General features: G+C 35.6%; 62 protein-coding genes (1 of these 62 running past the window's edge). 40 read left to right on the top strand and 22 right to left on the bottom strand.

The annotated features are described in order from the left end of the window. The first annotated feature begins 284 nt into the window (after window positions 1-284). Both AC4GZ8_RS18245 and AC4GZ8_RS18240 read left to right on the top strand, forming a co-directional pair. Entirely contained in the window at window positions 285-1,799 is a 1,515-nt protein-coding gene (locus tag AC4GZ8_RS18245; RefSeq protein ID WP_491083325.1) for a sodium-dependent transporter, read from the top strand. Then, entirely contained in the window at window positions 1,796-1,900 is a 105-nt protein-coding gene (locus AC4GZ8_RS18240; RefSeq protein WP_491083324.1) for a methionine/alanine import family NSS transporter small subunit, read from the top strand. Before AC4GZ8_RS18245 ends, AC4GZ8_RS18240 begins: the two co-directional genes overlap by 4 nt. 39 nt (window positions 1,901-1,939) lie before the next feature. On the opposite strand, the gene AC4GZ8_RS18235 is transcribed toward AC4GZ8_RS18240, so the two are convergent. Next, window positions 1,940-2,944 (bottom strand): M23 family metallopeptidase, encoded by a 1,005-nt coding sequence (locus AC4GZ8_RS18235; RefSeq protein ID WP_491083323.1) that lies wholly within the window; start codon window positions 2,942-2,944, stop codon window positions 1,940-1,942. A 299-nt stretch (window positions 2,945-3,243) separates the two neighbouring features. On the opposite strand from AC4GZ8_RS18235, the gene lipA reads away from it, so the two are divergent. Beyond that, entirely contained in the window at window positions 3,244-4,140 is an 897-nt protein-coding gene (gene lipA / locus AC4GZ8_RS18230; RefSeq protein ID WP_491083322.1) for a lipoyl synthase, read from the top strand. Between the two features lie 130 nt (window positions 4,141-4,270). Here lipA and AC4GZ8_RS18225 read toward each other — a convergent pair whose 3' ends face one another. Further along, entirely contained in the window at window positions 4,271-4,957 is a 687-nt protein-coding gene (locus tag AC4GZ8_RS18225) for a YhcN/YlaJ family sporulation lipoprotein (RefSeq protein WP_491083321.1), read from the bottom strand. Window positions 4,958-5,074: 117 nt separating this feature from the next. On the opposite strand from AC4GZ8_RS18225, the gene AC4GZ8_RS18220 reads away from it, so the two are divergent. Further along, on the top strand, window positions 5,075-5,350 hold the full coding sequence (locus AC4GZ8_RS18220; protein WP_491083320.1) for a YutD family protein: 276 nt from the start codon (window positions 5,075-5,077) through the stop codon (window positions 5,348-5,350). Window positions 5,351-5,745: 395 nt separating this feature from the next. Here AC4GZ8_RS18220 and AC4GZ8_RS18215 read toward each other — a convergent pair whose 3' ends face one another. Then, window positions 5,746-6,012: a DUF3055 domain-containing protein gene (locus tag AC4GZ8_RS18215; RefSeq protein ID WP_491083319.1), complete on the bottom strand. Its 267-nt coding sequence runs from the start codon at window positions 6,010-6,012 to the stop codon at window positions 5,746-5,748. A 179-nt stretch (window positions 6,013-6,191) separates the two neighbouring features. Between AC4GZ8_RS18215 and AC4GZ8_RS18210 the strand changes: the two genes are divergently transcribed. The 3 genes from AC4GZ8_RS18210 to AC4GZ8_RS18200 all read left to right on the top strand — a co-directional run bounded on the left by AC4GZ8_RS18210 (window position 6,192) and on the right by AC4GZ8_RS18200 (window position 9,119). Further along, on the top strand, window positions 6,192-7,499 hold the full coding sequence (locus AC4GZ8_RS18210; protein ID WP_491083318.1) for an EAL domain-containing protein: 1,308 nt from the start codon (window positions 6,192-6,194) through the stop codon (window positions 7,497-7,499). Window positions 7,500-7,514: 15 nt separating this feature from the next. Next, the gene (locus AC4GZ8_RS18205) at window positions 7,515-7,961 is read left to right on the top strand and encodes a DUF86 domain-containing protein (RefSeq protein ID WP_491083317.1); all 447 of its coding nucleotides are present in this window, start codon (window positions 7,515-7,517) and stop codon (window positions 7,959-7,961) included. Window positions 7,962-8,342: 381 nt separating this feature from the next. Then, entirely contained in the window at window positions 8,343-9,119 is a 777-nt protein-coding gene (locus AC4GZ8_RS18200; RefSeq protein WP_491083316.1) for a TIGR01457 family HAD-type hydrolase, read from the top strand. A 318-nt stretch (window positions 9,120-9,437) separates the two neighbouring features. Here the strand turns inward: AC4GZ8_RS18200 and AC4GZ8_RS18195 are convergent, their stop codons facing one another. After that, on the bottom strand, window positions 9,438-9,938 hold the full coding sequence (locus AC4GZ8_RS18195) for a phosphatidylglycerophosphatase A family protein (RefSeq protein ID WP_491083315.1): 501 nt from the start codon (window positions 9,936-9,938) through the stop codon (window positions 9,438-9,440). Window positions 9,939-10,204: 266 nt separating this feature from the next. On the opposite strand from AC4GZ8_RS18195, the gene yutH reads away from it, so the two are divergent. From yutH to thrB, 5 genes are all read left to right on the top strand, one after another. Next, complete coding sequence (gene yutH, locus AC4GZ8_RS18190; protein ID WP_491083314.1) at window positions 10,205-11,215, top strand: spore coat putative kinase YutH; 1,011 nt, start codon at window positions 10,205-10,207, stop codon at window positions 11,213-11,215. 122 nt (window positions 11,216-11,337) lie between these two features. Beyond that, window positions 11,338-12,306: a 2-hydroxyacid dehydrogenase gene (locus tag AC4GZ8_RS18185; protein WP_491083313.1), complete on the top strand. Its 969-nt coding sequence runs from the start codon at window positions 11,338-11,340 to the stop codon at window positions 12,304-12,306. Between the two features lie 173 nt (window positions 12,307-12,479). Continuing rightward, window positions 12,480-13,778: a homoserine dehydrogenase gene (locus tag AC4GZ8_RS18180; protein WP_491083312.1), complete on the top strand. Its 1,299-nt coding sequence runs from the start codon at window positions 12,480-12,482 to the stop codon at window positions 13,776-13,778. Beyond that, entirely contained in the window at window positions 13,778-14,836 is a 1,059-nt protein-coding gene (thrC, locus tag AC4GZ8_RS18175) for a threonine synthase (RefSeq protein WP_491083311.1), read from the top strand. Before AC4GZ8_RS18180 ends, thrC begins: the two co-directional genes overlap by 1 nt. Further along, window positions 14,833-15,753, top strand: a complete 921-nt coding sequence (gene thrB / locus AC4GZ8_RS18170; protein WP_491083310.1) for a homoserine kinase — start codon at window positions 14,833-14,835, stop codon at window positions 15,751-15,753. The genes thrC and thrB overlap by 4 nt, the downstream gene beginning before the upstream one ends. Before the next feature lie 106 nt (window positions 15,754-15,859). On the opposite strand, the gene AC4GZ8_RS18165 is transcribed toward thrB, so the two are convergent. Further along, on the bottom strand, window positions 15,860-16,099 hold the full coding sequence (locus AC4GZ8_RS18165; RefSeq protein ID WP_026559029.1) for a NifU family protein: 240 nt from the start codon (window positions 16,097-16,099) through the stop codon (window positions 15,860-15,862). A gap of 219 nt (window positions 16,100-16,318) precedes the next feature. Between AC4GZ8_RS18165 and AC4GZ8_RS18160 the strand changes: the two genes are divergently transcribed. After that, complete coding sequence (locus tag AC4GZ8_RS18160; protein WP_491083342.1) at window positions 16,319-16,642, top strand: YuzD family protein; 324 nt, start codon at window positions 16,319-16,321, stop codon at window positions 16,640-16,642. Window positions 16,643-16,765: 123 nt separating this feature from the next. On the opposite strand, the gene AC4GZ8_RS18155 is transcribed toward AC4GZ8_RS18160, so the two are convergent. Further along, entirely contained in the window at window positions 16,766-17,833 is a 1,068-nt protein-coding gene (locus AC4GZ8_RS18155) for an NAD(P)/FAD-dependent oxidoreductase (protein WP_491083309.1), read from the bottom strand. Between the two features lie 597 nt (window positions 17,834-18,430). Between AC4GZ8_RS18155 and AC4GZ8_RS18150 the strand changes: the two genes are divergently transcribed. Next, window positions 18,431-18,667, top strand: coding sequence for a YuzB family protein (locus AC4GZ8_RS18150; protein ID WP_491083308.1), 237 nt, complete (start codon window positions 18,431-18,433; stop codon window positions 18,665-18,667). A gap of 189 nt (window positions 18,668-18,856) precedes the next feature. Here AC4GZ8_RS18150 and AC4GZ8_RS18145 read toward each other — a convergent pair whose 3' ends face one another. After that, window positions 18,857-19,552: a DUF2225 domain-containing protein gene (locus AC4GZ8_RS18145; RefSeq protein ID WP_491083307.1), complete on the bottom strand. Its 696-nt coding sequence runs from the start codon at window positions 19,550-19,552 to the stop codon at window positions 18,857-18,859. 232 nt (window positions 19,553-19,784) lie between these two features. On the opposite strand from AC4GZ8_RS18145, the gene dapF reads away from it, so the two are divergent. Both dapF and AC4GZ8_RS18135 read left to right on the top strand, forming a co-directional pair. Continuing rightward, window positions 19,785-20,642, top strand: coding sequence for a diaminopimelate epimerase (gene dapF, locus AC4GZ8_RS18140; protein ID WP_491083306.1), 858 nt, complete (start codon window positions 19,785-19,787; stop codon window positions 20,640-20,642). 102 nt (window positions 20,643-20,744) lie between these two features. Beyond that, entirely contained in the window at window positions 20,745-21,107 is a 363-nt protein-coding gene (locus AC4GZ8_RS18135) for a HesB/IscA family protein (RefSeq protein ID WP_491083305.1), read from the top strand. Window positions 21,108-21,307: 200 nt separating this feature from the next. On the opposite strand, the gene yumC is transcribed toward AC4GZ8_RS18135, so the two are convergent. After that, window positions 21,308-22,300: a ferredoxin--NADP reductase 2 gene (gene yumC / locus AC4GZ8_RS18130; protein WP_491083304.1), complete on the bottom strand. Its 993-nt coding sequence runs from the start codon at window positions 22,298-22,300 to the stop codon at window positions 21,308-21,310. Window positions 22,301-22,661: 361 nt separating this feature from the next. On the opposite strand from yumC, the gene AC4GZ8_RS18125 reads away from it, so the two are divergent. From AC4GZ8_RS18125 to spsC, 5 genes are all read left to right on the top strand, one after another. Beyond that, the gene (locus AC4GZ8_RS18125; protein WP_491083303.1) at window positions 22,662-23,897 is read left to right on the top strand and encodes an NAD(P)/FAD-dependent oxidoreductase; all 1,236 of its coding nucleotides are present in this window, start codon (window positions 22,662-22,664) and stop codon (window positions 23,895-23,897) included. Between the two features lie 87 nt (window positions 23,898-23,984). Further along, window positions 23,985-24,470: an NUDIX domain-containing protein gene (locus AC4GZ8_RS18120; RefSeq protein ID WP_491083302.1), complete on the top strand. Its 486-nt coding sequence runs from the start codon at window positions 23,985-23,987 to the stop codon at window positions 24,468-24,470. A gap of 154 nt (window positions 24,471-24,624) precedes the next feature. Further along, a complete protein-coding gene (locus AC4GZ8_RS18115; protein WP_491083301.1) occupies window positions 24,625-24,750 on the top strand; it encodes a YuiA family protein in 126 nt (41 codons plus the stop codon). 75 nt (window positions 24,751-24,825) lie between these two features. Further along, window positions 24,826-25,146 (top strand): YuiB family protein, encoded by a 321-nt coding sequence (locus tag AC4GZ8_RS18110; RefSeq protein WP_491083300.1) that lies wholly within the window; start codon window positions 24,826-24,828, stop codon window positions 25,144-25,146. A gap of 210 nt (window positions 25,147-25,356) precedes the next feature. Next, on the top strand, window positions 25,357-26,073 hold the full coding sequence (spsC, locus tag AC4GZ8_RS18105; RefSeq protein WP_491083299.1) for a stationary phase survival protein SpsC: 717 nt from the start codon (window positions 25,357-25,359) through the stop codon (window positions 26,071-26,073). 57 nt (window positions 26,074-26,130) lie between these two features. On the opposite strand, the gene AC4GZ8_RS18100 is transcribed toward spsC, so the two are convergent. Beyond that, window positions 26,131-26,610 carry a divergent PAP2 family protein gene (locus AC4GZ8_RS18100; RefSeq protein ID WP_491083298.1) on the bottom strand — a complete coding sequence of 160 codons (480 nt, stop codon included), beginning with the start codon at window positions 26,608-26,610 and terminating at the stop codon, window positions 26,131-26,133. Between the two features lie 277 nt (window positions 26,611-26,887). Here AC4GZ8_RS18100 and AC4GZ8_RS18095 point away from each other — a divergent pair, with 277 nt between their 5' ends. After that, on the top strand, window positions 26,888-28,399 hold the full coding sequence (locus AC4GZ8_RS18095; RefSeq protein ID WP_491083297.1) for a leucyl aminopeptidase: 1,512 nt from the start codon (window positions 26,888-26,890) through the stop codon (window positions 28,397-28,399). A 159-nt stretch (window positions 28,400-28,558) separates the two neighbouring features. Next, on the top strand, window positions 28,559-29,893 hold the full coding sequence (locus tag AC4GZ8_RS18090) for a Na+/H+ antiporter family protein (protein ID WP_491083296.1): 1,335 nt from the start codon (window positions 28,559-28,561) through the stop codon (window positions 29,891-29,893). Window positions 29,894-29,924: 31 nt separating this feature from the next. Here AC4GZ8_RS18090 and AC4GZ8_RS18085 read toward each other — a convergent pair whose 3' ends face one another. Next, complete coding sequence (locus tag AC4GZ8_RS18085) at window positions 29,925-30,089, bottom strand: hypothetical protein (RefSeq protein ID WP_491083295.1); 165 nt, start codon at window positions 30,087-30,089, stop codon at window positions 29,925-29,927. A 242-nt stretch (window positions 30,090-30,331) separates the two neighbouring features. On the opposite strand from AC4GZ8_RS18085, the gene AC4GZ8_RS18080 reads away from it, so the two are divergent. Then, window positions 30,332-30,877, top strand: a complete 546-nt coding sequence (locus AC4GZ8_RS18080; RefSeq protein WP_491083294.1) for a DUF6241 domain-containing protein — start codon at window positions 30,332-30,334, stop codon at window positions 30,875-30,877. A 56-nt stretch (window positions 30,878-30,933) separates the two neighbouring features. Here the strand turns inward: AC4GZ8_RS18080 and AC4GZ8_RS18075 are convergent, their stop codons facing one another. Then, on the bottom strand, window positions 30,934-31,521 hold the full coding sequence (locus AC4GZ8_RS18075) for a biotin transporter BioY (RefSeq protein ID WP_491083293.1): 588 nt from the start codon (window positions 31,519-31,521) through the stop codon (window positions 30,934-30,936). A gap of 114 nt (window positions 31,522-31,635) precedes the next feature. Between AC4GZ8_RS18075 and AC4GZ8_RS18070 the strand changes: the two genes are divergently transcribed. After that, on the top strand, window positions 31,636-32,235 hold the full coding sequence (locus tag AC4GZ8_RS18070) for a sulfite oxidase-like oxidoreductase (protein ID WP_491083292.1): 600 nt from the start codon (window positions 31,636-31,638) through the stop codon (window positions 32,233-32,235). Window positions 32,236-32,648: 413 nt separating this feature from the next. Here AC4GZ8_RS18070 and AC4GZ8_RS18065 read toward each other — a convergent pair whose 3' ends face one another. The 3 genes from AC4GZ8_RS18065 to adeR all read right to left on the bottom strand — a co-directional run bounded on the left by AC4GZ8_RS18065 (window position 32,649) and on the right by adeR (window position 35,677). Further along, on the bottom strand, window positions 32,649-32,831 hold the full coding sequence (locus AC4GZ8_RS18065; protein ID WP_491083291.1) for a YjfB family protein: 183 nt from the start codon (window positions 32,829-32,831) through the stop codon (window positions 32,649-32,651). 353 nt (window positions 32,832-33,184) lie between these two features. Beyond that, window positions 33,185-34,318 carry an alanine dehydrogenase gene (gene ald, locus AC4GZ8_RS18060; protein ID WP_491083290.1) on the bottom strand — a complete coding sequence of 378 codons (1,134 nt, stop codon included), beginning with the start codon at window positions 34,316-34,318 and terminating at the stop codon, window positions 33,185-33,187. Window positions 34,319-34,444: 126 nt separating this feature from the next. Beyond that, window positions 34,445-35,677, bottom strand: a complete 1,233-nt coding sequence (gene adeR / locus AC4GZ8_RS18055; RefSeq protein WP_491083289.1) for a sporulation transcriptional activator AdeR — start codon at window positions 35,675-35,677, stop codon at window positions 34,445-34,447. 178 nt (window positions 35,678-35,855) lie between these two features. Here adeR and AC4GZ8_RS18050 point away from each other — a divergent pair, with 178 nt between their 5' ends. The 7 genes from AC4GZ8_RS18050 (at window position 35,856) to AC4GZ8_RS18020 (ending at window position 42,843) form a co-directional block, all read left to right on the top strand. Further along, complete coding sequence (locus AC4GZ8_RS18050; RefSeq protein WP_491083288.1) at window positions 35,856-36,626, top strand: (S)-benzoin forming benzil reductase; 771 nt, start codon at window positions 35,856-35,858, stop codon at window positions 36,624-36,626. 433 nt (window positions 36,627-37,059) lie between these two features. Continuing rightward, window positions 37,060-38,283 carry a sensor histidine kinase gene (locus tag AC4GZ8_RS18045; protein ID WP_491083287.1) on the top strand — a complete coding sequence of 408 codons (1,224 nt, stop codon included), beginning with the start codon at window positions 37,060-37,062 and terminating at the stop codon, window positions 38,281-38,283. Window positions 38,284-38,641: 358 nt separating this feature from the next. Beyond that, a complete protein-coding gene (locus AC4GZ8_RS18040) occupies window positions 38,642-39,172 on the top strand; it encodes an HD domain-containing protein (RefSeq protein WP_491083286.1) in 531 nt (176 codons plus the stop codon). A gap of 224 nt (window positions 39,173-39,396) precedes the next feature. Next, window positions 39,397-40,737, top strand: coding sequence for a hemolysin family protein (locus AC4GZ8_RS18035; protein WP_491083341.1), 1,341 nt, complete (start codon window positions 39,397-39,399; stop codon window positions 40,735-40,737). Between the two features lie 284 nt (window positions 40,738-41,021). Beyond that, on the top strand, window positions 41,022-42,137 hold the full coding sequence (locus AC4GZ8_RS18030; protein ID WP_491083285.1) for an AI-2E family transporter: 1,116 nt from the start codon (window positions 41,022-41,024) through the stop codon (window positions 42,135-42,137). A gap of 71 nt (window positions 42,138-42,208) precedes the next feature. Next, the gene (locus AC4GZ8_RS18025; protein WP_491083284.1) at window positions 42,209-42,430 is read left to right on the top strand and encodes a spore germination protein; all 222 of its coding nucleotides are present in this window, start codon (window positions 42,209-42,211) and stop codon (window positions 42,428-42,430) included. 164 nt (window positions 42,431-42,594) lie between these two features. After that, the gene (locus AC4GZ8_RS18020; protein WP_491083283.1) at window positions 42,595-42,843 is read left to right on the top strand and encodes a YueH family protein; all 249 of its coding nucleotides are present in this window, start codon (window positions 42,595-42,597) and stop codon (window positions 42,841-42,843) included. 49 nt (window positions 42,844-42,892) lie between these two features. Here the strand turns inward: AC4GZ8_RS18020 and hpaB are convergent, their stop codons facing one another. Then, a complete protein-coding gene (gene hpaB, locus AC4GZ8_RS18015; RefSeq protein WP_491083282.1) occupies window positions 42,893-44,338 on the bottom strand; it encodes a 4-hydroxyphenylacetate 3-monooxygenase, oxygenase component in 1,446 nt (481 codons plus the stop codon). Between the two features lie 766 nt (window positions 44,339-45,104). On the opposite strand from hpaB, the gene AC4GZ8_RS18010 reads away from it, so the two are divergent. The 8 genes from AC4GZ8_RS18010 to AC4GZ8_RS17975 all read left to right on the top strand — a co-directional run bounded on the left by AC4GZ8_RS18010 (window position 45,105) and on the right by AC4GZ8_RS17975 (window position 52,264). Continuing rightward, a complete protein-coding gene (locus AC4GZ8_RS18010; protein ID WP_491083281.1) occupies window positions 45,105-46,325 on the top strand; it encodes an EAL and HDOD domain-containing protein in 1,221 nt (406 codons plus the stop codon). A gap of 230 nt (window positions 46,326-46,555) precedes the next feature. Beyond that, a complete protein-coding gene (locus tag AC4GZ8_RS18005; RefSeq protein WP_491083280.1) occupies window positions 46,556-46,780 on the top strand; it encodes a hypothetical protein in 225 nt (74 codons plus the stop codon). Between the two features lie 376 nt (window positions 46,781-47,156). Continuing rightward, window positions 47,157-47,297: a DegQ family regulator gene (locus AC4GZ8_RS18000; RefSeq protein ID WP_491083279.1), complete on the top strand. Its 141-nt coding sequence runs from the start codon at window positions 47,157-47,159 to the stop codon at window positions 47,295-47,297. A gap of 122 nt (window positions 47,298-47,419) precedes the next feature. Next, complete coding sequence (locus AC4GZ8_RS17995; protein WP_491083278.1) at window positions 47,420-48,370, top strand: polyprenyl synthetase family protein; 951 nt, start codon at window positions 47,420-47,422, stop codon at window positions 48,368-48,370. Between the two features lie 2 nt (window positions 48,371-48,372). Next, entirely contained in the window at window positions 48,373-48,531 is a 159-nt protein-coding gene (gene comX, locus AC4GZ8_RS17990) for a competence pheromone ComX (protein WP_491083277.1), read from the top strand. A gap of 20 nt (window positions 48,532-48,551) precedes the next feature. Continuing rightward, the gene (locus tag AC4GZ8_RS17985) at window positions 48,552-50,846 is read left to right on the top strand and encodes a histidine kinase (protein ID WP_491083276.1); all 2,295 of its coding nucleotides are present in this window, start codon (window positions 48,552-48,554) and stop codon (window positions 50,844-50,846) included. A gap of 153 nt (window positions 50,847-50,999) precedes the next feature. Next, on the top strand, window positions 51,000-51,641 hold the full coding sequence (locus AC4GZ8_RS17980; RefSeq protein ID WP_491083275.1) for a response regulator transcription factor: 642 nt from the start codon (window positions 51,000-51,002) through the stop codon (window positions 51,639-51,641). Window positions 51,642-51,871: 230 nt separating this feature from the next. After that, window positions 51,872-52,264: a hotdog fold thioesterase gene (locus tag AC4GZ8_RS17975; protein WP_491083274.1), complete on the top strand. Its 393-nt coding sequence runs from the start codon at window positions 51,872-51,874 to the stop codon at window positions 52,262-52,264. Window positions 52,265-52,313: 49 nt separating this feature from the next. Here AC4GZ8_RS17975 and mnhG read toward each other — a convergent pair whose 3' ends face one another. The 7 genes in view from mnhG to AC4GZ8_RS17940 are tightly spaced (at most 5 nt apart) and all read right to left on the bottom strand, a layout consistent with a single transcriptional unit that may run on beyond the window. After that, window positions 52,314-52,670: a monovalent cation/H(+) antiporter subunit G gene (gene mnhG, locus AC4GZ8_RS17970; RefSeq protein ID WP_491083273.1), complete on the bottom strand. Its 357-nt coding sequence runs from the start codon at window positions 52,668-52,670 to the stop codon at window positions 52,314-52,316. After that, entirely contained in the window at window positions 52,654-52,938 is a 285-nt protein-coding gene (locus tag AC4GZ8_RS17965; RefSeq protein ID WP_491083272.1) for a Na(+)/H(+) antiporter subunit F1, read from the bottom strand. Before AC4GZ8_RS17965 ends, mnhG begins: the two co-directional genes overlap by 17 nt. A gap of 1 nt (window position 52,939) precedes the next feature. Then, a complete protein-coding gene (locus tag AC4GZ8_RS17960) occupies window positions 52,940-53,416 on the bottom strand; it encodes a Na+/H+ antiporter subunit E (RefSeq protein WP_491083271.1) in 477 nt (158 codons plus the stop codon). A gap of 5 nt (window positions 53,417-53,421) precedes the next feature. Next, window positions 53,422-54,900 carry a Na+/H+ antiporter subunit D gene (locus tag AC4GZ8_RS17955; protein ID WP_491083270.1) on the bottom strand — a complete coding sequence of 493 codons (1,479 nt, stop codon included), beginning with the start codon at window positions 54,898-54,900 and terminating at the stop codon, window positions 53,422-53,424. After that, window positions 54,893-55,234: a Na(+)/H(+) antiporter subunit C gene (locus tag AC4GZ8_RS17950; RefSeq protein ID WP_491083269.1), complete on the bottom strand. Its 342-nt coding sequence runs from the start codon at window positions 55,232-55,234 to the stop codon at window positions 54,893-54,895. The genes AC4GZ8_RS17955 and AC4GZ8_RS17950 overlap by 8 nt, the downstream gene beginning before the upstream one ends. Beyond that, window positions 55,234-55,668: a Na(+)/H(+) antiporter subunit B gene (locus tag AC4GZ8_RS17945; RefSeq protein WP_491083268.1), complete on the bottom strand. Its 435-nt coding sequence runs from the start codon at window positions 55,666-55,668 to the stop codon at window positions 55,234-55,236. The genes AC4GZ8_RS17950 and AC4GZ8_RS17945 overlap by 1 nt, the downstream gene beginning before the upstream one ends. Continuing rightward, window positions 55,665-56,983, bottom strand: the 3' portion of a protein-coding gene (locus tag AC4GZ8_RS17940) for a Na+/H+ antiporter subunit A (protein WP_491083267.1). Its footprint extends 1,087 nt past the window's final position; 1,319 of the gene's 2,406 nt are visible here — the last part of the coding sequence; its start codon lies off the right edge, out of view — the gene reads right to left on this strand; it ends in the stop codon at window positions 55,665-55,667. Before AC4GZ8_RS17940 ends, AC4GZ8_RS17945 begins: the two co-directional genes overlap by 4 nt.

Raw genomic sequence — 56,983 nt, 5'->3', positions numbered from 1 at the left:
AATATTTTTTTAAAAGGTATATCAGTTTTACACTTTTATGAGCTAAATAAATAAAGAAATGATTGATAATTAATAGGGTGTATAAACTATTTCCATATTCTATTTTAAACTATTTAAAATTTCTGAAAAAATCATCTTAAAATAGTATTTTTTCAAAATTTTTTGTAGACATAGGCATAAAGTCCATTTATACTATGTATAGATTATAATAAATAATCAGAATATTATATAATTTCTAATTGTTTCCACTTTTTGAAAAGAGAAACAAAAGAGGAGGAAAAACGATGGAAAATCGCCCACAGTGGGGGACTAGGGCAGGCTTTATTCTAGCAGCCATTGGTTCTGCAGTAGGTTTAGGGAATATTTGGAGATTTCCAGCAACAGCTTATGAAAATGGAGGAGGAGCATTCTTCATTCCGTATTTATTTGCACTTTTAACAGCTGGTATTCCTTTACTTGTTATGGAATTTACGATTGGTCATAAATATCGAGGCTCAGCTCCTATGTCACTAGGAAGAATGAGCAAGGGTTCTGAATGGATTGGTTGGTGGCAAGTTGCTATTTCATTTGTTATTTCAACCTATTACGCAGTGATTATTGCTTGGGCAATGTCGTATTCTGTGTTTTCATTTAATTTAAACTGGGGATCAGACACAGAAGGCTTCCTGTTTGGCGAATATTTAAATTTAGCTGAAACACCAGGGCAGTTTGGTGGGTTAGTACCAGGAGTATTATTACCTTTAGTCATTGTTTGGGTTGTGGCATTAGGTGTTCTTTTTGCAGGTGTAAAAAAAGGAATTGAAGTGGCGAACAAAATTTTTATACCGGCACTTGTTATTTTATTCGGTATTATTGTTATTCGTGCATTAACATTAGAAGGAGCTGCAGCAGGATTAGATGCATTCTTTAAACCTGACTGGAGTAAAATAGCCGATGGAAAAGTATGGGTAGCAGCATATGGTCAAATTTTCTTTAGTTTATCAATCGCTTTTGCTATTATGATTACTTATTCAAGCTACTTGCCGAAAAAATCTGATATCACAAACAACGCATTTATTACAGGCTTTAGTAACTCAGCTTTTGAATTATTAGCAGGTATTGGTGTGTTTAGTGCATTAGGCTTTATGGCAGCACAACAAGGTGTACCAGTTAGCGAAGTTGTTTCAGCTGGAGTAGGTTTAGCATTTGTTGTCTTCCCTCAAATTATTAATGAGTTTCCGGCACTAAATGGACTGTTCGGGTTCCTATTCTTTGGTTCATTAGTACTTGCGGGATTATCATCTTTAATTTCAATAGTAGAAACATTTGTGGCAGGAGTGCAAGAAAAATTTAAGGTATCTAGAACGAAAGCTGTTGCATTTGGTGGTGGCCTTTCTGCATTATTCTCCTTAATTTTTGCAACAAAAGGCGGTTTATATTTCCTTGACTCTGTAGATTACTTTATTAACCAGTTCGGTGTAGCAATGGCAGGTTTATTTGAAGTAATTGCTGTTGCATGGTTTGCAAAAGAGCTTAAGAATCTTCAATCACATGCAAATACAACGTCAGATATTCAAGTGGGAACTTGGTGGAGAATTTGTTTAGGTATTATTACACCAGTTGTTTTAGGTTACATGATGTTTGATAACCTTCGTAACAATTTAACTGCTCCGTACGGAGATTATCCTTTAGGTTTCCTATTTAACTGGGGATGGACAGTAGCAATTGGAGCGATGCTTGTGGGTGTTTTATTCACGGTTAAGCGTAATTCAGCTGACAATTCACTTTCGAAATCCAAGAAGGGGGTATCACAGTCATGAGTGGAAGCGCAATTGCAATGATGATTATAGGCATGGTCATTATTTGGGGCGGTATGGCAGCAAGTATTACCAATGCTGTGGTAAAAGCAAAACGAAAATAAAATAATAAAAAGAAGGCTGATACTTTGGTATTCAGCCTTCTATTTTTTTCTTCGCCTTTCTGCTCGATCTGCTCGTTCCCATGATTTTAAATGTGGAAATGGATCAAATGACCACTCAGTTCGACCATTATCTTTGTATAATCCATAATGTAAATGTGGTGGGAATTTTCCTGCAGTTCCTGGAGGACCATATCCCGAGCTTCCTACTGACCCAATTAACTGACCGGGTTCAACAATTTGTCCAACTTTAAGGCCATCTGCAAAACCATTAAGGTGAGCAAAATAATGATAGGTGTTGTCAATATCACGAATTCCAACTCTCCAGCCGCCAAACCTGTTCCAGCCCTTCATTTCGACTACACCATAACAGGTGGACTTGACAGGTACTCCGTAATTTGCAAAAATATCTGTTCCTTCATGTATTCTCCGACCACCCCAGCCACGAGCATCACCCCAAGTGTTTTTATAGCTGAAATTATGACCTAGAGGTACAGGAAAAGTATGTTTGTCTAAATCAAGCCGGCCAAAATGTTTATACAATTTCATATGACCTAATATAATTCCAACTGACATATCACGTTGGTAATAATCCCATAAACCAATTTTTAAGTTCTCTAAATCAGAACCGTAAGACTGTAAATAATGGGCCATTGAGTATAGAACATCTTCGTCGTTTTTTGGATCGGCAATATTGTCACCATTGCCATCTTCCCCAATTCCGCCAAATAGTCCAATACTTGCTGGATTTTTATCATTTGGGTTTGGGTTTAAGGGACCAGCCCATACCTCTGGTTTTATATAAATTTCAATGGATCCTTCAGCTTTTGGAATATCCTTTCTCGAGTGACGGACATTTCTTTCATATTGATCAATAGCAGCCAAAACATACCAAGGGATAGATGTGACGGTTTCAACCTTTCTATATAAGCTCATTAGCTTTTCGTTTTCTTTTTGTTGATCTGTCTTTTCAGCTCCGAAGACATTAGTCTGGACCGAAAGTTGAATCACCATAAAGATGATGATAAGTGATACCACTTTTTTCACTGTAATGAGCTCCTTTCCTTTCTTTCTTTCTTTCTTTGGTGATAGTCGCAGCTCGTTATTGGTTAGCATGGGAATAGTCAGGCAATACTTTCAATAAGCCGGATTATGAATCAGTACACATATCAAAGGTTCTTTTTATAGTTTGGTTTTCAATTTCTATTTCATTAATAGAAAATGTTAGAAATTACATACAGGCCTTTTTCTTGTCCCGCACCTAACCTTGTGATAAAGTTGTAAACGGATATAATAAAGTTTTTGTGAGTTTAGTTTATATAGAATACATATTGGAGTTGAATCTGATGGCGAAGAAAGAAGAATATTTACGTAAGCCAGAATGGTTGAAAATAAAACTTAATACGAACGAAAATTATACAGATTTAAAGAAATTAATGAGAGAGAAAAATCTTCACACCGTTTGTGAAGAAGCTAAGTGCCCGAATATTCATGAATGCTGGGCAGTACGTCGAACAGCAACATTTATGATTTTAGGTGCAGTTTGTACACGTGCATGCCGTTTCTGTGCCGTTAAAACAGGCCTTCCAACAGAGCTTGATTTAGCAGAACCAGAACGCGTAGCAGATTCTGTTGCTTTAATGAATCTAAAGCATGCTGTTGTAACAGCTGTAGCACGCGATGATTTAAAAGACGGCGGAGCAAAGGTATTTGCTGAAACGGTTCGTGCAATTCGCCGTAAAAGCCCATTTACAACAATTGAAGTACTTCCTTCTGATATGGGTGGTGTTTATGAGAACTTAAAAATTCTTATGGACGCAAAGCCTGACATTTTAAATCATAATATCGAAACAGTTCGTGAGCTTACACCAAGAGTTCGCGCACGTGCAAAATATGATCGATCACTGGAATTCTTAAAGCGTGCAAAAGAAATGCAGCCTGAAATTCCAACAAAATCCAGTCTTATGATCGGTTTAGGCGAAACAAAAGAGCAGATCATTGAAACAATGGATGATTTAAGAGCAAATGATGTTGATATCATGACTATTGGACAATACTTACAGCCAACGAAGAAGCACTTAAAAGTTCAAAAATACTATCATCCGGATGAATTTGCAGAGCTACGTGAAATTGCGCTAAGCAAAGGTTTCAGTCATTGTGAAGCAGGTCCGCTTGTTCGTTCTTCATACCACGCAGACGAACAGGTTAACGCGGCATCAAAACAAAAACAAGCTCAGGCTTAATAAACAAGGGAGAGAAATGATTTTCTCTTCCTTTTTTATTAAGGTTATCAGTCGTTTTGCTAAAAAATCAACGAATAGATATAAAAAAGCGAACCACCCAAAGGGCAGTTCACATGATGAAATGACATATCTATTGCATTTTCTCTTTTTCAAACCGGACTTTTTCGAAATCATCCTTCATATCGTCATCAATATCCTCATTTACTTCGCCGTAACCTTCACCATTTGCATTTTCTCCTTTATTGAGAGTACGCCCTTGAGGAGATTCGAGCATTTTGTGAATCGTATCAGTTAAAATTTCATCAATGTCACGGCTTGTTGAATCAAGTGGACTAAACGATTGAATTTGTTGAATCATATTCGGATTATCTGAAACATACACGTGATAATAACGTGGAACGACAGATAAGGCTGTCTTTTTGACTTGGTCTGCTGTTTCGGTACGGTCCTTTGAGTCTGTATCATAGGCCACTAATACCTCTTCATCTGTTACCAATGTAGCGACATCATTTACATTCGGAAGCTGTACGCTAAGACTGCTAATCGTATTAGCAACTTGCTCACGGTTCATTCCAGGAGTTGGTGTGTAGGCCACATCTTGAGGAACTCCGCTCTTTTGGTGTCGAACAAACCCAAAGCTTGAACCTTTGTCATTTGCGTTAGGAGCACCTTCTTCATTAAATAGATCAGTGCGATCACTAACATTAATGGTGTTTCCATTTTCATGCATTAAAGATGTATCTTCTTCGGCACCATATTGACATGCAGTTAATAATGACAAACCTAATACAGTGGTCGCTAATTTTGTTTTTATCAACAGTAACACCTCCTCGTTTTTATCGTTTCCAAAGTGAAAGGAAAATTTCATAGCAATTGATGGTTGGGATTGTTTCGATTATGATAAGAATAGTGAATATGGATGAGGTGAAAAATCATGATTACGGTTCAAAATCAATTCTTTGAATTAATCAAAGAAGAAAAAGATGGATTTAATGAAGAGGCATTTAAAGAAAGATATAGTGAAATTTTAAATAAATATGATTTTATTGTGGGAGATTGGGGATACAATCAGTTAAGGTTAAGAGGGTTTTTTGATGATCAAAACCAAAAAGCTACCTATGATACAAAGATAAGTACTCTTGAGGAGTACATTTTTGAGTATTGTAATTTTGGCTGTGCTTATTTTGTCCTTAAAAAAATTAAGAAGTGAATATAGACAAACAGTCTAGACCCCCTTAAACGACGTATAAGGGGGTCTTTTTTTCGTCAGGAAATTATAAGATTCTTGTACTTGTGGATAATTGCGCGGTATCCAGCTCCAAAGCACAGGGTCGCGATTATAGACTGCCTCTAGGATCTAGCCACAAATGAATTGAAGACAAAGAACACCAAGGACGTCTTCTATTCATTTGCGTCTTATTTGCCCGAGGCTATTCAAGGAGCTTGCGCTTTTGTTCAAAGGTAAGAAAGGATAAAAGTTTGTACTTAGTTTTAGTGTCTTGCTCCAGGCGCCATCGGCTCTAGGGTCTAGTCAAATAGGAATTGAAGGTAAAAAGCACCTTCTATTCCTATTCGCCTTATGCTTGTCGCCTTGCGCTTTTCTTATTAGACGATCTCATATAAAAAATCACGAAGTTCCTCTGCATCTTCTCCATTTAATTGATAGGCATGCTCTAAATAGCCTGGTTCCTTTAGGTCATCTTCTCCGATAATAGCAAATCGATTACTTTGAATATCCAGTACAAGGTGTTTCCCATAATATCGATCACTTTGAATAATCGCTAAATCAAATCGTTGATTTTCCCCCATAAAGCTTACAAAACGGGTCTTTGTTTCAACGGTATCATCATATAGAAAAAAACGTTCAGACATGAAATCTCTCCTTCATATTAAAGCTAAAGCTCTATAGCATTAATGTTATCATAACAAATACTAACCTAAGGATAAATCATAGAGGGATGATAAAATTTTCCTGGAAATTAGTCGAATGAAAGAAAAATATGATAAAATATGACGTATGTATAGGTTAATGCCAGAAGGGTTGAGTACATATGATGAGCGGGTTTTGTGATAAACATATAGCAAGGTTGAAAAAGTGGAGAAAACTATTTGTACATCAAAATAAACTAAGATATTATCCGCCGAAATTTGTACTAAGAGACCCTATATTAGAATGTGTCTATCAAGCCATGTCACATGGACATCAAGTAGTGGTTGTTGTTATTACAATTTCAAACCTGCGTGAATTTGCCCAGCAATTTGAACCGGTACAATTAAATGATTATAAACAAGAATTTAGGGAAGGGTTTAAGGAGATTCTTGAGCATTCCTCATTCCATAAAGATCTTCTAGTTGTCCATGATCATTATAGTGAAGGCATTACCATCTTTTTTAAAATTAATGATGATAAGCAAAGCGTTGTTCATATTGAAAATTTGATTAGAATTCTTGTTCCAAAATTGGAAAGATATATGTTTACAAAATATCCATATTTTAAGCAGACTTTCGAAGTTGGATATATGTTTATTGAAAGAGCTCATTCAACTACTCAAGAAGCATTATATACAGCTCAGCAACAAGCTGTAGCTATGGCAGAAAAACGAATACAATCCCGATATATTGAAACACTACTTGAAATGCGGGATATTATTCAAAAACGTGATATTACATTGTTAGCCCAGCCAATCGTTGATTTATCAAATAATCAAATTAAAGCATGGGAGTTCTTAACAAGGGGACCAAAAGGAACAGCACTTGAAAATCCGCTTCAATTATTTTCTCTCGCTAGACAATCAAATTTGATTTATGATCTAGAGCTGTTAGTCTTGGAAAAAGCGTTTCATCTAATTGATTCGGTAGGCTGCTTAGATGATGTGTTTCTCAATTTTACCCCTATCACGTTAGGAAATAAGCGGTTTACCGCAGGGCTTGAAAAGCTGTTAACACAATATCCTGATATTGATCCGAAAAAGATGATTTTTGAAGTAACAGAAAGAGATTCTATCGAGGGCTTAAATTTCTTTCACGACAATATAAACCAACTACGCAAAAGAGGATTTCGAATTGCTGTGGATGATACAGGTGCAGGTTACTCAAGCTTACATACAATTAGTGAAATTCTACCTGACATCATCAAGATTGACCGTTCCGTTATCAAAGATATTGACACAAGCAAGGTAAAGGAATCGATGCTAAAAGGTCTTATTTTAATTGCACGTGAAACAGGTTCTCTCATAGTGGCAGAAGGAATAGAGAAGAAGGAAGAGGCAGATGTTCTGAAGAGAAATCAGGTTGATTTAGCACAGGGGTATTTTTATGCTAAGCCTGGTAATATGGAAAAAGAACGTGTTGCTTTATAATAGGAAGGTGATATTTTGTACTTTGTTGATCGGGAACAAATTGAAGCTAAGCTAAACTTTCTAGACAAAAAGATCAAACAGTTTGAAAATCAAACTTCTTGGAGCAGTGAAATTGCAAAAGCGGCTCTAGAAAGAATTTGTCATATGTTTATTGAAACGATCATTGATGTTGGCAATGCAATGATTGATGGATTTATTATGAGAGATCCAGGAAGCTATGAGGATATTATTGACATTCTTTTAGATGAAAAAGTGGTCAATGTAGAAAACTCTAAGGATTTAAAGCAAATTATTATGCTTAGGAAAAAATTAGTTCAAGACTATCTTGAGGTAAATCATCAGGAACTAGTCACAACTATATCCTCTCATAAACAAGGCTTGGTTAGTTTTACATATGATGTAAGAACCTACATTGAAAATGAGTTAGGTCCAGTATCTGCTTTCAAGCCACTAAACAAATAAGTGCTTGAATTAGGATGACGATGATGTCATCCTCTTTTCTATTGTAAGATCAGAAAGTATAGAATATTGCTTATAGTATTGGTGTCTGCTCAAGCGTCTTAATGCCTGTCTAGCTGATCAGGGCGCTTGGGCTTTACTTAATGAAAATGGTTGTTTTTGCAAAGATTGTTGCTTTTACATACTATTTAACTCTATAGTGGAATGGAGCCTAAGACACTCGACTCCTGCGGGAGAAGAGGAATGGACGAGACCCCGCAGGTGAAGAACGGAAAGCGAGTGTCTGGAGCACAGTAGAACGAACTAATTTTCACCTTTAACACTTCATTAAAACAACAAAGTATGCGAAAACAGCCTTCTTAACAAGACAGGAGGGAAATCTAATTGAAAACTTATGCGGGTTACCTTATAGATTTAGATGGTACAATGTATCGAGGAACAGAGCGGATTGAAGATGCAAGCCGGTTTGTCCATTTTTTAGTAGAGAAAAATATTCCATATTTATTCGTTACAAATAATTCATCACAAACTCCTGAACTGGTAGCAAAGAAACTAAATGAGTTTGATATTCAAGCAACCGAAGATCGAGTGTTCACAACCAGTCAGGCGACAGCCAACTTTATAGCTCAACAAAAAGCAAATGCTTCTGTATATATGATAGGTGAAGAGGGGTTAGAACTAGCGCTTCAATCGAGCGGGCTTGAGCTTGTAGAAGAAAATCCCGACTTTGTTGTTACAGGGATAGATCGAAATATTTCATATGAAAAGCTTGCAAAAGCATGTATTTCCGTTAGAAATGGGGCGACATTTATCTCCACAAATGCCGATATTGCTATTCCGACAGAAAGAGGTCTGCTACCAGGGAATGGTGCTTTAACCTCTGTTGTAGCAGTTTCTACCAATACAAAGCCGATTTTCATCGGAAAGCCTGAGAAAATCATTGTTGAACAAGCCTTACAAGTCCTTGGAGTTGACCCCAACAAAGTAATCATGGTTGGAGATAATTATGATACTGATATAAAAGCTGGTATGAACTGTGGGTTAGATACATTGCTCGTTCATACAGGTGTTACCACAAGAGAACACTTAAAGAGCTATGAGCAACAACCAACATTTTCAGTAGACTCGCTAAATGACTATTTAAACTTAATACATTTATAAAAAATGAAAGCCATTTAGACGGCGATTAGCAGCTTCTAATCAGTCTAAATGGCTTTCATTAAAGGTATAAGAAAGTACAAAATTTTGTACTTAGTGTTAGTGTCTAGCTCCAGCGTCTATCGCCTATCAAACTTCAGATCATCCTTGCACTTTTCTTATGGTCTAGGAAATTATAAATGGATAAGCGCGCGGCACCCAGCTCCAGCGCCTAGCCCCTCGAGGTCATAAGACGCAAATGAATTGAAGACAAAGAACGTCTTCTATTCATTTGCGTCTTATGCTTGTCGGAGCTGTTCAAGGCGCTTGCGCTTTTGTTCCTCATTCAACATTTTTAGCACGATGGGCAAGTCTGCTTGAAGCAGCCGCAGCAATTGCCCCGACAATATCATCTAGAAATGTATGACATTTTCCTTGTGATTTATCATTAAGTGATTGTAAAATACCAGGCTTCATCTTATCGATGTACCCATAATTAGTGAAGCCGATTGATCCATATATATTGACAATAGAAAAAGCTAAAATTTCATCTACACCATATAAGCTTTCATCAGTAGCTATAATGGATTGTAAAGGTTCCTCTAATTGTCCCTTTTCAGATAGTATATCAAACTGTATTCCAGTAAGAATGGCGTTTTGAACTTCTCTTTTCGTTAAGACTCTCTCTACATTTTCAATGCAATCGTCCATAGATAAATCAGGATGATATTTTTCTTGAAGAAAATAAACGAGGTCTGCTATATCTTCTATTGTTACTCCGCGTTTGACTAACCAATCTCTAGCTGTTTTTTCAACAATATCCATTTTTTTATTGTTTTTCATCTTGATCACCCAATTCTTTTAATTTGCATATGGTGTATTCATTCATTGTATGATGTTGTTTACATATATATTCATGCAATCATCAAACAATGACTTTAACCATTCTTAACGAAATCAGGGCTTGTTAATCGTGTAACATATAAATTTGGAAACTTGCCCCTTATCTATTACTTCTCTATAAAATCACAACTCCCTTCCTCAATTAATCATAAAGTTTAGAAAAGATGATTACGATAGAATAGGGAATGAAAATACTGGGGGGAAATGTGGTGAAAAAAACAATTCAAGAGGAATATGGAATTAAGGTAACAGATATCGTAAAAATTGGGAGATATGATTCATTTCGTTTGCATCAAACTCAATTTATTATTGTGCCCGTTTCGCATTTAGAAGAAGAGGAATTATTTGAAATATATCAATTAAGTCAATTCATGATTGAAAAAAGGGAGCCGTATGTAGCAAGTATTGTTTTAACAAAAAGAAATCATTTGTTTTTTGAAGAAAATCACACTAAACATGTATTAATGAAATGCTCTGCTTATACGGAAGGGCGCTCAACACAACCTGGAAGGGATCTTGCCCGGTTCCACGCTAAAGCAAGATTATATCCTTATCAAGTCACAAAAACTCAACGTATCGGTCAGTGGAAGGTGTTATGGGAGAAACGGTTAGATCAACTTGAAATGTTTTGGCGAGGAAAAGTACAAACGCAACCACTTACTCCATTTGAAAAAATGTTTGTGGAATCTTTTCCTTATTATCTAGGTTTAGCAGAAAATGCGATTCAATATTTAGTCGACACGGAACTTGATGAAGAGCCACATCCAATTGATTCAGGAACCATCTGCCATCAAAGGTTTCATTCAACAACATGGAATCCATCAATGATGATAAAATCCCCAGTTGATTGGGTATTTGACCACGGTAGTCGTGATTTAGCGGAGTATATGAGACATCTATATTTCGAAAAACAAGAGCAGTTAAAGCTGGAAGGTTTTCAATTTCTAGAAGAGTATGACCGAACAACCCCCTTATCTCCTTTTTCTTGGCGATTAATTTATAGTCGATTATTGTTTCCTATTCACTATTTTGAATGTGTTGAAGAATACTATTTATCACCCGAAGATGTAAAACCATTATTTGAAGAAAAGCTGAGCCTTATTCTGAAAGATTCCGGGCATTATGAATCTTTTTTAAGAGCATATGCCAGTATGCTTTCGATGAAGACGAAAAGAATATTGCTTCCCAACATTGAGTGGCTAACAGCAACCCCATAAAAGATCAGTTAAAAGAATCCTTCCAAGGTTGATTGGCGGGATTCTTTTTATTGTTAAAAACCAATATCTAACAGCTTATGATAAAATAAAGATAGCTTTACAATAATAAAAGAGGTGAGAAAATGACAAGACCATACATCTATATAACGAGAAAATTGTCAGAAGAACAGCTAAAGCCATTATATGAAATTGCTGATGTTGAAATGTGGCCAGAAGAGGAAACGCCTTGTCCGCGGGAGATCTTACTTGAAAAGGCTGAAAAGGCATCTGGTTTACTAACAATGCTATCAGATTCTATTGATAAGGAGTTACTAGACAAAGCAAAACAGTTAAAGGTTGTAGCGAATCTAGCAGTGGGATTTGATAACATTGATGTTCAATATGCGAACGCAAAAGGGATTGTTGTGTGTAATACCCCTGATATTTTAACTGACACAACAGCTGATTTAACATTTGGATTATTACTTGCTACAGCACGACGATTAATAGAGGCATCTGATTTTGTGAAACAAAATCAATGGAAAAGCTGGGGACCTCTTCTACTAGCGGGACATGATGTTCATCATAAAACAATTGGAATTGTTGGGATGGGAAAAATAGGACAGGCTGTTGCGAAGCGTGCTACTGGGTTTGAAATGAAGATTCTTTATCATAATCGTTCAAGGAAAGAAAAGGCAGAAACGACATTAGGTGCCATTTACTGTCCATTTGATGAATTGCTTGCAGCTTCGGATTTTATTGTCTGCTTAGCCCCTTTAACTAAAGAAACAAAGGAACTTTTTAATAAAGATGCATTTAAAAAAATGAAAGACTCAGCTATTTTTATTAATGCGAGTCGAGGTGCAGTTGTGAATGAAGATGATCTTTATGATGCACTTGTGAATGGTGAAATTGCCGGAGCAGGCCTTGATGTCTTCTTGAAAGAGCCGATTGGAGCCGATCATCCTCTTATTGGATTACATAATGTTGTGGCACTCCCGCATATCGGAAGTGCGAGCTATGAAACTAGGTACTCCATGATGAATCTTTGTGCAGTCAATATAACAGCTGTTTTAAATGGTGATGAACCAAAAACAAAGGTTATCGTTTAATAAAAAAGGCATGATTTGAATCATTTTTCTTCATGAAAACGTTTTAATTTAAAAAACTGAAAATTCACCCTTGTAAAACAGTTCTAAGCATTTTATAATGACAAGTATATTATTAGTGTCTTTTATGAGAGTACAGTTGTACTTTAGAGATATACAAGAAGGAGTGGAGAAGTGTGGAGGCAATTCATGTTGGACTTTTAGGTCTTGGTACGGTTGGTAGTGGTGTTGTTAAAATTATCGAAGACCATCAAGATAAACTTATGCATCAAGTAGGATGTCCTGTGAAAGTAAAGAAAGTAGTTGTTAAAAATTTAGATAAGGATCGTCAAGTTCATATCGATAAAGAACTTCTTTCAACAAATGTGGAGGATGTTATTTCAAATCCGGATATCGATGTAGTTATTGAAGTAATGGGTGGCGTGGAAGAAACACGTAAGCATTTAATTGAAGCATTAAAAGCGAAAAAACATGTTGTAACAGCAAATAAAGATCTGATGGCTGTGTACGGAACAGAATTATTATCGATTGCAACAGAGAACGGCTGTGATCTGTTTTATGAAGCAAGTGTTGCAGGCGGAATTCCAATTTTACGTAGTTTAGTAGATGGATTAGCATCTGATCGGATTACAAAAATGATGGGAATTGTGAACGGAACAACTAACTTTATCTTAACTAAAATGTCCAAATTCGGAAGTGCCTATGATGAGGTTCTAAAAGAAGCACAGGATTTAGGTTATGCTGAAGCAGACCCTACATCAGATGTGGAAGGCTTAGATGCGGCAAGAAAAATGGCCATCCTAGCGAGACTTGGTTTTTCTATGCATGTTGATTTAGAAGATGTCAATGTAAAAGGGATTTCAAGTGTAACAGATGACGATATTAGCTATAGTAAACGCCTTGGCTATACTATGAAACTTATTGGAATCGCTGAGCGTGAGAATGGAAAAATAGAGGTATCCGTTGAACCGACATTATTACCTGAAACTCATCCGTTAGCATCAGTAAATGATGAGTACAATGCGGTGTATGTGTATGGTGAAGCTGTTGGTGAAACAATGTTTTATGGTCCTGGAGCAGGAAGTTTGCCAACTGCAACGGCGGTTGTGTCTGATTTAGTTGGTGTAATGAAAAACATGAGGCTTGATGTAAATGGTCGACATGCGGTAGCACCTCAATTTGAAAAGCAACTAAAGAGCACCGAGCATATTTACGCTCAACACTTTTTAAGAATTAGTGCAAAAGACCAAGTTGGAGCTTTTTCAAATATTACCTCACTATTCTCTGAAAGAGGCGTAAGCTTTGAGAAGATTCTGCAGCTGCCAATTAAAAACAGCAATCTTGCTGAAATTGTCATTGTTACACATAAGGCTGCACAAAGTGACTTTGAAGAAATTTTACAGCTCCTTAATGATTTAGACGTAGTGGAAGAAGTAAAAAGTACGTATCGTGTAGAAGGGAACGGATTAGTATGATGTGGAAAGGTTTAATTCAAGAATTTGCAGAGTTTTTACCTGTTACAGATAAAACACCTAAATTAACACTTCAAGAAGGAAATACACCCCTTATCCATATGCCTAAGCTTTCAGAAAAGCTAGGTGTGGAGCTTTATGTCAAAACAGAGGGAACTAACCCTACTGGTTCATTTAAAGACCGTGGAATGGTTATGGCAGTTGCTAAAGCAAAAGAAGAAGGCAGTGATACAGTTATTTGTGCTTCTACAGGAAACACTTCTGCAGCAGCAGCAGCTTATGCAGCAAGAGCAAATATGAAATGTATCGTTCTTATTCCTGATGGGAAAATTGCCTTCGGCAAATTAGCACAAGCGGTTATGTACGGAGCAGAAATTTATGCGATTCAAGGAAACTTCGACCATGCCCTAACAATGGTTCGTAATATCAGCAAGAAGTTACCAATCACATTAGTAAACTCTGTTAACCCATACAGAATTGAAGGTCAGAAAACAGCCGCATTTGAAGTGTGTGAGCAATTAGGCAGTGCTCCGGATTATCTTGCGATTCCAGTTGGAAATGCAGGGAATATTACAGCTTACTGGAAGGGTTTCAAGGAATACAATGAGAAAAAACAAACAGGCTTACCGAAAATTCACGGCTTCCAAGCAGAAGGGGCAGCAGCAATCGTTCGTGGCGAACCAATTGCAAATCCAGAAACAGTAGCAACTGCGATTCGTATTGGAAATCCAGCTAGCTGGGAAACTGCTGTAAAAGCGAAGGAAGAATCAAATGGCCGAATTGATTCTGTAACTGACGAGGAAATCCTTGAAGCATATCAATTAATTGCTCGTGAAGAAGGTGTGTTTGCTGAGCCGGGTTCATGTGCATCAATTGCAGGTCTTATTAAGCATCGCAAATTAGGCCTTATTGCAGAAGGCAGCAAGGTAGTGGCTGTTTTAACTGGAAACGGATTAAAAGATCCTAACACAGCGATTGATGTTTCTGAAATTAAGCCGATCGTCCTTCCAAATGATGAAGAAGCATTCTTACAGCAATTAAGTGGAGTACCAGTACAATGATTGAAGGGGACATGTTAAGAATTATCGTTCCGGGAAGTACTGCTAATTTAGGTCCTGGCTTTGATTCTGTTGGTCTAGCTCTTGGTAAGTATTTAACACTTGAAATACAAAAAGCGGACAATTTGCTTTTTATTCCAATGACTGAGCATGTAAAGAATCTCCCAACAAATGAAAATAACCTAATTGCTAAAGTGGCCATTCAAGTTGCAAAGACATACAATCAGACCCTTCCTCCATGTGAAGTAAAGGTGTGGAGTGATATTCCAATGGCGAGAGGAATTGGCAGCAGTGCCGCAGCAATTATTGCAGGAATTGAGCTCGCCAATCAGCTCTGTCAGCTGCAAATGACTGATGAAGAAAAGCTTCGAATTGCAAGTCTTGAAGAGGGACACCCCGACAATGTTGGAGCATCTCTATATGGCGGTTTAGTTATCGGATTACACCAAGAAGGAAAAACAGACTTGGTTTGTGTGAAGGATGTTGATGTAGATACAGTTGTTGTGATTCCGAAATATGAGGTTTTCACAAGTGATGCAAGGAATGTTCTTCCACAGGAACTATCCTATAAAAAAGCTGTTGAAGCAAGTGCGATTAGCAATATGCTAGTAGCTGGACTTTTAACAAATAATTGGAAACTAGTTGGAGAGATGATGGGGAAGGATTTATTCCATCAACCATATCGTGGCAAGCTAATTCCTGAGATTCAAGCTGTACAAGAAAAAATTCAACATTTAGGAGCCTATGGCTCAGCATTAAGTGGTGCAGGCCCAACCGTCATTTGTTTCACTGAAAAAGGGAAGGGAAATGTCCTTGCGGAAGCACTTGCTAATGATTTTAAAAATTGTAATGTTGAGTGTTTAGATATAGATGTAGTAGGCTGTCGAGTAGAGCAGGTACAAGAAATAAAGAGTCTATAGTGGGAAAGGGTTCGGAGTTAGATCCGAATCCTTTTTTACATCAGCAGAAAAACAAAAAAAAGCTCGGTATACCATAAAGCCATGGCGTACCGAACTTTTAATAAAATTAAAAAACTTGCTCTACTTCTACAACTCCTGGTACTTCTTCTAATAATGCACGTTCTATACCAGCTTTTAATGTGATTGTTGAGCTTGGGCAGCTTCCACAAGCACCTAAAAGGCGAAGTTTTACAATACCATCTTCTACATCCACAAGTTCACAATCTCCTCCGTCACGAAGTAAGAATGGACGTAATTTATCAAGTACTTCTTGAACTTGCTCAAACATAGCAGTTTCAGTTGTCATTATAATCGACTCCTTTCCTTATTCCATATTATATTTGAAATGGCGAGAAAAATCTAATCGAATGATTCAATTTTTTATTAAGTAAGCAAGTATATATTACCATATTTATTATGTAAACGTAAGAGATAACTACCTGTTTCCATTAGTAAGTATACCCAACAATGAAGATGGAAAGTTTTTAAGAATTAGAATACAATGAAGAAAAAGAACGGTGGTGCCATGGTGAAAAAAGTTGAAATTAGTGTATATGGAGCAGAGGTGCTTTGTCCAAGCTGTATAAATTTACCGTCAGCAAAAGAAACGTACGAATGGCTGGATTCAGCCCTGAAGCGAAAATTTGTAGATCAGCCTTTTCATATCACATATATCGATATTGATGAACCTCAGGAAGATGAGGAAAAGCAAGAATTTGTGCAAAAGATTTTAGATGATGAGTATTTTTATCCTCTTGTAGTAATTGAAGGAAAGGTCGTTGGTGAAGGAAATCCCCGGCTGAAGTCCATTTTTGAAGAAATGGAAAAGTATGGGTATAAAAGTCAGTAAAGATACTATAAAAACACACTCAAGCAAAATGAGTGTGTTTTTAAAATGATAAGAAGTAAATAATTTCTCGTCTAGTGTTGGTGTCAAGCAGGAGCCGATAGGCGGGCAACTTCTGCTATTTTATTATCCGTTATGATACTTGTACATCCAAAGGACACCGGATTTTAATAATCTAGGGACACGGCCCATTAATGGCCTGTCATTGACGAGTCCGAAGCCTTGTTTCTTTCCTAATGATCCTAGTACACCCTTTAATTTAAATGGTGGAAAGATTTCAGGAAGGGGCTCGTTATTCCATTTTTTTAGTAAGACTTGAACAATCTGTTCAGCTTGTGCTTCAGCTAACTGAGCACTAGGAGCATGTGGCAGACTTGCACAGTCACCTACGACAAAAATATCTTCATATTGCGGGATGAAGTGCTGAGTTGTTAGTTTGACTCTACCTTGATTATCTTTTTCAACATTAAGATCTCGAACGACTTTATTCGGCTGTATACCTGCAGTCCAAACAATAGCATCACATTCATATGGTTGATCATGATTATAAACAACATTCGGTTCTACTTTTGTAATATTGGCCTCACTAATAATTTCAACACCATGTTCAGTGAACCAATTTGCAACATAGCTGCTTAATCTCTCAGGAAAACTCGAAAGAATATTCTTGCTTCGGTCAAATAACTTTATTTTTAAATCCTTGCGGCTTTCTCTAAGCTCACTTGCAAGCTCAACACCACTTAATCCCGCTCCGACAATTGCAACTGTAGCATCTGCTTGTAAGTTATTTAATTTTTGGTATGTTTCACGAGATTGGTCGATTGATTGGATGCTATATGTATATTGATCAGCACCCGGAACATTATGATATTTATCCTCACAACCTAAGCCGATGATCAAATCATCGTATGTGACGGTTGTATCCTCATGTAGGATAACTTCTTTTTTGTCTGGATCAATTTTTGTAATTGTGCCAAAAACAGTTTGAAGCCGTGGATGCTCTGGAAAGGAAACGCGAATATGATGATCGGAAATGGTTCCTGCTGCAAGAGCATAATATTCTGTTTTTAGACAGTGATAAGGGTTTTTATCAATAAGAGTAATTTGCACATCGTCAGGTAATTGATTCGGAAGCAAGCGAAGTAAGATACGCATTCCACCGTAACCACCACCAAGAATAACTAGGTTCTTCATTTTTAATACTCCTTTTTCCCTGCTTTTTAAAAAACTCTTTAAAAATAAATAGAGGGATAAATACACACATTAATGTTGTATTCAATCTCTCATGTATAAATGAATAAATAAGAAAAGAGAAAAACTCTTGTAAAAAATAGTTGCCCCTTTTTAACGAATTAAAAATGCCATAAAAAGTATAACGAAATTCTCATTTCATCACAATATTAACACGTCAAAAACGTTTTCTTTATTTGCGGGATAAACTATTTTAAGATATAGTACAACACAATTATGAATTATTTAGATAGTGTTTACAATCCTATTTATATATTTATTCAAAAAAGTTTCCATCTCTTAAAAGTTCCAGTATGAAAAGGGTTATTATGATAGGAAACATAGAGTATAATAAAGCGAGACTTCCGTCATAAGGGGATTTATCCCCAATGATGGATAGTGAGGTTTACCGGATCTTACGGGCAGTTATCCGAAACCTATTTTTTCTTTGCTTCTCTAGAAGCTGTGATAAGAAGTTTTACTGCCTGTTGAGAATGGGATAAAATTTGACGAATTCGTGCATCTCCTATTACGATAGGAGGAATAGAGAGGTGGTAATAAATGAAGCCAATTATTGAATTTTGTATAAGTAATTTAGCTAATGGGGCACAAGCGGCACTAGAGCAGCTTGAAAAGGACCCTAATTTAGATATTATAGAATATGGTTGTTTAAGTTTTTGTGGTAAATGTGGTCATTCATTATATGCTTTAGTAAATGGAGAAATGGTCACGGGTGATTCACCAGATAAGCTAGTTGAAAATGTGTATACATTTCTAGAGGAAAATCCAATGTTTTAAAAAAAGCCACGGTTGTGGCTTTTTTTTCTAACCAGGTAAAAAAGTATAAAAATTTGAACTTAGTTTGAGTGTTTAGCTCCAGGCGCCATCGGCTCTAGGGTCTAGTCAAGTAGGAATGGAAGGTAAAGAACACCTTCCATTCCTACTCGCCTTATGCTTGTCGCCGAATGCTTAGCTCCTTGCGCTTTTCTAACCTGATTTTTTTTCTTCACGTATTTCACTCCAGCGATCCTTGGCCATTTGGATAATCCCTTTTTCAATGGTTTCCCTTTGTTTTTCAATAACCCTTGAGAAATACAGTATTGCTTGACCGGCAAGACCAACTCGACGACTCAATTCTCCTATTAAGTAAAGAAGCTTGATCTCAGAAAAGGTTGTATCTGAGAAATCACCAACTGAATAAGATTGGAGATACTCTTCAAGTGCAAGTCTTAAAAAGCGTTGTTCTTCTTGCATATTTACTTTCTCTGTTCTAAATAACCAAGCTAACCGAAGATAGAGGCCACCAAGTGCAATATGTTTTTCATTTTTCATCGTTGCACAGTAGATGGCTAATTTGTAGCAGTTAATCGCCATGTCCAATGTACGTTCTTGTCCATAATCTTTTTCAGCCCATTTATCACAGATTTTATGTTGAATAAGATCTTTTGATTTTGGAGGGAAATAGTCTGTACATTCTTCAGAAGCAGAAAATCCACACTTCGGGCAAACCGAAACGTAATATAGAAGAGGATTCAGGTTTGTGGATATATAGAATGAACAGAAATCAGTATCATGTTTGTGAGCACGAATAAAACGTGACCGCACCTTTTTCGTTATATATCTATTCTCACAAAAATTACACTTAATTTTTTGTTCATATAGGAATTCCGGTTCTTTAATCATAGAGATCACTCCTGGTAGATTAATGAGCGAGTATTCAATACTCTGATTATAACAGAATATTATGAAAAAAGGACTAGTTTTTCGGGATTTATAGGTTAAAAGTCCTCTTAGGTAAAAGAAAAGCTCCCTGTACATCCAGGAAGCTTTTACTTATCAAACGGGGGATGTTTCTATTGTTTTCATTTTTCCAACATTTTATACTAATAAAAATAAAGACTTTTGGAGGCGTATGATGAGTTCATTTCAATTTACAAAAATGCACGGATTAGGTAATAGCTATATATATGTGAACCTTTTTGAAGAAAATCTTCATGAGGAGGCATTGCCTGAGATCGCAAGAAAAGTATCAAGTGTATACACTGGAATTGGTTCTGACGGGTTAATTCTTATTTGCCCTTCTGATCAGGCAGAAGTGAAAATGCGCATTTTTAATAACGATGGATCAGAAGGGAAAAATTGTGGCAATGGGTTAAGATGTGTTGCCAAATATGCATATGAACATAAATTAGTAACAACTGATACATTCAAAATTGAAACTCTGTCAGGACTTGTTGAAGCGCAAGTTCATGTTCAAAAAGATGTAGTAGAGTCTGTTACAGTAGATATGGGAAAACCAAGATTATTAAAGTCAGAGATCCCAATGGCAGGTCCTGAACAAGAAAAAGCAATCAATGAACCAATAAAGTTTGACGGGCAAGAATACCGTGCGACAGCAGTTTCAATGGGGAATCCACATCTTATTTTCTATGTAGATGATATCAACCAGGCCCCTGTAACTACATTAGGTCCAGTTGTAGAAAAAGATGAACGTTTTCCGGAAGGGGTAAATGTGGAATTCGTAGAAGTTGTTTCAAATAATGAGCTGCACTTTAGAGTATGGGAGAGGGGGTCAGGTGTTACCCAAGCTTGCGGTACTGGAGCTTGTGCAGCAGTGGTTTCCTCTGTATTAAATGGCCATACGTCACAGGGAGAAGAAACAATCGTACACCTTTCAGGTGGAGATCTTGTTATTAATTGGACTGAAACTGGCAATGTTTTAATGACAGGTCCGGCAGAGGTTGTTTGCACAGGAACATTTTTCATAAAATAAAGATATGAATTATGTCTAATAGGGTGAATTATTTGAGTGATTAGATCTATAAGATGTATACTATAAATAGATCCTTTCATTAAAAGCAAGGAGGTATATAATATGAGCGACATTGTCAAAATTACAGAAGCGGCTGCTTATCAGATAAAAGATATGATGAAAGAACATGAAGAGGAAAATGCCTATCTTCGTGTTGGTGTAAAGGGAGGAGGCTGTAGCGGCCTTTCCTATGGTATGGGCTTTGAGCATGAGATAAGTGAAGATGATCAAGTTCTTGAACAGCATGGTATGAAGATTCTTATTAAAAAAGAAGATGCGCCGATTTTAAACGGAACAATCATCGATTTTAAACAATCGATGATGGGCGGCGGATTTACAATTGATAATCCAAATGCGATTGCAAGTTGTGGATGCGGATCATCATTTAGAACAGCTACAAATACTGGTACTCCAGAGGAGTGTTAATCATGAAAAAAACGACTATCTGAATTAGTAGTCGTTTTTTTCATATATAAAAGTTTGGTACTTAGTTTTAGTGTCTAGCTCCAGGCGCCACCGGCTCTAGGTCTAGTAAAATAGAAATTGAAGGTGAAAAGCACTTTCTATTCCTATTCGCCACGCCTTATGCTTGTTGCCGAATGGTTAGAGCTTTGCGCTTTTCTTAATTAATTAAACAAACTCGTGCTATGAAGAGGTTGGACTCGTGCTTTTGGATCCATAAAGGCTTTTGCATTATTAACTGCAGTAGGTGCTTCACCAAATCCGCTTGCAATAAGCTTCACTTTTCCGTCATACGTACAAATGTCGCCAGCTGCATAGATTCCTTCAATATTTGTTTCCATTTTTGAATTTACAACAATTGAATTCTTCTCGATCGCTAAGCCCCAATTTTTGATAGGCCCAAGTGAAGAGACAAAACCGTAATTCACAATAAGGTCATCAATTTCGAGGACCTCTTTACGGTCACCTTTTACTTCTTCTAAAACTAATTGTCTAATCGATGTATCACCAATAACTTCAGATGGGACAAATGGTGTTAGAATATCTACTTTTGATTTTTTAAGAAGCTCAACACTATGTTCATGAGCTCTAAACTTATCACGTCTATGAATTAATTTTACATTTTTAGCAATAGGCTCCAACATGAGTGCCCAGTCCACGGCAGAATCACCGCCGCCGAGAATCGCTACATTTCGGTCGGAAAATTTAGATAAATCATCCACAAAATAGTGTAAGTTTTGGCCTTCATATTTTTCTGCACCATCAAGTTCTAATTTTCTAGGTTGGAAAGCGCCATTACCTGCTGTAATAATAATTGTTTTTGTATAATGAACCTCACTATTCGTTGTAAGCTTAAAAATACCATCTGCTTTTTTATCAACTTGTTCTACTGCTTGTTCTAAAACGACAGTAGGGGAAAACTGCCCCATTTGCTCTTTTAAATTGTTAACAAGTTCCTGAGCTCTTACCTTTGGAAAGCCAGCAACATCATATATGTATTTTTCAGGATATAATGTAGAAAGCTGTCCGCCTAGTTGTGGAAGGCTTTCAATAATTTTTACACTCGCTTGTCGCATTCCACCGTAAAAAGCGGTAAATAACCCGACAGGTCCTCCGCCAATAATGGTTATATCATAAACTTTCGTATCTTCTTTCACATAACATCCTCCTCTTCACATCTATGTAAAAATCTTATCATAACTAAGTTCATTATTTCATGTCTCATATCCTTTATAATCTTATTTTTTAAAAAATAGACGAAATATTCTAAATTATAATGTATTTTCAAAAAAAAATATACTACCTTGTAAGAAAAAACTACTTGAAAAAAATTGATAGTATAGATATTATGAAATATAGGTGTAATTATATATATTTATATGTATTTCTAAGAGAAAATAACCAACGTGTGTTTTGGTAAGTGAATCATTTCACAAAGTTTTATCTCTTAAATAAAATAAAATGTTGTGATTCGGTGGATTATAGTAATAACATCATTCGAATTTTGACAACAATCTTATGGAAAAGGTGGATGTATCGGTGAGAAAGCCAAGAGTCGTTATTTTAGGTGCAGGTTATGGTGGATTAATTACAGTTACACGTTTACAGAAACAAATCAGTGTTGATGAAGCTGAAATTACATTAGTGAATAAAAATGATTATCACTATGAAACAACATGGTTGCATGAAGCTTCAGCAGGTACGTTGCATCACGATCGTGCTCGCTACCAAATTAAAGACATCATTGATAACAACCGTGTGAAGTTTGTAAAAGATACAGTTGTTTCAATTGATAAAGAAGCGAAGAAAGTTGTTTTAGAAAATGGTGAGGTTGAGTACGATTATTTAGTAATCTCATTAGGTGCACATCCTGAAACTTTTGGTATTCAAGGATTAAAAGAATATGCATTTGGTATTACAAGCATCGATTCAGCAAGACAATTACGTGAGCATATTGAATATCAATTTGCTACGTACAACATGGAAGCTGAGAAAAAAGATGAGCGCTTAACAATCGTTGTAGGTGGAGCAGGATTCACTGGTATCGAATTCTTAGGTGAGCTTGGAAACAGAATTCCTGAACTTTGCAAAGAGTACGATATTGACTTTAATAAAGTTCGTATTATCTGTGTTGAAGCAGCTCCAACAGCACTTCCAGGATTTGATCCTGAGTTAGTTGATTATGCAGTAAATCACCTTCAAAAGAAAGGTGTAGAATTCATGATCGGTACAGCAATTAAAGAATGTATCGAAGATGGAATCATTGTTGCTAAAGGCGAGGAGCTTGAAACAATTAAAGCTGGTACAGTTGTATGGGCTGCAGGTGTACGCGGTAACAGCGTTGTGGAAGAAGCTGGCTTTGAAAACATGCGTGGCCGTGTAAAAGTTGATGGTTACTTACGCGCTCCAGGACATGAGGATGTATTTATCATTGGAGATTGTTCATTAATTATTAATGAAGAAATCAATCGTCCATATCCTCCAACTGCTCAAATCGCAATGCAACAAGGTGAGACATGTGCGAAAAACTTAGCAGTAGCGATTCGCGGCCGTGGTGAAATGGCTACATTCACACCAGATATTAAAGGTTCTGTAGCTTCACTTGGTGAGGACGATGCAGTTGGTGTTGTATTTGGTAAAAAACTTGTTGGAACAAAGGCATCATTTATGAAAAAAATGATTGATAACCGTGCATTATACATGGTTGGTGGTCCTTCATTAGTATTGAAAAAAGGTAAATTTAACATCCTTTAAGATTATTCTCAAAGACAAGGGCTTTTGCTCTTGTCTTTTTTATTCCCATTTTCACATGATAGAATGAATTAGAGAGGGAGTGAAGGCATGAGTCAGTCTAAAAGGGGCAACGTATGGCTTGCCGTTTCAGGTATTGTTGAGAATGAGAATGGTGAGTGGCTTGTAGTGAAAAAAAGATATGGTGGGCTAAAAGGAATGTGGTCTTTTCCCGCTGGATTTGTTAATCAGGGTGAAACGGTAGATGAAGCGGTATTAAGAGAGGTTAAAGAAGAAACAGGAATCAGTACAACCATTAAAGGAGTCGTTGGAATTAGGTCGGGTGTGATTGGAGAACACATTAGTGACAATATGATTATTTTTTTCTTAATGGCTAAAACAAAGGAAATTTTCGTTCAAGAGAAAGAAATAGAAGAAGCAGTCTTTATGAAGCCTAATGAACTGGAAGTTAACTCTGATTCATCAAACTTACTAAAAGACTTGGCCAGAATGAAAATTGAGTCTAAATTAATGAAATACGATTATTTTCATCCTGGGGACCAATTCGGGTATAGGTCATACACTTTATTTTTATAATATTCTAAAAAATAAGAATTCCGGAGTATTGCAAAGGAAACATATATTGTATTCGCTTACATAAACCTTTTTGTAAGATTTTCTTCCTTTATCATTGTCAGAATAATTGGTATATTGTATCAACAACCATTTCAATCCTAAAGGAGAGACGATAATGAGTACAACAACTAAGGTAGAGACGAAGGAATGTCCTTACTGTGCTGGAAAAGGGTATTTTCAATTGATCTTAGGTGGCTCAGAAACTTGCAATAGCTGTGAGGGAACAGGGAAGAAGTCATAAAACGTTCACTGAGTAAGGATTGACTGTCTATCTATTGTTCAGTACACTTAAAATGGTGTAATGGAGGTGATAGACATGTTAAGCTTACCTGTTTTACTAATATCAATGCTATTATTTTTAGTTTTATTTTTTGGTATTGGATTTTTATTAAATATGCTTTTACGCATGTCTTGGATTATGGCAATTGTGTACCCAATTGTCTGTATTTTTATTATAGATAATGTGAGATTTATAGAATATTTTCAAAAACCTGGTGCTTCTTTTTCAGCTTTAGGTGATAAAATTCTGTCATTAGCTTTAGCAGATATATTGATTTTATCATCCGGGCTAATTGGTGCCATTCTTTCAGGAGTGATCATTAAGATGCTCCGAAAAAGAGGCTACCAAATGTTTTAATTTTGGCAACAAAAAGGCTGGTCATCATCTAATTGATGACCAGCCTTTTTGTTATTTATCAGAAGGGCTTAATGGTTTTTGGGATTCAAAGATAATGGAGAAATGAATTGTCAGCTTTCAAACTGGTAAAATATGTTTCCTGTTAAAAGTGAATATTTCCTCAGCAAATTGGGAACGAATAGATTTGTGAGAGGAGTGAATAGGAAATATATGATCAGTATAAAAAGAGTATGTAGAAGGCTTTTCATGTCGATATTATTTCTTGGTGCATTAACAACAACTTTTGAGGTTATTTCAGGAGTAGAAGCTAAGGATGTAGTCAATTGGTACAATAAAGATCATGCAAATATTGAAGATGAGCCTTTAGGTGAAAACGATGGCAGATTTCGCTTTTTAGGACTTACATTTAAGTCGATGAATAGTGAACCATCAGTACAAACAGAGATATCTTCAAGTGTTGAGACTGTAAATCAAGAGGTATCATTAGAAGAAGCCATTGACTGGTCACAATATCCTGTAAAAAAGGTAGTTGCTACAGGCTATACAGCTGGAGTAGAATCAACAGGAAAACATCCAGATCACCCAAGCTACGGAATTACATACTCAGGTGTGAAAGTAAAACGTGATTTATATTCAACTGTTGCAGCAGACCTGGATGTCTTTCCATTAGGAACCATTCTCTTTATTCCTGGGTATGGCTATGGAGTTGTAGCAGATAAAGGTGGGGCGATTAAGGGGAATCGATTAGATCTCTACTATGAAACAGTAAATGATGTTTATGCTAACTGGGGCAAAAAACAATTAGATGTGTATGTGGTAAAAATGGGTGACGGGAAGTTAACAGAAGAACAGTTAAAAAAATTAAATGAAGAAGAATCTATGCAGGTATTTAGGCAAAAATATATAAAAAGCAAAACAAAAAGCTAATGGTTAGCAGCCATTAGCTTTTTTGTATAAATACTTATTATATTCAGCTATGTATGTTTACATGACAAAAAAGTAATGTAACAACAAGGCAAGAAGAATGCCGGTTAAACCTCCAAAAAATACTTCAATAGGTTGATGGCCGAGCAGTTCTTTTAATTTCTTTTGTTTATCTTGATCAGCTTTTTGGGGCCATACCTTTGCTTCTTCAACAAATTTATTGAAATCTATGACAAGCTGATTAAGAACCGTAGCTTGCTCACCAGCATGTCTTCGAACTCCTGTTGCATCAAACATGGTGATGATGGCAAATACTGCTGAGATAGCAAAAATAGAGGAATCCAGACCATGATCAAGTGCTACGCCAGTTGAAAGGGCAGTAACAGCTGCTGAGTGTGAACTCGGCATCCCGCCTGTGCTCGTGATTAAAGACCAATCCCATTTTCTTGAAACAATAAAATAGATCGGAACCTTGATGAATTGTGCAAAGAAAATAGCTGCTAGTGAAGCCAGTAAGGGAAAATTAAATAATAATTCCAATGTTATGCTCCTTTCATTCTGACATTCTTAGGAAGTATTCATCTATTTAAACAGGAATGATAAGAGTAATTCCACATTGATCTAAATCCGGAGATACAACCGTCTAAAACTTCTCTAATCTGTAAATAGATAAAAATATTTTCTTCATTATAGCATATAACAATAGTCCTTCTTGTTAAAGAATTTGTTTAACATACCTTTTATTATTCATTTGATTCATTATACTTTTTTCATCTTGTGCTTTAAAATAAAAGTGTATACATATATGGAGGTGCAGATGTTGGTATTTAAAGTACATCATCAATTAGAACAAATAGATCAGCAAGATACACTTGTTATTGGACTTTATCAAAAAACTAGCAAATTAACAGGCTTAGCAAAAGAGATAGATGAAAGATTAGGGGGAGACTTATCTCAGTTATTAAAAGAAGGGGATTTGCAAACAAAATATAAATCAATCACTAAGCTGCATACCCTAGGAAGGCTTTCTTTTAAACGGATTTTCTTTGTTGGATTAGGACAAAAAGAGAAGCTTTCCTTTGATGGATTAAGGAGGGTATTTGGAGAGTTATTTAAAACGATTCAAAAGGCGAAACATCAAAATCTCATCATTGCGCTTGATACCTTTCACAATGAAGAAAGTTGTGATCAAGAAGTTGCCCATGCAATGGCTGAGGCATTTGCTCTTTCAACATACAAAATTTTAGATTATAAGCAAAAATCAAATGAACCTGAAAAAATGATTGAAACCGTTCATATCTTTTCAGAGAATGGAGATCTAGACGAAATAAAATCGAGTTTGGAAGTTGGGTATGCATTTGGAACGGGTACAAATAGTGCAAGAACACTAACCAATATGCCTCCTAATCTTTTAACCGCAACAGAACTTGCTGCGTATTCTGTAGAGCTTGCCGAAAGGTACCAATTTGACTTTGAGATCCTTGAAAAAGATGATATGGAGCGTCTTGGTATGGGGGCGCTGTTAGCTGTTAATAAAGGTTCTGAAGAGCCGCCGAAAATGATTGTGTTAAAGTATCAAGGAAAAGAAGAGTGGACTGATGTCATCGGGCTTGTTGGTAAAGGGATTACCTATGATACAGGCGGATACTCTATTAAACCGAAGGATGGAATTGTTGGCATGAAAACAGATATGGGAGGTGCTGCAGCTGTTCTAGGGGCTATGGAGATTATTGGTGAGACAAGACCTGAACAAAATGTTGTAGCTGTTATTCCATCAACAGACAATATGATTAGCGGCGGGGCATTTAAGCCAGATGATGTGATTGTTTCCTTAAGCGGAAAAACGATTGAGGTATTAAATACCGATGCAGAAGGGCGATTGGCTCTAGCAGACGGTATAACATATGCAAAATTTCATGGAGCTAATTATTTAGTAGATGTGGCAACCTTAACAGGAGGAGTTATTATTGCGTTAGGGACTGAAACAACTGGGGCAATGACAAATAATGAAGTGCTATTTGAGCAAGTTCTTCAAGCATCTCATGAATGTGATGAGCCTGTTTGGCGTTTGCCGATTTCAGAAAATGATAAAAAACGAGTTCGTAACAGTAAAATGGCAGATCTTAATAATTCGCCAGGAAGAGAAGGTCACGCCATTATGGCTGGTACTTTTATTGGTGAATTTGCTGAGAATACACCATGGGTACATCTGGATATTGCAGGTACAGCAACAACGTCAAAGGATAGCGAACTAGGTCCTTCAGGTGCGACAGGTGTAATGGCTAGAACATTAGCAACTTTTGTAGAGAGGTTTGAAAGCAATATTTAAATGCTAGAAAGAGGATGACTTGGTCATCCTCTTTTCTATGTTGCAGGATAATATATTGAAATATCAATTGACATATTTATAAAAAGTATGATAAATTAAACTCCGTTGTTTCATTCTCTACCATATTAGCAAACTAAAGTGTTTTTGGGGGTATTGACGTTGAATGCAGTCATAATAGCAGTCATTGCTATGCTTGTTTTAAGTTTATTAAGAATAAATGTGGTTTTTGCTCTAGTGATAGGAGCTTTAATAGGTGGATTAACAGGAGGTTTAGGCTTAGCCGCAACGATTGAGACATTTACCAATGGTTTAGGTGGTAATGCTACAGTAGCACTAAGCTATGCCCTATTAGGAGCGTTTGCGGTTGCGTTAACAAAAACTGGTCTACCAGATGCCATGGTGTCTAGTGTTATAAAAGTAGTTGGTCGCGATGGAGAAACAAGAAGAAAAACATTATCAAAGGTACTTATTGTCTTAATGATTTTAATTATGGCCATTTTTTCACAGAATCTAGTACCTGTGCATATTGCTTTTATTCCGGTTTTGATTCCGCCACTTTTGAAGGTGTTAAATGAGCTTGAAATTGATCGCAGATTAATTGCAACTGTGATTACATTTGGATTAATTACACCATATATGTTTTTACCTGTAGGGTTTGGTGCTATTTTCCATGAAATTATGCAAAATAACATGCAGGAAAGTGGTTTAACTGTATCTTTATCTTCCATTCCAACTGCAATGGCTATCCCGGCTATTGGCATGGTTTGCGGGCTACTTATTGCCGTTTTCTTTACGTATCGTAAAAAAAGACAATATGAAACTCGTGAAATATCTGGACAACAAATAACAGAAGTTTATTCGAAAAAAAGTATTACGGTAGCCATTCTAGCAATTCTTGTTTCTTTATCTGTTCAACTATATTTGTCTCAGAAACTTGGAGTTGAAGGGATGATTTTTGGTGCTCTGGCTGGCTTAAGTATTTTATTTCTTGGCGGGATATTAAAGCGTAATGAAGCAGATGTGATGATGACAAATGGAATGAAGATGATGGCATTCATCGGCTTCGTTATGATTACAGCTTCAGGATTTGCAAGTGTGTTAAAAGAAACTGGACATGTTGAGAAGCTAGTAGAAGATGCAGCAAGTCTGATTGGAGGAAATCAGGCGCTAGGGGCAATGTTAATGTTGATTGTTGGCCTTCTCGTCACAATGGGAATTGGTTCATCATTTTCAACGATCCCTATTATTACGACTATTTTCGTGCCGTTATGCTTGGAGTTAGGATTTAGCCCAATGGCAACAATTGCGATAGTAGGAACAGCTGCAGCACTTGGTGATGCGGGTTCACCAGCTTCAGACAGTACACTTGGTCCAACATCTGGTTTAGCAGCAGATGGAAACCATCATCATATTTGGGATACGTGTGTGCCAACCTTTGTTCATTACAATATTCCACTAATTATATTTGGTTGGATCGCAGCACTTATTTTATAAAGGTCTTCATGAGAAAAAAACTTGGTTCATTTTATACCAAGTTTTTTCTCATTATATTTAATTTCCCCAATAATTCTTCATCATCCCATTCTAGTACAGTTTCTACTAATTCAGGATTTTGCTCCAATATCTCTCTCTCAAATTCTTCTCTATCTTTTATATCTAAGAAATATTTCTTTACAACAAGTGCTTTCATTTTTACACCTCTTTCATTTACTCTACTATTTTTATAACCAAAACTAGTAAACATTATACATAAAACCATATAAAATAGAAAAAAATATGAATCTGATTTTTTTCGACAAAGTCTTTCCTTGTTTAACCTATTTTATCCATTGTATGATAATACTAGCCTATTTTGTTCTGTTTGGTGTTTTGGTGAAAGGAAGGTTTATAGCCTTCGGGACAAGCCAAGTTTTTCTAAGGGAGGTTGTTACCATGGCATGGATAAAAAATCATAAGCTAATGATAGCTAGTGTCATAGTTGTTGCCATTAGTCTTGGATTTTTGGGGTATATTTTAGTAGATATGATGAATCAAAAAGCGACTTCAACATCCTCTCAAAAAGTAGAGGAGGAAGTTCAGGAAAGCACAAACGCCTCAGAGGCCGTATCAAAAGAAGTAATCATGAATAACAATCCATTTGGAAGTGAAAACTCAACATTATCAGAAGAGGATATTCTCAACTATATGCATGGTATGTCTCATCAAAAGGTTATTGCAGATGAAAAATGGCTACATTACGAAATGACGAATGAACGTATCTTATTTCTGATAAACGTAATAGAAAATGGTCAATATGAACATGAGGAAGTAGTAATGGACATTTTAACTCGTTGGAAAGAAGGAGATTTCTCTCAAGCTGATAAGGATCATAATGCGATCTGGAGCATACAAGGAGGGACAATCGGTAAAGCAACTGGTGTCATGTCTTCAGAGCAGGAGCAACAGTATATTGAAGATTATCAAAAAAGTATCAAATAGGATAGAGAAAAAAGCCTATGTCAAATTGACAAAGGCTTTTTGAGGTTACTTAAAGCTTACGCAGCGATTCTTTTATTCGTTGCCTTTGTCACAGCAAAATAAATACGAGGTGCAAGCAGGGCACCTAGAATTGTAAAGGCAACATCTTTTACAATAAACCATGCCATAATGCCCCAAGCAGCAACATATGACATTGGAGCATTCATCCATACATTTAACGCAAGCCACATATACGTTGTCCCTATCATGTAGATAAGTGTAATTCCAACAAATGATGCAGACAAGAAAGCAGAAAGCTTCTTTTCTTTACTTAATTCAAGAATTTTGCCGACTGCATAGGCTGTCACAATATAAGATAAAATAAATCCACCAGTGCTCTGGAAGAGCACACTTATTCCACCACTAAACTGAGCGAAAACAGGGGCGCCGGCAATTCCAACTAATGCATAAATGGTCATTGATAATGCACCAAGCCTGCTGCCCAATAAAAGCCCTGCTAAAATACAGAAAAATGGCTGCATTGATAATGGAACACCTGCTACTTGAAGAAATGGTGCCCAAGACGTAATATTAGCACCGATAGCCATTAGTGCAGCAAACATGCCAACTAATGAAATATCGTATGTAGTTAACCTTCTTTTCATTTTATACTCCCCCTTTTTTCAAATCTTTAAAAAAAGAATAATACAGAAAAGGAAAGAATGTCAACTTTTTTTAATGATTAGTTAACAAAAATAAAATCCAGGAGAGGATATCCTATGTATTTTGGAAAACAGAAAAAAACACATAACAATGGGAGGGTTCCTCCGAATCAAAATGTCACAACGACATTTCCGATATTACATACAGGGAGTGTTCCTTATTACGAGGATATTACGAAATGGAATTTACAAATATATGGTCTAGTAGATCATCCCAAGCTTCTGACCTTAGAGGATATAAAGAAAAATTACCCACAATCAAAACTTGTAAATGACATTCATTGTGTAACGGGCTGGTCTAAGCTAGATGCTAGTTGGCAAGGAGTTAAAACAGTCGATTTATTAGAGGAAGTTCACATACAATCTCATGCGAAATATGTCATTCTGCATGCAGAGGAAGGGTGGACGACAAATCTATCTATTGATGACTTTATGAAGGAAACAAATCTATTGGCTCATAGCTATAACGATGAGCCTTTAACTCCCGAACATGGCTATCCACTACGAGCTGTTATCCCTCATCTATATTTTTGGAAGAGTGCAAAGTGGATTAGAGGGATTCAATTCACAGAACATAATCACCCAGGTTTTTGGGAAAGAAATGGTTATCATATGGAAGGAAACCCTTGGCTTGAGCAAAGGTACAGTTTTGATTGAGTGACTTTTGACTACTTGGATAAAAATGAAATTCGTTAAAAGATGATGAAACAGGAATAAAAAAAGACAGCTATCCAAGGATAACTGTCAACTATTAATTCGGAGGTAGTATTATTCTATTTATTTTTCTATCAAGTGTTCGTCAAATTACTATAAATAATGAAATAGCATTTATAAAATATACTAATTCACTATACATAGCAGGCAAGACGTGGATGTGTAATAGTACAAATAGACTGAGATGAAGATTTTGTCTAATCTTGCCTGATAGTACAAGTTTTACCAAATAATGGATGTGATATAACAGTAATTGTTAGTGGAATTTCGACATTAGTGGAATTTATTGTTACGAATTGTCGCATGAGCGTAAGGGTTTTATAAATCCCCATCTAATAGATATGGGGATTTATATCTTACCCTTTCATATCAATGCTTTTTCCAAGGGTAGGGTGGGGTGCTTCCATAGTTTTTAAAAGTTGTTCATTACTTTGCTGTGAAGTTTCCATGATTTTTTTAGCTAAAGCAATACCAACATTTTGACTTAATGAAGCCTGTTTTAATCCTATCGATAATGCAGCAATATCCAAGTTTTTCACCCCCTCATCATTTGTATCGGTAAAGTAAACAAATGATGAAGGATATTGTGTGAAGAAGGAAAATATAAAGGCTTTATTCTAAAAGTTTGATGTTTTTAATAAGTTCTTAGAACAAAAAATGTTTAGGTTGATTGGAGTACAAGGTGCGAGACCCCTGCGGGAGCAGCGGGACAGGTGAGATGCCACAGGCGCGCAGCCTTACGTAGAAGTGTTCAACGCCCGCCCCACTGAAAGCGAGCTGAGATCCTGGAGGCTCCAATCACCCCTTTGCAGGTACTTATATAGCAACAAAGTTTGCGAAAACAGCCAATATAAAAAGACAGACGAATCTGTCTTTTTAGCACAATTCTTTTTTAGTTCATTAAATGTTCTCTTTGTAAAACCTCTGGAACTGGTTTGTAAACATAGCCGAGATCATCGGCAACTGCTTTATATGTGATTTCCCCATCCATAACATTGACTCCGGCTTGAAGGGCAGGACTTTCACTGATGGCACGATATACACCTGTATTGGCAATTTGTAATGCATAAGGGACGGTAACATTTGTAAGAGCGATTGTTGATGTCCGTGGCACAGCTCCTGGCATGTTGGCTACAGCATAATGTAAAACACCGTGCTTTTCATACGTTGGATTATCATGGGTTGTTATATGGTCAACTGTTTCAACAATTCCGCCTTGATCGATTGCAACATCAACAATGACAGAACCTGGCTTCATTGCTTGAACCATTTCTTCTGTAACAAGTGTTGGAGCCTTTGCCCCTGGAATTAATACTGCACAAATGAGTAAATCAGCTTCAGCAACTGATGTTGCAATATTCATTGGATTTGACATTAACGTTTTGATTTGAGTACCAAAAATATCATCTAGCTGGCGTAATCGATCTGCACTTAAATCGATAATGGTCACATCTGCTCCTAAGCCGATTGCCATTTTCGCCGCATTTGTTCCGACAACACCACCGCCGATAATCGTTACTTTACCGCGACTAACCCCAGGTACACCAGCTAGTAATATTCCTCTTCCACCTTTAGGTTTTTCGAGGAATTGCGCTCCTATTTGTGCAGCCATACGTCCGGCAACTTCGCTCATAGGGGTAAGCAATGGCAGAGTCCGATTAACGGTAACAGTTTCATAAGCAATGGCTGTTACACCGCTATCCTTCAAGGCTTGGGCTAAATCAGGCTCTGCTGCAAGATGTAAATATGTGAATAGAATTAATCCTTTTCGAAAATAAGCATATTCAGATGGAAGAGGTTCTTTCACTTTCATAACCATTTCGGCTTCCGCCCATACCTTTGCAGCTGTGTCAATAATTTCTGCACCGGCATGTTGGTAATCTTCATTCTCAAAACCGCTTCCTGCACCTGCTTGATCTTCAATTAATACACGATGTCCAAATGCAACCAATTGTGTAACTCCACCTGGCGTTAAGGCGACTCGATTTTCATTATTTTTAATTTCCTTTGGAACCCCGATAATCATAAATAAACCTTCCTCCTTTTAAGCCAATATTTATATTGTTTCTATTTATTAATGCAAGTATAAATAAAAAACAAATAAATATCTTTGTTTAAAAATGAGAAAGGTTTTGACCTTGTTTGTGAAAAATCACAAAGACATATGCTCTAGCTTTAAATGCAAGTAGATCGTGATCTTTTGGTTCATGTTTTTAAGGTTTAATTCACCGATTTCTGAAATTCTCTTCAGGCGATAATTTAATGTATTAATATGAATATTAAGTGCTTTTGAAGCTTCATGGACATTACTATCATGATCTAGAAACACTTCAAGTGTATGAACAAGATTTGTGCTGTGACGCTGATCATACTCTTTTAATCTTGTAAGTGAATAATGTTGATAGCCTGATTCTTTTCGTTGTTCATATAAAATATCTAAATACTGATAAAATCCAAGCTCGGAAAAACTAGTTAATTCGGTTGTTTCTTTAGGAAACCGCTTCTTAAGTGAAAGTACAGCAACAGCTTCCTTATAGCTTTTTTCAATAAAGTTAGGGGCAGAAAAAATTCCTCCTATACCTGCCGTCACATTTTTTAAGTTATATCTCTCGTTAAGCTGCCGAATGGTTGAAAACGTAAAATGCTTGATATCTGTTAGAGGTGAGGTGTGTTTTGCTGATAATAAGATAATGAGCTCATCATAATCAAACGTATATAATAATATATTTACCTGTTGAGTTGTTTGAAGTAAGTAAGATAGCTTCTTTTCTGCCTCATCATTAATTTCCTGGGGAAATTTATAAATAACGACAGAGAACGGAGAGGGGAGAGATAAATTTAACTCATGAAAGCCTTGTGTAATTTCGTCTTTTGTTGAGACATGCCCTGTGAGAAGCTTCCAAAAAAACTCTTGATTTCTTTCCTCTTTTTTTGTTTTTCGAACTTGTAATTTCAGCATTTTGTTTTTTACAGCTCGAGCCGCCTTTTTTAATAGTAAAAGATCTGATTGTTGGAGCTGCTTTTCAATTTCTAATGCCCATATAAAACCAAGTACCTCGTCATTTTTCCAGATCGATATCGCAATGCGGTTGCCTAGGCCAACTTCATCAATATTTTTTACTCGAATAGGTTCATCGGTGCTTAGGAGCTTTGGAATGGTTCCATCCTTCCATAAGCTATTAATGACCTTTTCGGGAACTCTCCTTCCAATAATAGTAGAAATGCGTGCAGGGTCGGTTCTGTCGTCATGTGTGCTGTAGGCTAGTAATCTATGGTTCACATCTTCGATTGTAATTGGACATTGAAGGACTTCACTTACCTTTTCTGCTACATCCTCTAAACGGTCAAAATGATAGTTAAATGGGTCTTTTGAAAATCCTGTCATGTTATCCCTACTTTATTTAGCAATTTATATATGTATATGTTGATTTTAGCTTAGTATTAAGATACATGTTTGTCAAAGACAAAAATGTTGAATTGACCTTCTTGCATTTCAGTATCACGTATGCTAAAAAAGAAAAAGAAATTGGAAGAACGATCCAAACGAAAGTGAGCTGACATAGATGAATTATTATATTATAACAGGTGCTTCTCGTGGCTTAGGTGAAGCCATTGTAAAAGAAATAGCGGGACATGATTGTACCATAATTTGTTTGTCCAGAAACGTGAACCCTTCCCTTGAAAAAATAGCTGCTGAAAAACAAACTCCCATTTCATTTATTGAATGTGATTTGTCCAATCTACAGCAAATGCCTGATATGATAAAAAAGTTATTTTCAAAAATAGATATGGAACATGCAAAAAAAATAACGTTAATTAATAATGCAGGTACCGTTAATCCGATAAAAGAAGCAGGTTGTGCAAATCATGAGGAATTAATATTACATGTTCATTTGAATTTCCTAACTCCAATGTTATTGAGTGAGGCTGTGGTACGAGAAACAAAAGGAACCTCTACAGATGGTCTGATTGTGAATATAACATCTGGGGCAGCAAATCGACCTGTTCCGGGCTGGAGTGCATATTGCAGCACAAAAGCAGGATTAAATATGTATACAAAAACAGTTGGTATTGAACAAGAAGAGAAACATACAAACATCACGTCGATTGCATTTTCTCCAGGAATTATGGATACAGATATGCAAGGAACCATTAGAAAAGCAACAAAGGAAGAATTCCCTTCAATCGAACAATTTAAGGAATATCATGAAAAGGGGCTGCTACGATCACCAAGCTTTGTTGCTAGGACATTACTAAAACTTTTATCAGGTCCGTTAGAAAATGGTAGAGTATACGATATAAAAGAATTTTTATCCCACTCTAACGGGCAATAAGATCCCTGCCCCAAGCATCTGAGTTTTCAAAGAGGGCAGGTGGCGGATAACTCCCCGTAAAGGTTGGATTGGTTCAACTAACGATCAGTGGGTGGTGAAGAAATCCTATTGACGAAAGTTTCATTTTATAGGAGAAAAGTTTGGTTTTTAGATAAGACAAAAGAAGTGATTTTTGTAGTATAATAATTCGTAAAGAAAAATGGGATTTCTTCTTGTAACCTGTTTTCATTTATAAAAAATTTGAAAAAAATCACCCAAAAAAATGTCAACTGTTGTAATATTAACAATAGATAATAAAATGAGAGAGTTTATCATTTAGTGGACTAGTAATGAGGGACAGAGGTGGCTGAAAATTAGAAATAGAAAAAATAAAAAGTATGCCGTCGTTATCTCTGTATCAATTTTTATTATAATGGTGTTCTCAGCATTTAATTTGTATACTACTTATTCAAATACACGTAAAACGATTGACCTGACAATTGGTTATCAAGCCATTTCAAATACAAATCAAGCCTTGGAATTTTTGGATAAATCTAGTTTGGAAGATTTATATAAAAACCCAAATGAACATAATAAAGAGCTCGAGGCACAACTTAATGAAATGAAACGATACTTAGGGGCTGAAAATGTTTTTATTGTGCAACCTGATGGAAATGAGGAATTAATCGTTCGCGCATATAGCACGCTTAAAAGCGATAGGAAAACCACCGAGGCTTGCTGTAAACTTTCTCAAGAATTTATAAACCAGTTTACGAAGGAAGAATCCTTTTTTATTAAAATAAAAAAAAGGTCTAATCAACATTCGATTATGTCAGCAGTTCCTATCATAAAAAGTGATGGGGAATATGAGGGATCTCTTGTTATAGAGTCAAACCTTGGAACAGTTGAAAAGCTGACAAAAGAAGTCATGCACAAAAGTTTTCCATCTTTCATCATGAGTGGTGGATTAGTTCTTTTTTCATTTAGTGTTTTTATAGCTTTTCAAATTTGGTATCGACGAAAAGTGAACTCACAGGTTGGAGATGCTGAGGAAACTTACCAAGTTGAGTTTCAGTCCATGCTTCATACAATGAGATCGATTCGCCATGACTTTCTTAATCATATTCAAGTCATTCAAGGCTTAATGAAAATTGGTCGAGAGGACAGGGCGTATGAATATGTGAATTCGTTAACAACCGAGGTAGAAACAATGGAATTACCTGTGGTCATTAAGAACCCAGCCCTTTTTATTTTACTTCAATCTAAATGGGCAAGAGCACAAAATGAGAAAGTTGACATGCATCTTCATATTGATGATCATTTGTTTAAGCATATACATACGATTGATTTAATAAAGATATTTTCGAATTTAATAGATAATGCATTTGATGCTACTCTTTTAGGAGCTGAATCTGAGAGATTCATAAATGTTGAGGCCCGCGTTATTCAAAATAAATATATGTTTAAAGTGGAGAATATTGGGCCTACGATTCCAAAGGCCAATCTGGATAAAATTTTTCAGGCAGGCTTTTCTACAAAGGCAGAAAAGCGTGGGGTTCCACGAGGAGACGGACTTAATATTGTGAAACAAGTTGTGCACAAATATGGCGGTACAATCAATGTGGAATCAAACAAAAATTCTACAATGTTTGAAGTGAATATTCCATTCAAACCTTAACTTAAAGAAACTACAATGTGGTTTCTTTTTTTTATAAGATCAGAGAGTTTCCTATTTTGTACTTAGTGTCTAGATCCACGCCTAGTCTAGTCATAAGCCATTCAGGAATTGAAGACAAAGAGCGCCTTTTGCCTATCGGGGCTGATCAGAGGGCTTGCGATTTTGTTTAAGTAAATGTTACAAATTTCAGTTTAACTCATATAAATAATAAAAGCTTATTTTTCTAATGCCGGTAATTGTTAGAAAATATAACGTTTTTCTTGAAGATGTTTTTTATTTGTGTTAGATTATTCTGAATATAAAACGAAAATTGTTACATTTATATATTTGGTTTGACTAAAAATGTAGGAGGGTTACCATGCGACGAGTTAGATTAATCGATGTTTTTACACATCCAATTGCACAAAAATATTTAAATCGTTCCGGTGTTTCACATGCGATTACAGTTGCCCAATATGCTGTTGAGCTCGCTATAAAGCATGATGTAAATCCTGACATAGCCGCTAAGGCGGGATTGCTTCATGATATTGGGCATTATGAATGGTATAAAAATGGGGAATGGGATTATGATGCATATGTCAAAAACGATATTCATGCAATTAAGGGCGCTGAACGTGCACATAAGCTTTTAATCAGGCTAGGTGAGGATCGAAAATATGCGAAGGATATTGCCCTTGCCATTCTCCTGCACACGGATTCATATTTACCGGAAAATTCTATGAAAAAAAATTCATTACAACGAATTGTCCGTTTAGCAGATGAAATGGATGAGGAACCATTTGGTAAACACCATTACCGAAAGATTGGCTATGAGGATGCTATAAAGGAAATTAAACGAATGGACAATACAGTTGAACAGTTTATTTCTGAATATCGGCAATCAGTTTAGGCTATATAAAGAAGCAGACCTAAAGAGGGTCTGTTTTCATTTATAACTTGCGACTGAAGAACACATAGATTGTTTGACTGAAAGGTTGACAGAAGATAATATGATGATAACGAATGAATTAACGCCTTAGCTTATTTTTAGGAGGTGACAGGGTCTGATCAGAAATGATATGAATGATTGAGAGATACAAGTCTAATAGAGATATGTATGATCAGCCCTTTATTTTGGATATCGTAAACTTGTTTATTGTTACGGTTCTTGTTGCCATAACAGCATTTTTCGTAGCTTCAGAATATGCTATTGTCAAATTAAGAAGCTCTAGAATTGATCAGCTAATTGCAGAAGGTAATAAAGCTGCTGTTGCTGCCAAAAAAGTAACCTCAAATCTTGATGGATATTTATCGGCATGTCAGTTAGGAATTACAATGACTGCCTTAGGTTTAGGATGGTTAGGTACGCCCAAAATCTCAAGTTTATTACATCCGCTATTCCATCATTTCAATATCAATGATTCAATAAGTCTTGTCTTGTCATTTGTTATTGCTTTTTTATTTATTACATATTTGAATGTTGTTATTGGAGAACTTGTACCGAAAACGGTGGCCATATATAAAGCCGAAACCATCACCCTTTTTGTTGCTAGACCACTGCTTTTTTTCTATCGTTTGATGTTTCCGTTTATTTTGATATTAAATGGAACTGCAAATCTCTTTGTTCGTTTATTAGGATTGAAACCAGCTTCTGAGCATGAACTTACCCATACAGAGGAAGAGTTGAGAATCATCCTCTCAGAGAGCTATAAAAGCGGTGAAATTAATCATTCCGAGTTTAAATATGTTAATCGCATCTTTGAATTTGATGATCGTATTGCAAAAGAAATCATGGTGCCGCGCACTGAAATTGTGACAACCTCTGTAGAGAAGACGTTCCAAGAAAATTTAGAGCTGATGAGAAATGAAAAATACACACGTTATCCGGTTGTAAACGGTGATAAAGATCATATTTTAGGCATGGTCAATATTAAAGAGATTTTTACCGATTTATATTATTTAACACCTAATGCCAGAAAAAATACATCTATACAAAAATATATTCGTCCAGTGATTCAAGTGATTGAATCAATTCCCATCCATGATTTATTAGTGAAAATGCAAAAAGAACGAGTGCACATGGCTATATTAATAGATGAATATGGTGGAACGGCAGGACTTGTAACGGTAGAGGATATTATTGAAGAAATTGTCGGAGATATTCGAGATGAGTTTGATCAAGATGAATTACCTGACATTCAAAAACAAGGAGATCGGCATTTCATTGTAGATGGAAAGGTATTAATTTATGATATAAATAATATCTTACATATCAACATTGATACTGAAGATATTGATACCCTTGGCGGTTGGATTTTGACACAAAACATAGAAAGTAAGCGAGGAGATATCATAACATTTGAAGGATATGAGTTTCACATTTTAGATATGGAAGGACATCTTATACGGTCGATTGAAATAAAAAAAGCTGTTAAGAATGAGGAACCTTTACTCCAATTAAAAGTTGAGGAATAGTGAAAAGGGTCAGTCTTAATATTAGACTGACCTATTTACATACACATGTAGATTGAGATGGATAACGTCAGGTACAGTTAGCTGAGTTACATAATTTAACAAGAAAAGAATGGAAATTAGTAGGGGAATCATGTAGATTTATAGATATATGAGGACAAATTGTTGAAACGATTTTTGTTTATTTACGTATAAATTTATATACTTTATTTTACCTTTAGGTTAATGTTTAGTTTTCATGCCTATAATGTTGACAAAAGGTAGGAATCAAAACTGGAGGAAATATTGTGTTAAAATCAAAGGTTCATTTTTGGACATTACAAATTTTATTAATGCTTTTAATTGTCTATGTTGGTACAAAAGTTTCTTTTTTATTTGAACCCATTATCGTTTTTACTTCAACCTTGTTCTTCCCAATACTGATTGCTGGGATTTTGTTTTTTATTTTTAATCCGCTTGTAAAATTACTTGAACGAAATAGGGTACCTAGAACACTTGCTATTTTAATACCTTATATCGTATTTATTGGGGTCGTATCAGGTTTTATTTCATTCATTGGACCTATTGTTTCAGAGCAGGTAACAGATTTAATTAATAACTTTCCTACATATGCAAGAGAAATCTCGAACTTTATCTTAAATATGTCCCAAACTTATTGGTTCACATGGCTGATGGAACAAGAATATGTGTCATTAAATCAATTGGAACAGACGTTAACGAGTTACGCAACAAGCTTACCAGAAAATATTACATCAAGCTTTTCAAAATTATTAGGTGTTGTAACAAATATTACACTTACGATTGTCACCGTTCCTTTTATTCTTTTTTACATGTTAAAGGATGGTCATAAATTCTCTGGAAAAGCAGTAAAGCTGTTTCCCACAACTTATCGTGGAGAAGGATTGAAAATTTTAAAAGACTTATATGAAACACTCGCTACGTATATACAGGGGCAATTGATTGTATCTCTTGCAGTTGGACTAGGCTGTTTTATCGGCTATGCGATCATTGGTTTAGATTATGCTTTAGTCCTCGGAATTGTAGTAGCTATTACGAATATTATTCCATATGTGGGCCCGTTTATTGGTGCTGCCCCAGCGGTTATAATTGGGTTGCTGGACTCACCAACAAAAGCATTGCTTGCAGCTATTGTTGTTACCGTTGTACAACAGATAGATGGAAATCTTTTGTCTCCGCTCATAATAGGAAAACGGCTTAACACACATCCATTAACAATTATTTTATTATTAATTGGTGCAGGAAGCTTTGGTGGAATTATTGGGATGATTTTAGCTGTACCAACCTATGCTGTATTAAAAGCTGTTACATTAAATGTGATTCGTTTGATTAAATTAAGAGCAAAGTCAAAGGAAGAAATCATTAGCAATAATTTAAATGGGTAGGCAAGAACCCTTCTGTTTTTTTATCATAGGATAGTCTAGTGAGTTCATCAAATAGAAAGGGAGAAGGACGGATGCCTGCTTTTGTTGGTCCTATACAATTAAATAATGTTAATCAATCTGCTGTATTTAAAGTTGGAGATACTTTTAGTTTATCCCCTAAAGCTTCAAATAAGATGTCCCTTGGTTCTGGTTCGGCCAATACAGGAGATTTCACTGATACACAAAATGTTTTTAACATAACAAATTTTCATGATAGTGACGTTATAGATCAAAGTAATCTTTTTAATTTTTAAGAGTGAAAGAACTGAAAAATATGGAGTGGACACTCTGTTTCAGTTCTTTTTTTGTTATGTCTTGTCATTTTCATTTTTCGTGAGATCCATTAAGGTGGATGAAAGCTGAAATACGTACGAGCATCGATTATAATAATTTCATGAGTAAAGAAAGGATGAGTAGAGTGAAAATTAGAAAAGCGAATGTGAAAAATGAAAACAGCTACATTACAAATGTGTATATTTATGAAAATAAAAAAGAGGAATATAGTTTAATTGCGGTCCCTGAAATCGAATGGTCTACGACAATTTCATATGAAGAAAAAAGGGATGAGCTCTATGATCGTTTAGTCGCTTCATTAGTAAAAAATGTAGAACAGGAGACAGCAGATGAGCTTGCTAGAAAGGTAAAACAGTGGGTAAGTGAAATGTAGTGGCATAACATAAATTAGTTAATAGGGACAAGATAAAGAGGCCAAGACTCTAATAAGCCTCTTTATCTAACTCCAAAAATTCCTCAACCTCACGAATATACGGATCTCGGGGATATCCATTGTAGAGGGTTGACGATAATCTAACAGGATCCCCAAAAAAGTAACGCTCATATTGAGTTTGGCGTGAACCAAAACTACTCATCGTAAGATCCCAGGCAAGTCTGAACAACCTTGCTTTTGTCTCTGCATCACAAGCAGATCCTTGACAAAAATGGTTGATGTCAGTTGATAAACTTGATGTAAAATCCTCCTCAGAAGGAATGGCTACCAAGCCGCCCGCCCCTATTAATTGAATGATTTCTACCATACGAGGATAGAGCTTTGGAAACAAGTTACTCGCAACAAATAATGAGTGAATATTTGGAACCATTATTCCCCATTCATCAATCTTTGCTTCAAGCTCTGATCGGTCTAGTAAAGCTTTCATTGTTTCCAATCCAATAATCATCTCACTGATTTTGTCTTGGATATGCTGGTATTCTGCGATGTTTAAGGTCATAACCATTTTTTGTGCCAGTCCAAGGAGAAATTCAGTTTTTACGACTTGTCTAATGATGACTTGATGAAGAGTATGCGGTGTAAAACTGCTTCTTGAAAAAAGCTTATGTGCCAAGTCTTGTCGATGATAAAAAAAGACACGATTCCATGGAACTAATACATGATCAAATACAATCATTGTATCCATTTCATGAAAACGAGAAGAAAGTGGATAATTGAATGTTGACTCTCCTTCAGTAAAAGAATCACGGCAAATGAATTTTATCCCCTCAGCATCTGTTGGAATGCTAAAGCAAAAGGCGTATTCATCACTATGTCCAGTTGGTAAAACTAAAATCTCGTCAGTCATACCTCCTTGAGTTGCTAACATTCTTGCACCCTTCACAATCAATCCATCAGCTTTCTTTTGGACAATCCTTGCCGCAATTGGGTGTGTTGAATCTTCTTCATAATTTAGTGATCGATTTATTTGAGGGTTGATAAAGCTATGAGTAAAGGAAAGATCATTTTCACGCGCAAATTCATACATTTTTAGTAAATTTTTGGTGAACTCTTCATCCTGCTCTTTAAGGATTGATGCAGAAGCGGCAAAGGTCATCATGACTGTATTTAAGTAATCTGGAGTTCTCCCCATTAGTCCTGCGGTTTTTTTTGCCCAGGTCCTAATCATGAACCTTCTTGATTCGAGGTCCTCTTTTGACTTTGGCTGCAAAAAAGATAATCCTACTTTTTGAGATGTAGTTGGGGAAAGGTACGTCATTTTAGATACCAGCTCAGGTGATAGCTGCATATCATAAAGGGATGCTTTTGCTTGCATAGCTCCTTTATAGGCTGGGTGTTTAAATAGTTTCTCATTAATTTTTTTACCTTTTATCCAGACGTTAGGATTGAGTTTATTCATTCGATCAAGGTATTGTTTTCCATCAATGGCAGGCATTAATCCTCACTCCTTACCTTCATATGTAACTACTATATGATAATACTTCAGGTGGGGTGAGCATGAAGGAAATTGAAAACGATGTTGGAAAATGATGAAGGGATTATAAAGGAATTGAAAAGGTTATAGATGAATATGTTAGTAATAATGAAAATGCATAAAATGTAAGCGTTTTCTATTTGTTTATATAATATCCGGATGGAAAAAATATAGCTAATGATCCCTTTTTAAAGGATGTGAGAGGTATGTATGAAGAAAACTTCTTTAAAGGTATGCTTTGGGCTACATTACTCAGTGTTCCATTGTGGTTATCTTTTTTTGGATGGATCAAGTTGACATGTAAATTTTTAAGTAATTTATAAAGGTTTTTTTCTAAAAGATTGTTGTTTTTAATAGGTACTTTGGACAAAACTGTTTAGGCTGATTTCCGCGGAAGGTGCGAGACTCCTGTGGGAGTAGCGAGACAGGTGAGACCCCACAGACGCTGTGCGTCGAGGAGACTCACCGCTCGCCCCACGGAAAGCGAGCATCCTGGAGTGGATATCAACCATACTTAACACTTATTTTATAGCAACAAAGTTTCAGAAAAGAGCCTTTATAAAAAACTTGTCGTACAAAAACCAAAAAAATAAATATTATTAAAGGAAAAGGGTAAAAAGTTATATAAATAAATGAATGTTTTAAATAAATGATTCATTATTACGGTTCCTGTAGTAAAATAGGAATTACTTGTAATTATTGGTTTTTTTGTATCGGGGGATCAAAGATGGAAGTTTTTGTCGCTAGGCAGCCAATATTTAATTTAAAAGAGGAAGTCATTGCATACGAACTTTTATATAGAGGAAGTAATGAAAATACTTTTCCTAATATTGATGGTGACCAGGCAACTACGGAAGTTATTATCAATAGTTTTTTAAATATCGGCATGCATGACCTTTCAGAGGGAAAACAATGTTTTGTTAACTTTACTGAAAGCTTATTAAAATCAAAGGTACCAACTTTTTTTAATCCTGGTTCGATTGTTGTTGAAATATTAGAAAATGTTGAGATAGATGAAGACTTGATCTTCACTTGTAAAGAATTAAAAGATTTAGGCTACACAATTGCTTTAGACGATTTTCTCATTCAAGAGAAAGCTGAGCATTTTCCAAAGCTCATACAGTATATTGATATTATTAAAGTTGATTTTCTTCAAACAACGAAGGAAATCCAAAGAGAAATGGTACGAAAATATCGCCCGCATCATATAAAACTCCTAGCTGAAAAGGTGGAAACAAGGGAAGAGTTTTTATTTGCAAAACAGGTTGGTTATACTTATTTTCAGGGATATTTTTTTAGTCGTCCGTATATTATTTCCAGTCATGATATCCCCGTGTATTTGAAAACGTATTATCATATTTTAGCGGAGCTATCAAAGGCAGAACCAGATATAGATGTGATTGCATCTTCCATTGAGCATGATATCTCCATGTCATATAAACTATTAAAATTGATAAACTCTCCAGCATTTCGCCCTGTAAACAAAATTGAGTCCATTAAACAAGCCATTGTTTTGCTGGGGCTTAATGAATTAAAGAAATGGATTTATGTTTTATCACTAAAGAGTATTGAGACCCCAAATGACCAAGACATGCATGAGGTTATTAAATTGTCTTTAGTACGTGGGAAATTATGTGAACAAATGGCACATTATCTTGGACATTCGCATTCTGCTCCTTATATGTTAACAGGTATGTTTTCTTTAATTGATACATTGATGCATAGAAGTATTACTGAAGTTTTAAAAGATTTACCCCTTTCAGATGAAATTCAGGACGCTCTTTTGGGGAGAGAAAATGATTTGCATAAGGTGCTAGGATGGTCTATCAAAATCGAGAAAACAGATTGGGATATCAAAGATCTGCCAATTCCAAAAGAAGTAATCAATCATTTTTATATTCAAGCGATAGAATGGGCTTCTAAATTAATGAGAATGAGTGCTAGTTAGTTTGACTAGCACTCATTCTCATTATATTTGACTATGTTTATTCATCCTATTACAGCAGATTCTTTGGGACAATTAAATTTAGGGTATAAAGTACTAAAAAAATAGAATATTCTTATAGAAATTGAAAAGAAAAGAAGGAAACAGACCTCTTTTGTAGAAATGTACGTATAGAATGACAAAATATAAGTCCTCATCAATTCGATACATTATAAGGAGGTCTTGAACACTCAATGGGTAAGCAGCCAACATTTTTTGTATTGGATGATAAGATGGTTGCGTTGTTTTCGGTGGAAAAAGACAATTGTAAAGTAACAATGGAATGCTTGTTTTCAAAAACAGGTATAGAAGATTACACCTTAGAGTATCAAGGACCAATTGAAAGAAAGTCTGAACTTATGAATTTAGCAATTGAAGAGGCGCAAATGATTTTTGAAACTAATATATTATCTGTATAATAATAGTCTGTAGACCCTCTTTGTTAAAGACAGGGGTCTTTTTTTGTATTCCTCTAAATATAAAGGACTTATAGCTGTTAGGACTTGTAGATAAGCGAAGATTTTCTAATAAGATCATACATTCCCCCCTCATAAAGAGTAATAGGTACCGAATAGTATAAATAAATTAGTGTAGCTGACAAAAAACAGGTGAAAAGAACAGTGAAGTTTGTGTTGAAAATGTATAATTTGGACTATTGCGTTGTTGTTGCGGTATCACGCATTAAGTCCTACGGATTATTTTCGGTGCCATTTATTCGTTTTTGAATTAAAATAAACTATGAAAACACGTTAAGTTGGCTTGATTTTGTTACCAATTTATGAGGAGCGTGAAAAAGTGAATCAGAAGAAAATCGATGAAATGACAGAGCTATTACTTCGAATTGAAAAAGAGCTAAAAGAATCGAAAGAGTCTTTAGAATTACTAAATAAAAGTATTGATAAATATGATAAATACGCATTTTTAAATGTATCTTAAGAAACTTGGCTGAATGCCAAGTTTTTTTATTGACATATTTTGGTCATTGGGGTAAAAATGTATTAGAATAATAGGTATAATAGATTCTTTTTCTACTAAACATACCGGGTATATAGTAATATATGCATATGGGGGTGGTTGGGATAGAGGAAACTTTAACATTAGTTAAGCAATATATGAAACATTCTATTACCTCATGTGTAAAAAATACCGATTTAAAGAATCTTTTACTCTCTTTTTTAGAGAAAAGAGAAGAACTTCCATTTGCACAGATAACGATCATTCATCACCAATCATTTAGTGGAAAAGATGAGGAAATTGCTCTTTTAGCAGCTGCAGTGGAGCTTCTGGTTTTATCTTTTGATATGCTTGATGATCTTGAAGATTTAGATAATGTGGACGAGCCGTGGATGAAAGTTGAGCATCCAGTATCTCTAAATGCTGCAACAACCCTTTATACATTGGGCCAGCAAGCTGTTTTATCCCTTCAATCTCCGTATAAGCTTCAAATTATAGAAGCATTTACGAAATTTTCAATTCAAGCAATGGAAGGACAACATGTAGACCTGAAAAACTTGATCTTGACTGAAGACGAATGCTTAGAAGTCATGAAAAACAAGTCAGGATCATTAATCGCCCTAGCTTCAATTAGCGGCATGCTACTTGCTGGAGCAAATTCTCCTTTAGTAGAGGAATACTCATACCAAATAGGTCTAGCAGCACAAATTGATAATGATTTTAGAGATTTGTTTAACCCACTCAAAAATGATGTATCTTCTCAAAAGAAAACATTAGCTTTTCTATATCTTCAAAAAAAGTACAACGATCAAGCCATAGAAATTTTAAAAGGGTTTCAAAGCGGTAAACCAATCAACGAATACTTTAGTAGTTCACTAAACTTTAAACAAAAACTAATTGATGCAGGTGTCGCTCAATACTTAAATGTAATGAAACAAATTGCGATTAACAAAGCAACTCGTATGATCCGCCAATTACCGATCGAGGAAAATCAAAGTGAGCGCTTAAACACTCATTTGATTATAGAATTAAATCCAAAAAACAAGGAGAGATAGCCATGCAAGACATCGTAAACTTTCTTATTGAAAACCCAGAGGTACTAGAAAAAGTAGTAAATGGAGAAGCTAGTTTACTAGGTGTAGATTTAGACGATGTTTTAGGATTGATTGAAGGGATTAAGGAAGCTGGAAAATTATTTAGTACTTTCTGGTTATAAAGCTAAGAAGGGTGTTTGTAATGAGTAATAACTTCAACAAAACATTTATATTCTTTGTTGTTTTAAGTATATCCTTTTCTATATATTTAATAACACTGAATATTAACCATCCCTATGTTGGAGCTAATGTTAAAATAAATGAAAATGAAGAGATCGTAATAACAAATCTTGAACCTAAATCATGGGCAGAAAAAATAGGAATCCAAATAGGAGATGTTCTTGTTGAGGTTAACGGTGATGATCCTTTAAAACATAAACCTATTGCTGATTATCATGTAATTGAACAAGTTGAGTCATTTTCCCTTAGTAGAGATGGAGTTATTAAAGAGTATTCAATCTTAAACGAAACAATTTTTAGTACACAAAGTTTACTTATAATAATTATTCCTTTTACAGTTTTAACACTATGTTTATTTTGTAGTTTTTACATTTACAAATCAAATAAAAGATCAAATCTTAAATCTGCAAATCTATTAAATCTTTTCTTGTTAATTATTGCAGTAGCGTATATTAGTGCAACAGGTTCATCAAAAGGTGATATTATTAGTAGATATGTTAACCTAAGCACATTTTTATTGGTACCTGTAATATACCTACACTTTTTATATCAATATTTTATTGAACTTGGAAAAAAACTATTTAATCTTAACTTTATAAGGCTAGGTTATTCAATAGTAGTATTTAACCTAATACTAGAAGTTGTTAAAGATGTAATTGGGTATAGTAGTCAAACTAATAAAATAATTAATTTAATTTCTTTCTTAATAATGCTAGTTTTGACTTTTGTACTCAAATTTGTTGGCTTAAAAAAAATTAAGTATTCAGAGCAAGCATATATAGTAAAAGTACTGATCGTAACAAACGTGTTAGCATTTTCACCATTTTTATTATTTTATGTAATTCCATATATCATTTTTCAAGATTATGTTTTCCCGCCAACGTTTTTAGCAGCATTTTTATTATTAATTCCTTTTTCACTTGTATATCAATTTTTAGCTACAAAAATATACGATATTGAATTTTTACTTGGTCGAATTAGGTATTACTCATTGTTAGCGGTTATTCCAACTTTTGTGATCGTAGGGATCATGCTTAATCTAAAGGAAAGTGATCCTGATTTTTACCAAATTAAGCTTTCGATTGCTACATTTATTTTTTTAATTTTAGTTTTCTACATCAAAGAAATCTTCGACTTCAGGTTCAGACTAAAACGGTTTTCTGAGAAATATAATTACCAGGATAGTATTTTTAAATATACTCAAAGTATCCGTAAAGCGAATAATTTAGATCAGGTTATTTCTGAGCTGAAACAGGTAATTGTTGATGTGTTACTTGTTAGCAGGGCCTACTTTATTGAAGTGGATAAGCTAAAGAATATTAAATCAATAGATCCACATGCGAAGGAAGCGGATTATGGTGAATATGTGTCTGAAATTAAAGAGGTATCAAATGAAGTAGGAAAGATTATCGAAGTGGACAAAGGGTTCATTATTAATATTGGTGTAACAGACAACCGAAGCTATGTATTAGTTTGTTTATCAATATTGAATACACCGATCTTAACAAGAGATGAAATATCATGGTTAAAAACGTTATCGTTTTATACGAATGTTTCGCTGGAAAATTTCTTGAAAATTGATGAATTAATGCAACATTTACAAAAGGTTGAAACACAGGGTGAAAATCCAGGTTGGCTAACAAAGTTATTATTCTCAATAGAAGAAAAACAACGATCTAACTTAGCGAAAGATCTTCATGACTCTGTTTTACAGGACTTAGTCTCTTTAAAAAGACAGTGCGAATTAGCACTTGCAGAAGCAAATGATGAGAGATTAAAAAATCAGCTTCAAAATATGAACAGCAGCATGACACGAATCATTAAAACAACGAGAGAAACATGTCAGGAGTTACGTCCACAATTACTTTATGATTTAGGTCTTGTAAAAGCCTTAAACAAATTAGTAGCTCAGTATCAAGAAATCGTAAACTTTGATATTCGATTAAATACGGGAAATTTTTCAAAAACATTAGATATTGATGCACAATTAAATATTTACCGAATTGTCCAGGAGTTACTCACAAATGCACATAAGCACTCACAGGCAACCAATGTCCTGATTATTTTAGTTTGTATTAAAGACAAAATTGTCTTTCATTATGAGGATAATGGGGTTGGCTTTGAGCTTAGTGATATGGAGGATAAAACAGAGAGTATGGGGCTTTCAGGAATAAGTGAGCGAGTTAAGGCCCTTAAGGGATCGTTCTCTATTGAAACTTCTAAGGACAATGGTCTAAAATTAGACATTGAAATATAATAGGACTTGGCTATGTGCCAGGTCTCTTTTTTAAAGTGTCTGAAGGCTTTTAGTCATAAGACAATTTGAAAATGAAGGGAAATAATACCTTCACTTTCAAATTGTCTTATTGTAGCAAGGTTAATAAATATGGTTTTTGAAAGGAGAGTTCTTATGATACATATATTAGTTGTCGATGATCACCCGGCAGTTAGGGAAGGAACAAAGGCAATATTGGAGGCTGAAGAAGGAGTTAAAGTAGATTGTTTAAATCCGCCTTATACAGAGGAGGCCTTCAAAAAGCTGGATTTTTCTCCGTTTGATGTTATTTTAATGGATTTGAACTTAGGTGAAGTCAATGGGATGGAGCTCTCTAAGACGATATTAGAAATGAAACAAGCGTGTAAAGTTATACTTTATACTGGTTATGATGTTGATGATTATTTTGAAGAGGCGCTTCGACTTGGAATTCATGGTGCAATTAGTAAAACAGAATCAAAGCAAAAGCTTCTTACATATATTCGGCTTGCGATAGAAGGAGACATTGTCGTACCTTATGATTATTTCCAAAAATTGCTTTTGCAAAATCAGGTGGATGCAGAGCATATTGAAGCAGAGGAGCAAGTGTTTAATGATCGAGAGAAAGCGATCCTGCAAGAAGTAGAAAAAGGATTTACGAATCAAGAGATAGCTGATCACCTTCATTTAAGTAAACGATCGATTGAATACAGCCTGACTTCTATTTTCAATAAATTAAATGTTAGCAGTCGAACAGAAGCTGTTTTGATTGCGAAATCTAATGGAATTATCGATTAGATTTACAATTTTTAACTTTTACAAAATCTAAACATAGTCTCAACATTGTCATGATGTTTATCCTTTATGATGTTATTTATACCTTTACGAGTATAGGAGGTTATAATGGACATTATGGCAGTGTGGCCTGCATTATTTTTAATATGCGGATATTTTATCCTTGTAGTATTTGTACTTAGAAAGTAGTAGAAAAGAGTAAACAGCAGCGAAAGGTTTCTTGGGGTGATTTCATGGAGTTTAATATAAAAAATACATTAATGGAAGCGCTTGGGATTGAGATAATCTCAGTTACAGATCAGGTCGTTGTTGCGACAATGCCTGTTGATCATCGAACACATCAGCCGTTTGGCCTGCTGCACGGAGGAGCTTCTGTTGCCTTGGCTGAAACTGCAGCAAGCATTGGGGCATTTCACTTAATAGATCAGGAAACAGAGGCTTGTGTAGGCCTTGAAATCAATGCAAATCACATTCGCGGTAAGAAGTCTGGAACGGTAACAGCTTATGCCAAACCAGTACATCGCGGAAAAACAACAATGGTGTGGGAAGTTAAGATCGTAGATGAAGAAAATGAACTAATTTGTCTTTCAAGATGTACAATAGCTATTTTAAAGAGGAAGAAATAATTTATCTTATTGAAAATTCCTGTAATAAAAAAGTAGACGAGCATATTGCTCATCTACTTTTTTGTTTTGAACGGGCCTTAGCTAAATCATCTTGAACACTTTTATTCCAGAGAGGGACCCCGATATTATAGGCTGCTCTACTAATCAAATGTCCTGCTACAGGTGCAGTAATGAACACGAAAATTATTCCTAATAATACTCTCGAGTTCGCATGATGATCAATGAGCAGGTAATATAGAAACAACCCTAATAGAATACTGATAATTCCCAATGTCGCACTTTTTGATGCGGCATGGTTGCGAGTATAAGGATCAGGCAGTCTCACGACACCTATCGCTGCTATTAGACTCAATAATGCTCCTTGGAGAATAAGGTAGCCTATAATGAACTTACTGATTTCGATCATTTTCAATGATCTCTCCTTTCTCCAAGAATTTACTAAATGCAACTGTTCCGATAAAAGCTAGTATCCCTAATAAAAGGATGACTTCAACGAAAGCACTTGTATTAAGAACAATGGAGATAATGGCCGTAATAGCGATTAAGTTAATACCGATTGCATCAAGAGCGATGACACGATCGGGTGTTGTAGGACCTTTCACCAATCGATAAACATATAAGAATGTCGAGATTGCCACGATAATCAGTGAAATGGTCATCATAATCATAAACATATTAACGGCTCACCTCCTTAATTGCTTTTTCGAACGTATTTTTAATATCAAGCTTTGCTTGTTCAACATCGTCAATATCCATTGCATGGATATATAATGTTTTATTATCCTCAGAAACCTCAACAACAAGCGTTCCAGGAGTTAAGGTGATCAAGTTAGATAATATCGTAATTTCCCAATCTTTTTCGAGCTCTGTCTCTAAAGCAAAAATACCAGGGCGTAATCCAAGCTTTGGAGACAGAATAACTTTTAATACAGAGATGTTCGATTTAATAAGCTCAATCAGGAAGATCCCAATAAGCCTGATGACCGCCATAACATTTAAAAAGTAGAAGCGGTGATCAAAGAAACGTCTTAATGCAAAGATGATGATAAACCCAAAAAAGTATCCTTTACAAAATGCTAAAGAAGAATAATCATTAGAAAGAAACATCCAGATAAACGCTAGAAAAACGTTGAGTAAAATTTGAAATGCCATATGCACTACTCCTTCAATACGGCTTGAATATAGATTGATGGATCAAGTAGAGTATCGGCAGCCTGAGATATATAAGGTGATAAAAATTCAACACCGAAACCATACGCAACAGATAAAGCTAATAAGAGAGCAATTGGTAATAGCAAACCTTTTGGTGATGTTTGTGTGATTGCCTCTTTATTTGGCTCTCCCCAAAATCCATGGATAAATATCTTCATCACAGAATAAAGAACTAACAAGCTTGAAAGAAGAACAACAAACGAGATTGTATACTCTCCGGCTTCAAACCCACCTTGAATAATTTTTAGCTTTCCTACAAATCCACTAAGTGGAGGTATTCCTGCTAGAGATAAAGAAGCAATGAATAGCATCCAACCTAAAAAAGGATGGCTGGCAATCAAGCCGCTAAATTTACGCAGATTACTTGTTCCAGTTACCGCAATAATTGCTCCGACAAGGAAGAATAACGCTCCCTTAATGATCATATCATGAACAAGGTAATAAACAGATCCTTCTATAGCGTTTTGTGTATTTGCCGCTACTCCAAAAAGAATGACTCCTACAGCTGTGATGATATTATAGATGACAATCTTTTTAATATCCCAATAAGCTATCGCACCGATGACACCAAAAATGATCGTTAATGCAGCCAACCATGCGAGAATCTCATGAGTAAAGGAAGGTTCATGATAAAAAATAAGAGTGAATACACGTGTAATGGAATAGACACCCACCTTTGTTAGTAACGCTCCAAAAAGGGCTGTTACGACAGCTGGTGGTGCCTGGTACGAACCAGGTAGCCAGAAATATAACGGAAATATCGCACCCTTTAGTCCAAAAATGACTAAGAATAGAATGGCGATGACTGTTAATAGTCCGGATTGACCCATTTCTGCAATTCTTACGCTTAAATCAGCCATATTTAATGTTCCTGTTAAAGCATAAAGATAAGCAACAGCGATAACGAATAGGGCAGAAGAGATAACATTAACAAGAATGTATTTTAAAGATTCCCGAAGTTGATTCTTTGAACTGCCTAAAACGATCAGCATATAGGATGACATAAGCATCACTTCAAAGAAAACAAACAGGTTAAAAATATCTCCTGTTAAAAACGCGCCTGTAACACCTAGTAATAGAAATTGAACAGCTGGGTAAAAATAAAATTTTTCTCTTTCAATTGTCGTTGATGAAAAAGCAAACAACAACGAGGTAAACCCAATAATTGCTGTAGTTAACACTAATAAACTAGCGTACATATCAGCTACTAGTACAACTCCATATGGGGGTGCCCAATTTCCAATTTCCAATGTCTGAATGCCTTCAACATGAACGGTGTGAACAATGACAATGGATACGATAATGCTTGCTAAGGAAGCAATGGCACTTAGCCATTTTTGAACTTTTATTTGTTTATTGAAAAAGATTAGAATGATTCCCATCAGTAATGGGATGACAATAGGTAAAATAATTAAGTTATTCATATTGATCATTTCCCCTTAGTTGATCCATATCATCTGTTCCTAATTCTTGGTATGAACGATACGCAAGAACAAGGAAAAATGATGTTACCCCAAAGCTAATAACGATCGCAGTTAAAATCAATGCTTGTGGAAGTGGATCAACATAGACTTCTGCATGTTCTCCAAGCAGCGGTGCAGCCCCTTTTTTTAGTCCGCCCATTGTTAAGATAAGTAAATGGGCGCCATGACTAAGTAGTCCAGTACCAATAATAATTCGTAATAAACTCTTAGATAACATTAAATAAACAGCGGCAGAAAACAAAACACCAACAACAATTGACATTAATACTTCCATTATTCCGTCTCTCCAATCGTTTGAATAATGGTCATGGTTACACCAATAACAACAAGATATACACCTAGATCAAATAAAACAGCTGTAGCTAATGCTGTCTCACCAAGAAACGGTAATTCAACATAGCTGAAGGTATGAGTTAGAAACGGAACATTAAAGGCGAATGACCCAATTCCAGTAAGTACAGCAATGAGTAATCCAACAGCAGTTAGCTTTATATAATCAAGCTGTAGTGTATTCACTACGGTTTTGATATCAAATGCAAGCAGTAAAAGAACGAATGCTGACGACGTCATCAATCCACCGATAAAGCCTCCACCTGGTGTATAGTGTCCAGAAAAGAAGAGATGCAATGAGTAAATGATGATGATAAACACAACAACCTTTGTGGCTGTTTGGAAAATGACATCATTTGTTTTAACATTTTTTTTCACCCTTCTTCCCCCTTTCTGACTTGTAAACGAATCATACTGAAAATTCCTAGTGCAGCAATTCCTAGTACTGTTATTTCAAATAAAGTATCAAATCCTCTAAAGTCTACAAGAATGACGTTAACCATATTTTTTCCGCCTGCAAGCTTGTAGCTGTTTTCAACAAAGTAAGTTGAGATGGTTTCACTTACACGCTGACTGTTTGCAGATAAAGCAATAAGTGTAACAATCGTACCAACTCCAAGTGAAATGATGAGGTTTGTTAATTTAAAATGCAGTTTCTTTTCTTTTTTCTTAAACTCTGGAAGATGATAAAAGCAGAGTAAGAATAAAGCTACAGAGACAGTTTCTACACAAAGCTGTGTAAGTGCAAGGTCAGGTGCTCTAAATAAAACGAAGAACAGAGATAATGAATATCCGACTGAGCCTAACGCAATAATTGCTGTTAAACGTGATTTAGAAAATAAAACAGTAATTGTACCAATCACCATGACGATTGCAAGAACTGCCTCATATATTCCAACTGGAGCTGTATCAGCTAATGAAAAGGAAAACCCGTCAGTTAGAACAAGAGATGTTCCTAAAATAAGAATAAAGAACGTAAAAATATAAGCTAGATAATCTCTGATAAATCCAGTCATATAAAATCTTGTTAGACGGAAAGAGGATTTATCAAGCTGTTCCAAAGCTGCATTATATCCTTTGTTAAGGGTAAGCTTCTCTGGGAACAATCCATAAACAGATCTCCATTTTGTAAGTGATAAATAGCCCAGTATTCCTAAGGCAACCACACCTATTGTCATAAATAGCTCTACCGTGAAGCCATGCCAAGGTGAAATATGAACATGGAAATGTCCTTCATCGCCTAATAATGCCGGTATAACTGAAGCCATTGCAGGTTCAATAATGGTGTAAGCTAAAATATTAGGGAAGAAGAAGAAAATAATCACAAGTGAAGCTAAAATAATTGGTGATATAAGCATCCCAATTGGTGCTTCATGTGGTTTTTTCTTAAGCTTTTCTGGCTGATATTTTCCAGTAAAGGTTTTAAAGACTAATACCATACTGTAGATAAAGGTAAAGATGCTTCCTATCCAAGCAAAAATCGGGAATAGAAGCCCAATTGTTTCTACATTAAATACATCCATTTCAAGTACTCGTATCATACTTGTAAAAAACATTTCTTTACTTAAAAATCCATTAAAAGGTGGTAAGCCTGCCATTGAAAAGGCACCGATAATTGAAATCGTAAACGTAATTGGCATAAGACTCATTAATCCGCCAAGCTTTCGAATGTCACGTGTACCTGTTTCATGGT

Source organism: Metabacillus sp. RB-C-LZQ-3-1, from assembly GCF_058315175.1.
This window is presented reverse-complemented; position numbering and strand designations above follow the sequence as displayed.

What these genes read in the sequence shown, in the direction of transcription:
- AC4GZ8_RS18245 (WP_491083325.1), top strand. Translation starts at nt 285, where the DNA reads ATGGAAAATCGCCCACAGTGGGGGACTAGGGCAGGCTTTATTCTAGCA.
- AC4GZ8_RS18240 (WP_491083324.1), top strand. Translation starts at nt 1,796, where the DNA reads ATGAGTGGAAGCGCAATTGCAATGATGATTATAGGCATGGTCATTATT.
- lipA (WP_491083322.1), top strand. Translation starts at nt 3,244, where the DNA reads ATGGCGAAGAAAGAAGAATATTTACGTAAGCCAGAATGGTTGAAAATA.
- AC4GZ8_RS18220 (WP_491083320.1), top strand. Translation starts at nt 5,075, where the DNA reads ATGATTACGGTTCAAAATCAATTCTTTGAATTAATCAAAGAAGAAAAA.
- AC4GZ8_RS18215 (WP_491083319.1), bottom strand. Translation starts at nt 6,012, where the DNA reads ATGTCTGAACGTTTTTTTCTATATGATGATACCGTTGAAACAAAGACC.
- AC4GZ8_RS18210 (WP_491083318.1), top strand. Translation starts at nt 6,192, where the DNA reads ATGATGAGCGGGTTTTGTGATAAACATATAGCAAGGTTGAAAAAGTGG.
- AC4GZ8_RS18195 (WP_491083315.1), bottom strand. Translation starts at nt 9,938, where the DNA reads ATGAAAAACAATAAAAAAATGGATATTGTTGAAAAAACAGCTAGAGAT.
- AC4GZ8_RS18185 (WP_491083313.1), top strand. Translation starts at nt 11,338, where the DNA reads ATGACAAGACCATACATCTATATAACGAGAAAATTGTCAGAAGAACAG.
- thrC (WP_491083311.1), top strand. Translation starts at nt 13,778, where the DNA reads ATGTGGAAAGGTTTAATTCAAGAATTTGCAGAGTTTTTACCTGTTACA.
- thrB (WP_491083310.1), top strand. Translation starts at nt 14,833, where the DNA reads ATGATTGAAGGGGACATGTTAAGAATTATCGTTCCGGGAAGTACTGCT.
- AC4GZ8_RS18165 (WP_026559029.1), bottom strand. Translation starts at nt 16,099, where the DNA reads ATGACAACTGAAACTGCTATGTTTGAGCAAGTTCAAGAAGTACTTGAT.
- AC4GZ8_RS18160 (WP_491083342.1), top strand. Translation starts at nt 16,319, where the DNA reads ATGGTGAAAAAAGTTGAAATTAGTGTATATGGAGCAGAGGTGCTTTGT.
- AC4GZ8_RS18155 (WP_491083309.1), bottom strand. Translation starts at nt 17,833, where the DNA reads ATGAAGAACCTAGTTATTCTTGGTGGTGGTTACGGTGGAATGCGTATC.
- AC4GZ8_RS18150 (WP_491083308.1), top strand. Translation starts at nt 18,431, where the DNA reads ATGAAGCCAATTATTGAATTTTGTATAAGTAATTTAGCTAATGGGGCA.
- AC4GZ8_RS18145 (WP_491083307.1), bottom strand. Translation starts at nt 19,552, where the DNA reads ATGATTAAAGAACCGGAATTCCTATATGAACAAAAAATTAAGTGTAAT.
- dapF (WP_491083306.1), top strand. Translation starts at nt 19,785, where the DNA reads ATGAGTTCATTTCAATTTACAAAAATGCACGGATTAGGTAATAGCTAT.
- AC4GZ8_RS18135 (WP_491083305.1), top strand. Translation starts at nt 20,745, where the DNA reads ATGAGCGACATTGTCAAAATTACAGAAGCGGCTGCTTATCAGATAAAA.
- AC4GZ8_RS18125 (WP_491083303.1), top strand. Translation starts at nt 22,662, where the DNA reads ATGGAAAAGGTGGATGTATCGGTGAGAAAGCCAAGAGTCGTTATTTTA.
- AC4GZ8_RS18120 (WP_491083302.1), top strand. Translation starts at nt 23,985, where the DNA reads ATGAGTCAGTCTAAAAGGGGCAACGTATGGCTTGCCGTTTCAGGTATT.
- AC4GZ8_RS18115 (WP_491083301.1), top strand. Translation starts at nt 24,625, where the DNA reads ATGAGTACAACAACTAAGGTAGAGACGAAGGAATGTCCTTACTGTGCT.
- AC4GZ8_RS18110 (WP_491083300.1), top strand. Translation starts at nt 24,826, where the DNA reads ATGTTAAGCTTACCTGTTTTACTAATATCAATGCTATTATTTTTAGTT.
- spsC (WP_491083299.1), top strand. Translation starts at nt 25,357, where the DNA reads ATGATCAGTATAAAAAGAGTATGTAGAAGGCTTTTCATGTCGATATTA.
- AC4GZ8_RS18095 (WP_491083297.1), top strand. Translation starts at nt 26,888, where the DNA reads ATGTTGGTATTTAAAGTACATCATCAATTAGAACAAATAGATCAGCAA.
- AC4GZ8_RS18085 (WP_491083295.1), bottom strand. Translation starts at nt 30,089, where the DNA reads ATGAAAGCACTTGTTGTAAAGAAATATTTCTTAGATATAAAAGATAGA.
- AC4GZ8_RS18080 (WP_491083294.1), top strand. Translation starts at nt 30,332, where the DNA reads ATGGCATGGATAAAAAATCATAAGCTAATGATAGCTAGTGTCATAGTT.
- AC4GZ8_RS18075 (WP_491083293.1), bottom strand. Translation starts at nt 31,521, where the DNA reads ATGAAAAGAAGGTTAACTACATACGATATTTCATTAGTTGGCATGTTT.
- AC4GZ8_RS18070 (WP_491083292.1), top strand. Translation starts at nt 31,636, where the DNA reads ATGTATTTTGGAAAACAGAAAAAAACACATAACAATGGGAGGGTTCCT.
- ald (WP_491083290.1), bottom strand. Translation starts at nt 34,318, where the DNA reads ATGATTATCGGGGTTCCAAAGGAAATTAAAAATAATGAAAATCGAGTC.
- adeR (WP_491083289.1), bottom strand. Translation starts at nt 35,677, where the DNA reads ATGACAGGATTTTCAAAAGACCCATTTAACTATCATTTTGACCGTTTA.
- AC4GZ8_RS18050 (WP_491083288.1), top strand. Translation starts at nt 35,856, where the DNA reads ATGAATTATTATATTATAACAGGTGCTTCTCGTGGCTTAGGTGAAGCC.
- AC4GZ8_RS18040 (WP_491083286.1), top strand. Translation starts at nt 38,642, where the DNA reads ATGCGACGAGTTAGATTAATCGATGTTTTTACACATCCAATTGCACAA.
- AC4GZ8_RS18025 (WP_491083284.1), top strand. Translation starts at nt 42,209, where the DNA reads ATGCCTGCTTTTGTTGGTCCTATACAATTAAATAATGTTAATCAATCT.
- hpaB (WP_491083282.1), bottom strand. Translation starts at nt 44,338, where the DNA reads ATGCCTGCCATTGATGGAAAACAATACCTTGATCGAATGAATAAACTC.
- AC4GZ8_RS18010 (WP_491083281.1), top strand. Translation starts at nt 45,105, where the DNA reads ATGGAAGTTTTTGTCGCTAGGCAGCCAATATTTAATTTAAAAGAGGAA.
- AC4GZ8_RS18005 (WP_491083280.1), top strand. Translation starts at nt 46,556, where the DNA reads ATGGGTAAGCAGCCAACATTTTTTGTATTGGATGATAAGATGGTTGCG.
- AC4GZ8_RS17995 (WP_491083278.1), top strand. Translation starts at nt 47,420, where the DNA reads ATGCATATGGGGGTGGTTGGGATAGAGGAAACTTTAACATTAGTTAAG.
- comX (WP_491083277.1), top strand. Translation starts at nt 48,373, where the DNA reads ATGCAAGACATCGTAAACTTTCTTATTGAAAACCCAGAGGTACTAGAA.
- AC4GZ8_RS17985 (WP_491083276.1), top strand. Translation starts at nt 48,552, where the DNA reads ATGAGTAATAACTTCAACAAAACATTTATATTCTTTGTTGTTTTAAGT.
- AC4GZ8_RS17980 (WP_491083275.1), top strand. Translation starts at nt 51,000, where the DNA reads ATGATACATATATTAGTTGTCGATGATCACCCGGCAGTTAGGGAAGGA.
- AC4GZ8_RS17975 (WP_491083274.1), top strand. Translation starts at nt 51,872, where the DNA reads ATGGAGTTTAATATAAAAAATACATTAATGGAAGCGCTTGGGATTGAG.
- mnhG (WP_491083273.1), bottom strand. Translation starts at nt 52,670, where the DNA reads ATGATCGAAATCAGTAAGTTCATTATAGGCTACCTTATTCTCCAAGGA.
- AC4GZ8_RS17965 (WP_491083272.1), bottom strand. Translation starts at nt 52,938, where the DNA reads ATGTTTATGATTATGATGACCATTTCACTGATTATCGTGGCAATCTCG.
- AC4GZ8_RS17960 (WP_491083271.1), bottom strand. Translation starts at nt 53,416, where the DNA reads ATGGCATTTCAAATTTTACTCAACGTTTTTCTAGCGTTTATCTGGATG.
- AC4GZ8_RS17955 (WP_491083270.1), bottom strand. Translation starts at nt 54,900, where the DNA reads ATGAATAACTTAATTATTTTACCTATTGTCATCCCATTACTGATGGGA.
- AC4GZ8_RS17950 (WP_491083269.1), bottom strand. Translation starts at nt 55,234, where the DNA reads ATGGAAGTATTAATGTCAATTGTTGTTGGTGTTTTGTTTTCTGCCGCT.